Source organism: Salmonella sp. 32020114201800008SM, from assembly GCF_017572025.1.
In the GTDB taxonomy this organism is placed as follows: Bacteria; Pseudomonadota; Gammaproteobacteria; order Enterobacterales; family Enterobacteriaceae; genus Salmonella; species Salmonella enterica.
On record NZ_JAGEQM010000003.1, the window covers coordinates 115185 to 172855 of the forward strand.

At 51.5% G+C, this 57671-nt stretch carries 57 protein-coding genes, 1 tRNA gene and 2 pseudogenes (2 of these 60 cut by a window edge); 27 read left to right on the forward strand and 33 right to left on the reverse strand.

Features of this window, described 5'->3' with window-relative positions; genetic code table 11:
- Window positions 1–139, reverse strand: partial view of a LysR family transcriptional regulator gene (locus J4613_RS09865; protein ID WP_000597928.1) — the 5' end (the start) only. The gene continues 773 nt to the left of window position 1, outside the view; the window shows 139 of its 912 coding nt (coding positions 1–139); the start codon lies at window positions 137–139; its stop codon lies off the left edge, out of view.
- Between the two features lie 108 nt (window positions 140–247).
- Between J4613_RS09865 and J4613_RS09870 the strand changes: the two genes are divergently transcribed.
- The 3 genes from J4613_RS09870 (at window position 248) to J4613_RS09880 (ending at window position 2040) form a co-directional block, all read left to right on the forward strand.
- A complete protein-coding gene (locus J4613_RS09870; RefSeq protein WP_000809969.1) occupies window positions 248–1108 on the forward strand; it encodes a pirin family protein in 861 nt (286 codons plus the stop codon).
- Window positions 1109–1127: 19 nt separating this feature from the next.
- Window positions 1128–1805 carry a hydrolase gene (locus J4613_RS09875; protein ID WP_000097893.1) on the forward strand — a complete coding sequence of 226 codons (678 nt, stop codon included), beginning with the start codon at window positions 1128–1130 and terminating at the stop codon, window positions 1803–1805.
- A 147-nt stretch (window positions 1806–1952) separates the two neighbouring features.
- A tRNA-Ser gene (locus tag J4613_RS09880) sits at window positions 1953–2040 on the forward strand.
- Between the two features lie 188 nt (window positions 2041–2228).
- Here J4613_RS09880 and clpA read toward each other — a convergent pair.
- The 3 genes from clpA to J4613_RS22680 all read right to left on the reverse strand — a co-directional run bounded on the left by clpA (window position 2229) and on the right by J4613_RS22680 (window position 5029).
- Window positions 2229–4505: an ATP-dependent Clp protease ATP-binding subunit ClpA gene (gene clpA / locus J4613_RS09885; protein ID WP_000934064.1), complete on the reverse strand. Its 2277-nt coding sequence runs from the start codon at window positions 4503–4505 to the stop codon at window positions 2229–2231.
- A 30-nt stretch (window positions 4506–4535) separates the two neighbouring features.
- Window positions 4536–4856: an ATP-dependent Clp protease adapter ClpS gene (clpS, locus tag J4613_RS09890; RefSeq protein WP_000520789.1), complete on the reverse strand. Its 321-nt coding sequence runs from the start codon at window positions 4854–4856 to the stop codon at window positions 4536–4538.
- A gap of 95 nt (window positions 4857–4951) precedes the next feature.
- On the reverse strand, window positions 4952–5029 hold the full coding sequence (locus tag J4613_RS22680; protein ID WP_212742690.1) for a hypothetical protein: 78 nt from the start codon (window positions 5027–5029) through the stop codon (window positions 4952–4954).
- A gap of 150 nt (window positions 5030–5179) precedes the next feature.
- Between J4613_RS22680 and cspD the strand changes: the two genes are divergently transcribed.
- Window positions 5180–5401 (forward strand): cold shock-like protein CspD, encoded by a 222-nt coding sequence (cspD, locus tag J4613_RS09895; protein WP_000447499.1) that lies wholly within the window; start codon window positions 5180–5182, stop codon window positions 5399–5401.
- Window positions 5402–5530: 129 nt separating this feature from the next.
- Here the strand turns inward: cspD and macB are convergent, their stop codons facing one another.
- Complete coding sequence (macB, locus tag J4613_RS09900; protein WP_111742395.1) at window positions 5531–7477, reverse strand: macrolide ABC transporter ATP-binding protein/permease MacB; 1947 nt, start codon at window positions 7475–7477, stop codon at window positions 5531–5533.
- Window positions 7474–8592, reverse strand: a complete 1119-nt coding sequence (gene macA, locus J4613_RS09905) for a macrolide transporter subunit MacA (protein WP_023202044.1) — start codon at window positions 8590–8592, stop codon at window positions 7474–7476. The genes macB and macA overlap by 4 nt, the downstream gene beginning before the upstream one ends.
- Before the next feature lie 145 nt (window positions 8593–8737).
- Here macA and J4613_RS09910 point away from each other — a divergent pair, with 145 nt between their 5' ends.
- The gene (locus J4613_RS09910) at window positions 8738–9688 is read left to right on the forward strand and encodes a VirK/YbjX family protein (RefSeq protein WP_001537300.1); all 951 of its coding nucleotides are present in this window, start codon (window positions 8738–8740) and stop codon (window positions 9686–9688) included.
- On the opposite strand, the gene J4613_RS09915 is transcribed toward J4613_RS09910, so the two are convergent.
- The gene (locus J4613_RS09915) at window positions 9685–11343 is read right to left on the reverse strand and encodes an ATP-dependent endonuclease (protein ID WP_000599770.1); all 1659 of its coding nucleotides are present in this window, start codon (window positions 11341–11343) and stop codon (window positions 9685–9687) included. The genes J4613_RS09910 and J4613_RS09915 overlap by 4 nt on opposite strands.
- A 201-nt stretch (window positions 11344–11544) precedes the next feature.
- Between J4613_RS09915 and J4613_RS09920 the strand changes: the two genes are divergently transcribed.
- The 7 genes from J4613_RS09920 (at window position 11545) to J4613_RS09950 (ending at window position 20689) form a co-directional block, all read left to right on the forward strand.
- A complete protein-coding gene (locus J4613_RS09920) occupies window positions 11545–12444 on the forward strand; it encodes a lysine exporter LysO family protein (RefSeq protein WP_000491118.1) in 900 nt (299 codons plus the stop codon).
- Between the two features lie 143 nt (window positions 12445–12587).
- The gene (hcp, locus tag J4613_RS09925; protein ID WP_000458785.1) at window positions 12588–14240 is read left to right on the forward strand and encodes a hydroxylamine reductase; all 1653 of its coding nucleotides are present in this window, start codon (window positions 12588–12590) and stop codon (window positions 14238–14240) included.
- Between the two features lie 11 nt (window positions 14241–14251).
- A complete protein-coding gene (gene hcr, locus J4613_RS09930; RefSeq protein ID WP_001669316.1) occupies window positions 14252–15220 on the forward strand; it encodes an NADH oxidoreductase in 969 nt (322 codons plus the stop codon).
- A gap of 157 nt (window positions 15221–15377) precedes the next feature.
- The gene (gene poxB / locus J4613_RS09935) at window positions 15378–17096 is read left to right on the forward strand and encodes a ubiquinone-dependent pyruvate dehydrogenase (protein ID WP_000815309.1); all 1719 of its coding nucleotides are present in this window, start codon (window positions 15378–15380) and stop codon (window positions 17094–17096) included.
- A 38-nt stretch (window positions 17097–17134) separates the two neighbouring features.
- A complete protein-coding gene (ltaE, locus tag J4613_RS09940; RefSeq protein ID WP_052934560.1) occupies window positions 17135–18136 on the forward strand; it encodes a low-specificity L-threonine aldolase in 1002 nt (333 codons plus the stop codon).
- Window positions 18137–18146: 10 nt separating this feature from the next.
- Entirely contained in the window at window positions 18147–19580 is a 1434-nt protein-coding gene (locus J4613_RS09945) for an SDR family oxidoreductase (RefSeq protein ID WP_050068290.1), read from the forward strand.
- A 95-nt stretch (window positions 19581–19675) separates the two neighbouring features.
- Window positions 19676–20689: an NAD(P)-dependent oxidoreductase gene (locus tag J4613_RS09950; protein WP_000866905.1), complete on the forward strand. Its 1014-nt coding sequence runs from the start codon at window positions 19676–19678 to the stop codon at window positions 20687–20689.
- Here J4613_RS09950 and J4613_RS09955 read toward each other — a convergent pair.
- Both J4613_RS09955 and J4613_RS09960 read right to left on the reverse strand, forming a co-directional pair.
- Window positions 20686–21516, reverse strand: a complete 831-nt coding sequence (locus J4613_RS09955) for an N-acetylmuramoyl-L-alanine amidase (RefSeq protein ID WP_111742396.1) — start codon at window positions 21514–21516, stop codon at window positions 20686–20688. The genes J4613_RS09950 and J4613_RS09955 overlap by 4 nt on opposite strands.
- Window positions 21513–21836 carry a heavy metal-binding domain-containing protein gene (locus J4613_RS09960; protein ID WP_001160725.1) on the reverse strand — a complete coding sequence of 108 codons (324 nt, stop codon included), beginning with the start codon at window positions 21834–21836 and terminating at the stop codon, window positions 21513–21515. Before J4613_RS09960 ends, J4613_RS09955 begins: the two co-directional genes overlap by 4 nt.
- A gap of 127 nt (window positions 21837–21963) precedes the next feature.
- On the opposite strand from J4613_RS09960, the gene J4613_RS09965 reads away from it, so the two are divergent.
- From J4613_RS09965 to artJ, 6 genes are all read left to right on the forward strand, one after another.
- Window positions 21964–22479, forward strand: a complete 516-nt coding sequence (locus tag J4613_RS09965) for a lipoprotein (protein WP_001270724.1) — start codon at window positions 21964–21966, stop codon at window positions 22477–22479.
- 229 nt (window positions 22480–22708) lie between these two features.
- Window positions 22709–23437 (forward strand): arginine ABC transporter ATP-binding protein ArtP, encoded by a 729-nt coding sequence (gene artP / locus J4613_RS09970; RefSeq protein WP_000027186.1) that lies wholly within the window; start codon window positions 22709–22711, stop codon window positions 23435–23437.
- A 17-nt stretch (window positions 23438–23454) separates the two neighbouring features.
- Window positions 23455–24186, forward strand: coding sequence for an arginine ABC transporter substrate-binding protein ArtI (gene artI, locus J4613_RS09975; RefSeq protein ID WP_000756586.1), 732 nt, complete (start codon window positions 23455–23457; stop codon window positions 24184–24186).
- A gap of 6 nt (window positions 24187–24192) precedes the next feature.
- Window positions 24193–24909, forward strand: coding sequence for an arginine ABC transporter permease ArtQ (gene artQ, locus J4613_RS09980; protein WP_001001677.1), 717 nt, complete (start codon window positions 24193–24195; stop codon window positions 24907–24909).
- Window positions 24909–25577: an arginine ABC transporter permease ArtM gene (gene artM, locus J4613_RS09985; RefSeq protein WP_000895396.1), complete on the forward strand. Its 669-nt coding sequence runs from the start codon at window positions 24909–24911 to the stop codon at window positions 25575–25577. Before artQ ends, artM begins: the two co-directional genes overlap by 1 nt.
- Window positions 25578–25813: 236 nt before the next feature.
- Entirely contained in the window at window positions 25814–26545 is a 732-nt protein-coding gene (artJ, locus tag J4613_RS09990) for an arginine ABC transporter substrate-binding protein ArtJ (protein WP_000737538.1), read from the forward strand.
- Between the two features lie 219 nt (window positions 26546–26764).
- Here the strand turns inward: artJ and J4613_RS09995 are convergent, their stop codons facing one another.
- From J4613_RS09995 to J4613_RS10055, 13 genes are all read right to left on the reverse strand, one after another.
- A complete protein-coding gene (locus J4613_RS09995; protein WP_111742397.1) occupies window positions 26765–28252 on the reverse strand; it encodes a sulfatase in 1488 nt (495 codons plus the stop codon).
- A gap of 9 nt (window positions 28253–28261) precedes the next feature.
- Entirely contained in the window at window positions 28262–28582 is a 321-nt protein-coding gene (locus tag J4613_RS10000) for a PTS sugar transporter subunit IIB (RefSeq protein ID WP_000655399.1), read from the reverse strand.
- 29 nt (window positions 28583–28611) lie between these two features.
- The gene (locus J4613_RS10005; RefSeq protein WP_000399323.1) at window positions 28612–29955 is read right to left on the reverse strand and encodes a PTS sugar transporter subunit IIC; all 1344 of its coding nucleotides are present in this window, start codon (window positions 29953–29955) and stop codon (window positions 28612–28614) included.
- Window positions 29956–30249: 294 nt separating this feature from the next.
- Window positions 30250–31377 (reverse strand): 23S rRNA (uracil(747)-C(5))-methyltransferase RlmC, encoded by a 1128-nt coding sequence (rlmC, locus tag J4613_RS10010; protein WP_001149775.1) that lies wholly within the window; start codon window positions 31375–31377, stop codon window positions 30250–30252.
- A gap of 42 nt (window positions 31378–31419) precedes the next feature.
- A complete protein-coding gene (locus J4613_RS10015; RefSeq protein WP_000505788.1) occupies window positions 31420–31893 on the reverse strand; it encodes a YbjO family protein in 474 nt (157 codons plus the stop codon).
- Window positions 31894–31966: 73 nt separating this feature from the next.
- Window positions 31967–32812, reverse strand: coding sequence for a putrescine ABC transporter permease PotI (gene potI, locus J4613_RS10020; protein WP_001528847.1), 846 nt, complete (start codon window positions 32810–32812; stop codon window positions 31967–31969).
- The gene (potH, locus tag J4613_RS10025; protein WP_000105453.1) at window positions 32809–33762 is read right to left on the reverse strand and encodes a putrescine ABC transporter permease PotH; all 954 of its coding nucleotides are present in this window, start codon (window positions 33760–33762) and stop codon (window positions 32809–32811) included. Before potH ends, potI begins: the two co-directional genes overlap by 4 nt.
- A gap of 9 nt (window positions 33763–33771) precedes the next feature.
- Window positions 33772–34905 (reverse strand): putrescine ABC transporter ATP-binding subunit PotG, encoded by a 1134-nt coding sequence (potG, locus tag J4613_RS10030; protein ID WP_001000698.1) that lies wholly within the window; start codon window positions 34903–34905, stop codon window positions 33772–33774.
- A gap of 87 nt (window positions 34906–34992) precedes the next feature.
- A complete protein-coding gene (gene potF, locus J4613_RS10035; RefSeq protein WP_000125769.1) occupies window positions 34993–36105 on the reverse strand; it encodes a spermidine/putrescine ABC transporter substrate-binding protein PotF in 1113 nt (370 codons plus the stop codon).
- Window positions 36106–36453: 348 nt separating this feature from the next.
- The gene (locus J4613_RS10040) at window positions 36454–36930 is read right to left on the reverse strand and encodes a YbjN domain-containing protein (RefSeq protein ID WP_000624811.1); all 477 of its coding nucleotides are present in this window, start codon (window positions 36928–36930) and stop codon (window positions 36454–36456) included.
- Between the two features lie 96 nt (window positions 36931–37026).
- A complete protein-coding gene (gene rimK / locus J4613_RS10045) occupies window positions 37027–37929 on the reverse strand; it encodes a 30S ribosomal protein S6--L-glutamate ligase (protein WP_000684359.1) in 903 nt (300 codons plus the stop codon).
- A 57-nt stretch (window positions 37930–37986) separates the two neighbouring features.
- Window positions 37987–38709 (reverse strand): nitroreductase NfsA, encoded by a 723-nt coding sequence (gene nfsA / locus J4613_RS10050; RefSeq protein WP_023215088.1) that lies wholly within the window; start codon window positions 38707–38709, stop codon window positions 37987–37989.
- On the reverse strand, window positions 38693–38983 hold the full coding sequence (locus tag J4613_RS10055) for a YbjC family protein (RefSeq protein ID WP_001259137.1): 291 nt from the start codon (window positions 38981–38983) through the stop codon (window positions 38693–38695). Before J4613_RS10055 ends, nfsA begins: the two co-directional genes overlap by 17 nt.
- A 169-nt stretch (window positions 38984–39152) precedes the next feature.
- Between J4613_RS10055 and J4613_RS10060 the strand changes: the two genes are divergently transcribed.
- A complete protein-coding gene (locus J4613_RS10060) occupies window positions 39153–39416 on the forward strand; it encodes a GrxA family glutaredoxin (RefSeq protein ID WP_000495513.1) in 264 nt (87 codons plus the stop codon).
- Between the two features lie 31 nt (window positions 39417–39447).
- Here the strand turns inward: J4613_RS10060 and J4613_RS10065 are convergent, their stop codons facing one another.
- Window positions 39448–39825 carry an inner membrane protein YbjM gene (locus tag J4613_RS10065; RefSeq protein ID WP_000680850.1) on the reverse strand — a complete coding sequence of 126 codons (378 nt, stop codon included), beginning with the start codon at window positions 39823–39825 and terminating at the stop codon, window positions 39448–39450.
- 270 nt (window positions 39826–40095) lie between these two features.
- Between J4613_RS10065 and J4613_RS10070 the strand changes: the two genes are divergently transcribed.
- Window positions 40096–41781 (forward strand): aspartate:alanine antiporter, encoded by a 1686-nt coding sequence (locus J4613_RS10070; protein ID WP_001024853.1) that lies wholly within the window; start codon window positions 40096–40098, stop codon window positions 41779–41781.
- A 116-nt stretch (window positions 41782–41897) separates the two neighbouring features.
- Here J4613_RS10070 and J4613_RS10075 read toward each other — a convergent pair whose 3' ends face one another.
- A complete protein-coding gene (locus J4613_RS10075; RefSeq protein WP_000661873.1) occupies window positions 41898–42518 on the reverse strand; it encodes a TetR/AcrR family transcriptional regulator in 621 nt (206 codons plus the stop codon).
- Window positions 42519–42685: 167 nt separating this feature from the next.
- Between J4613_RS10075 and J4613_RS10080 the strand changes: the two genes are divergently transcribed.
- Window positions 42686–43897: an MFS transporter gene (locus tag J4613_RS10080; protein ID WP_000217418.1), complete on the forward strand. Its 1212-nt coding sequence runs from the start codon at window positions 42686–42688 to the stop codon at window positions 43895–43897.
- On the forward strand, window positions 43894–44709 hold the full coding sequence (locus J4613_RS10085; RefSeq protein ID WP_023210716.1) for a Cof-type HAD-IIB family hydrolase: 816 nt from the start codon (window positions 43894–43896) through the stop codon (window positions 44707–44709). The genes J4613_RS10080 and J4613_RS10085 overlap by 4 nt, the downstream gene beginning before the upstream one ends.
- Before the next feature lie 53 nt (window positions 44710–44762).
- Here J4613_RS10085 and J4613_RS10090 read toward each other — a convergent pair whose 3' ends face one another.
- On the reverse strand, window positions 44763–45995 hold the full coding sequence (locus J4613_RS10090; protein WP_001181284.1) for an MFS transporter: 1233 nt from the start codon (window positions 45993–45995) through the stop codon (window positions 44763–44765).
- Between the two features lie 312 nt (window positions 45996–46307).
- On the opposite strand from J4613_RS10090, the gene ybjG reads away from it, so the two are divergent.
- A complete protein-coding gene (gene ybjG / locus J4613_RS10095) occupies window positions 46308–46916 on the forward strand; it encodes an undecaprenyl-diphosphate phosphatase (protein WP_001520197.1) in 609 nt (202 codons plus the stop codon).
- 71 nt (window positions 46917–46987) lie between these two features.
- Window positions 46988–47746, forward strand: a complete 759-nt coding sequence (deoR, locus tag J4613_RS10100; RefSeq protein ID WP_000450106.1) for a DNA-binding transcriptional repressor DeoR — start codon at window positions 46988–46990, stop codon at window positions 47744–47746.
- Window positions 47747–47791: 45 nt separating this feature from the next.
- Here the strand turns inward: deoR and dacC are convergent, their stop codons facing one another.
- Window positions 47792–48994: a serine-type D-Ala-D-Ala carboxypeptidase gene (dacC, locus tag J4613_RS10105; RefSeq protein ID WP_000195712.1), complete on the reverse strand. Its 1203-nt coding sequence runs from the start codon at window positions 48992–48994 to the stop codon at window positions 47792–47794.
- Between the two features lie 243 nt (window positions 48995–49237).
- On the opposite strand from dacC, the gene J4613_RS10110 reads away from it, so the two are divergent.
- Window positions 49238–49864, forward strand: coding sequence for a glutathione S-transferase family protein (locus J4613_RS10110; RefSeq protein WP_023137802.1), 627 nt, complete (start codon window positions 49238–49240; stop codon window positions 49862–49864).
- Here J4613_RS10110 and J4613_RS22685 read toward each other — a convergent pair.
- A pseudogene (locus J4613_RS22685) lies at window positions 49861–50372 on the reverse strand (PQQ-dependent sugar dehydrogenase); the annotation flags it as partial. The gene J4613_RS10110 and the pseudogene J4613_RS22685 sit on opposite strands and share 4 nt — an antisense overlap.
- Window positions 50349–50552 (reverse strand): annotated as a pseudogene (locus J4613_RS22690) (IS1 family transposase); the annotation flags it as partial. The pseudogenes J4613_RS22690 and J4613_RS22685, both read right to left, overlap by 24 nt.
- 346 nt (window positions 50553–50898) lie before the next feature.
- Between J4613_RS22690 and J4613_RS10125 the strand changes: the two are divergent.
- Complete coding sequence (locus J4613_RS10125; protein ID WP_000287110.1) at window positions 50899–51324, forward strand: GntP family permease; 426 nt, start codon at window positions 50899–50901, stop codon at window positions 51322–51324.
- Between the two features lie 264 nt (window positions 51325–51588).
- Window positions 51589–52479, forward strand: a complete 891-nt coding sequence (locus tag J4613_RS10130; RefSeq protein ID WP_000545335.1) for a LysR family transcriptional regulator — start codon at window positions 51589–51591, stop codon at window positions 52477–52479.
- A 5-nt stretch (window positions 52480–52484) separates the two neighbouring features.
- Here J4613_RS10130 and J4613_RS10135 read toward each other — a convergent pair whose 3' ends face one another.
- The 5 genes from J4613_RS10135 to J4613_RS10155 all read right to left on the reverse strand — a co-directional run.
- On the reverse strand, window positions 52485–54170 hold the full coding sequence (locus tag J4613_RS10135) for an electron transfer flavoprotein-ubiquinone oxidoreductase (protein WP_001000303.1): 1686 nt from the start codon (window positions 54168–54170) through the stop codon (window positions 52485–52487).
- Between the two features lie 448 nt (window positions 54171–54618).
- Window positions 54619–55782: an acyl-CoA dehydrogenase family protein gene (locus J4613_RS10140; RefSeq protein WP_000835385.1), complete on the reverse strand. Its 1164-nt coding sequence runs from the start codon at window positions 55780–55782 to the stop codon at window positions 54619–54621.
- Window positions 55783–55845: 63 nt separating this feature from the next.
- On the reverse strand, window positions 55846–56043 hold the full coding sequence (locus J4613_RS10145) for a hypothetical protein (protein ID WP_001200424.1): 198 nt from the start codon (window positions 56041–56043) through the stop codon (window positions 55846–55848).
- A gap of 32 nt (window positions 56044–56075) precedes the next feature.
- Entirely contained in the window at window positions 56076–57023 is a 948-nt protein-coding gene (locus J4613_RS10150; protein WP_000157776.1) for an FAD-binding protein, read from the reverse strand.
- Between the two features lie 10 nt (window positions 57024–57033).
- On the reverse strand, window positions 57034–57671 hold the 3' portion of the coding sequence (locus J4613_RS10155) for an electron transfer flavoprotein subunit beta/FixA family protein (RefSeq protein WP_001521753.1). Its footprint extends 112 nt past the window's final position; 638 of the gene's 750 nt are visible here — the last part of the coding sequence; its start codon lies off the right edge, out of view — the gene reads right to left on this strand; the stop codon is at window positions 57034–57036.

The following is a 57671-nucleotide window of genomic DNA, read 5'->3' on the forward strand; positions in this document are numbered from 1 at the left end:
CCAGCCGTTCCTCCAGTTGCGCAATACGCCGGCTCAGTTTTGATTTTGGTTCATCAAGCGCACGCCCCGCCGCGGCAAACCCACCCTCTTCGACCACATGCACAAACCACGCAAAATCATTGAGATCCGTTTTTATCATTACATTGTCCTATTAATGGAACGGTATGAGCCATTTTAGCCACTACCGAAGCTTTTGTCATGAATATAAGCTTATTCACATCAAGACAACGCCACTGAGGAGAACACCATGAAACAGATTACAGGCGTCTATACCGCACCTCGCCCGCACTGGGTTGGCGATGGATTTCCGGTTCGTTCACTCTTTTCTTATCAGTCACATGCGCAGCAGTTGAGTCCATTCCTGCTGCTGGATTATGCCGGGCCACACACATTTACGCCGGGTAATGAAAAACGCGGCGTTGGAGAGCATCCACACCGCGGTTTCGAGACCGTGACGATTGTTTATAGTGGCGAAGTCGAGCATCGGGACTCTACCGGTCGCGGCGGCGTTATCGGCCCGGGCGACGTTCAGTGGATGACCGCAGGCGCAGGCATTTTGCATGAAGAGTTCCACTCCGACGCGTTTACCCGTCGGGGCGGCGAACTGGAAATGGTGCAGTTGTGGGTTAACCTTCCCATGAAGGACAAAATGACCACCCCGGGTTATCAAAGCATTACCCACGATGTTATCCCGACCGTTACGTTGCCGGATGACGCCGGAGTCGTGCGGGTCATCGCAGGGCGTTATGAAGAGACAAAAGGCCCGGCGCACACTTTCTCGCCGCTCAATGTCTGGGATATGCGCCTGCAACGCAATCGCCAGCTTACATTGGCACAGCCGGAAGGATGGAGCACCGCGCTGGTGGTACTGAAAGGCAATATCACGGTGAACGGCACGACGCCGGTCAACGAAGCGCAACTGGTGGTATTGAGCCAGCAAGGGAAAACACTGCACCTTGAGGCCAGCAGCGACGCCAGCGTATTGCTGTTATCAGGCGAGCCGCTGAATGAACCGATTGTGGGTTACGGCCCATTTGTTATGAACACGAAACAAGAGATCGCAGAAGCAGTCCGCGATTTCAACTCCGGCCGTTTTGGCCAAATCTGAAAACATGAAGGAGAACACGATGTCAAGTCCTGCTAATTTTAATGGTTTGCGCCCGGTAATTGATGTTAACGATTCCGTGATGCTTTTAATCGATCATCAAAGCGGTCTTTTCCAGACCGTAGGCGATATGCCAATGCCGGAATTACGCGCTCGCGCCGCGGCGTTGGCGAAGATGGCGACGTTAGCGAAAATGCCGGTCATTACCACGGCATCCGTACCGCAAGGTCCGAACGGCCCGCTGATCCCGGAGATCCACGCTAATGCGCCACATGCGCAGTACATTGCGCGCAAAGGTGAAATTAACGCCTGGGATAACGAAGATTTCGTTAAGGCGGTAAAAGCGACGGGTCGTAAGACGCTGATCATTGCCGGGACGATTACCAGCGTGTGTATGGCATTCCCGGCCATTAGCGCGGTAGCGGAAGGTTATAAGGTATTTGCCGTGATCGACGCATCCGGCACCTACAGTAAGATGGCGCAGGAAATCACTCTGGCGCGTATCGTACAGGCTGGCGTCGTACCGATGGATACTGCCGCAGTCGCCTCTGAGCTGCAAGGCACCTGGAACCGTGAAGACGCCGCCGCGTGGGCCGACGTTTATACTCAGGTATTCCCGGCCTATCAACTGCTGATCGAAAGCTACAGCAAAGCGCAGGATGTGGTGAAAAACAACGAAATGTTGGATTCACAGCGCTAATTTGCCTCCCCGCGCCAGTTTGGGCGGGGATTATGTCTATTGCATGAGCAAACGACAGTGAATATGTAAATTCTGCTTGACCGTTTTAGCGCAACTCCCTATAGTAGCGCCCCGTTGCCCCCAAGTGGTCAGGCAGCAATACAATATGGTGAGGTGTCCGAGTGGCTGAAGGAGCACGCCTGGAAAGTGTGTATACGGCAACGTATCGGGGGTTCGAATCCCCCCCTCACCGCCATATTCAAGAAAGAGCTCGTACGAAAGTACGGGCTTTTTTTTCACATATGACCCGTCGATTACCGGATGATGACGCAATTTACAAGCGCCTTGTCCGCCTACCGCGAGCACAACGCCATCAGGCTAACTATTAGCCGGCATAAAAAAACCGGGCGCTAAGGCCCGGTTTGTACGGCAGTGAAACGAAGATTAATGCGCGGCTTCCGGCTTGTGCTTTTGCGCACTCTGGAAGCCATACGTCAACGCATTTTTCTCTTTATCCAGCGCGACGGTAACCTGTCCGCCGTCAACCAGCGATCCAAACAGCAACTCATTGGCCAGCGGTTTTTTCAGGTTATCCTGAATCACACGTGCCATTGGTCGTGCGCCCATCGCCCGGTCATAGCCCTTTTCCGCCAGCCAGTCGCGCGCTTCCTGACTGACTTCCAGGGAGACGCCTTTCTGATCCAACTGAGCCTGCAACTCGACGATAAACTTATCGACAACCTGATGAATCACCTCGCCAGACAGATGATCGAACCAAATAATGTTGTCGAGACGGTTACGGAACTCCGGCGTAAACACTTTCTTGATCTCGCCCATCGCATCGGTACTGTTGTCCTGATGAATAAGACCAATAGATTTACGTTCGGTTTCTCGCACGCCGGCGTTGGTGGTCATCACCAGCACCACGTTGCGGAAATCCGCCTTACGGCCATTGTTATCGGTCAGCGTACCGTTATCCATCACCTGCAGCAGCAGGTTAAAGACATCCGGGTGCGCTTTTTCGATCTCATCCAGCAACAGCACCGCATGAGGATGCTTAATCACCGCATCCGTCAGCAGCCCGCCCTGGTCGAAACCGACGTATCCCGGAGGCGCGCCGATCAAACGGCTCACCGTATGGCGCTCCATATATTCGGACATATCGAAGCGCAACAGCTCAATACCCAGCGCTTTTGAAAGCTGTACCGTAACTTCAGTTTTCCCTACGCCAGTTGGCCCGGCGAACAAGAATGAGCCGACAGGTTTATGCTCATGGCCCAGACCCGCACGACTCATCTTAATAGCTTCGGTCAGCGCCTCAATCGCGTTATCCTGGCCGAAGACCAGCATTTTCAGACGATCGCCCAGGTTCTTCAGCGTATCGCGATCGCTCTGCGAGACGCTCTTTTCAGGAATTCGCGCAATTCGCGCCACTACGGACTCAATATCCGCCACGTTGACCGTTTTCTTACGTTTGCTCACCGGCATCAGACGCGCCCGAGCGCCCGCTTCGTCAATCACGTCAATGGCTTTATCCGGCAGATGGCGGTCATTGATATATTTTACCGCCAGCTCGACCGCCGCACGCACCGCTTTCGCGGTATAACGCACGTCGTGGTGCGCTTCGTACTTAGGTTTCAAGCCGTTGATAATTTGCACCGTCTCTTCCACCGAAGGCTCGGTAATATCAATTTTCTGGAAACGGCGTGCTAATGCACGGTCTTTCTCAAAAATATTGCTGAATTCCTGATAGGTCGTTGAGCCGATCACCCGGATCTTGCCGCTGGAAAGCAGCGGTTTAATCAGATTTGCCGCATCCACCTGTCCGCCCGACGCCGCGCCAGCGCCGATAATGGTATGGATTTCATCGATAAACAGGATGCTGTTGGTATCCTGCTCAAGCTGTTTCAGCAACGCCTTAAACCGTTTTTCAAAATCGCCACGGTATTTGGTGCCCGCCAGCAGCGAACCGATATCCAGAGAGTAAATGGTGCAATCGGCCATCACTTCCGGCACATCGCCCTGCACGATACGCCAGGCCAGCCCTTCGGCAATCGCCGTTTTGCCAACACCGGATTCCCCTACCAGCAACGGGTTATTTTTACGGCGACGACACAAGACCTGGATCGCGCGTTCCAGTTCTTTTTCACGACCAATCAGCGGATCGATGCCGCCCACGCGAGCAAGTTGGTTAAGATTCGTCGTGAAGTTTTCCATACGTTCCTCCCCGCCAGCTTGTTCGTCGCCAGTTGGCTGATTGCCGAGATCGGAAGATTGGCTCGGTTCGTCTTTTCGCGTCCCGTGAGAAATAAAGTTCACGATATCCAGACGGCTCACTTCATGCTTGCGCAGCAGATAAGCCGCCTGTGATTCCTGTTCGCTAAAGATAGCCACCAGCACATTCGCGCCAGTCACTTCACTACGCCCGGAAGACTGAACGTGGAAGACGGCACGTTGCAGGACACGCTGGAAACTTAACGTCGGCTGCGTATCACGTTCTTCTTCACTGGCAGGCAGTACGGGTGTGGTTTGTTCAATGAAGGCTTCGAGTTCCTGACGGAGCGCCACCAGATCCACGGAGCATGCTTCCAGCGCTTCGCGAGCCGATGGGTTGCTGAGCAGCGCCAGCAACAGATGCTCGACGGTCATAAACTCATGACGGTGCTCGCGCGCTCTGGCGAAAGCCATGTTTAAACTGAGTTCCAGTTCTTGATTGAGCATAGGCACCTCCCCCAATTTTTATACCTGCATTCAGGCTTTTTCCAGCGTACACAGCAACGGATGCTCGTTCTCCCTTGCATACTTGTTCACCATCGCCACTTTGGTTTCCGCCACCTCGGCGGTAAACACGCCGCAAATAGCTTTGCCTTGATAGTGAACTGCAAGCATCAATTGCGTTGCACGTTCTACATCATAAGAAAAGAATTTTTGTAACACGTCAATAACAAACTCCATCGGAGTGTAATCATCATTGACTAATATCACTTTATACATAGATGGCGGTTTTAGCGCGTCGCGCACGCTATCTTCCACCAACTGGTCAAAATCCAGCCAATCGTTCGTCTTACCCATTGTCAGTCGTCATTATCGGTTACGGTTGTCGGCAGGAAAATCTGCCGCTGACCAGAGTCTATGCACACAATCAATCTACCTCAATTGATAGATAACTAACATCTATCAGTACCATCCGCGACATCTGTCACATTCCCGGCAATAGCGTTAACTGCTTCAAATTTTTGATTCATTTTTACCCGATCCCCCCTGCCTGATGCTTGACGCCTCGCCTGATTTCTCTAAATTGTAATGTCGAGAGTTGGTGAGGTTTTGAACAGCCCCCACTCCGTCACCGGTTCATTCCATCTTACTTATATAAGATTTACGAAGGATGTCGAAGCATGGAAACGGGTACTGTAAAGTGGTTCAACAATGCCAAAGGGTTTGGTTTCATCTGCCCTGAAGGCGGCGGCGAGGATATTTTCGCCCATTATTCCACCATTCAAATGGATGGTTACAGAACGCTTAAAGCCGGACAGTCTGTCCGGTTTGATGTCCACCAGGGGCCAAAAGGCAATCACGCCAGCGTCATCGTGCCCATCGAAGCAGAGGCCGTTGCATAGCTCCTCTGTCTCATTGTGTACATCCAGGAGGCAAAATGCCAGCCCGATCGGCTGGCATTTTTATTTAACGCCAGTGCCTGATAGCGACACTGTTGCATCTTATCAGGCCGACAAATGACGTCAGCGAGATTACTCCCTTGCCAGCGCATCCACCGGGTCCAGTCGCGCCGCGTTTCTCGCCGGTAGCCAGCCAAACAGTATCCCGGTAAATGTCGAACATAAAAACGCGCTCGCCAGCGCAGTCAGTGAAAAACCGATCTCCCAGCCGGGCAGGAAAAGCTGTAGCATAAATGCGATGAACATCGACAAGCTAATCCCCAGCGCTCCACCAACCAGGCAAACCAGCACCGCTTCAATAAGAAACTGCTGTAGCACATCGCTGGCGCGCGCGCCTACCGCCATACGGATGCCGATTTCACGCGTTCGCTCGGTGACGGAAACCAGCATAATATTCATAACACCGATGCCGCCGACAACCAGCGAAATGACGGCCACCAGCGTCAGAAATAACTGAAGAGTATAGGTGGTTTTTTCAGCCGTTTTCAGGACGCTGTCCATATTCCAGGTGAAGAAGTCTTTTTTACCGTGGCGTAAGGTGAGCAGGCGGGTAAGCTGCTGTTCAGCCTGATCGCTATCAACGCCATCTTTCACACGAACGGTGATCGAGTTAAGCCATGACTGACCCATTATGCGATCTGACATCGTGCTATAGGGCAACCAAACTTGCAACAGATTGCTATTGCCGTACATGGACGGTTTCTCTTCCGCCACGCCAATAACAATAACCGGCATATTACCCGCCAGCACCACTTCCCCTACGACATTCGCTTTATTTGGAAATAGCTGGCGTCGCGTGTTGGCATCCAGCACCACCACCTGCGCGCGATCCTGTTGCTGTACAGCATTGAAGGTGTTCCCCTCCCTAAAGGACATGCCGTAAACGTTAAAATAATCGCCACTGACGCCATTAGCATTTACGGCAATATCAATATTGCCATAGCGAAGACGTAAGCTCTTTGAAACGCTGGGCGTCGCAGAGTTAACCCACGGCTGTTTCTGAATAGCGACCAGATCGTCATATTTCAGCGCCTGTCGATACTGCGGGTTGTCGTCGCCGAAATCTTTGCCTGGATGAATATCAATCGTATTAGTGCCCATAGCGCGGATATCCGCCAGTACCATCTGTTTTGCGGCGTCGCCGACCACCACAATCGACACCACCGACGCAATACCGATAATAATTCCCAGCATGGTCAGTAAAGTACGCATTTTGTTAGCGGCCATCGCTAACCACGCCATTGACAGCGCTTCGCGAAAGCTGCTGGCAAATTGCCGCCAGCCGGGAGCCGTATTAACTACGGCAGCGTCAACGCCCTGTTCGCGTTTCTTTTCCTGCGCGGGCGGATTATGGACAATCTTGCCATCGTGAATTTCAATAATCCGCTCCGCCTGGGCGGCAATCAGCGGATCGTGCGTCACAATGATCACCGTATGTCCGCGATCGCGCAGTTGGCGCAAAATCGCCATCACCTCTTCGCCGGAATGGCTATCCAGCGCGCCGGTCGGCTCATCCGCCAGAATCACCTGTCCGCCGTTCATCAGCGCGCGGGCAATACTGACACGCTGCTGCTGTCCGCCAGAAAGCTGTGAAGGCGGGTAATCGACGCGATCGCTTAATCCCAGCCGCAGAAGTAACTCTCTGGCGTGCGCCTGGCGTTTTTTGCGTTCAATGCCGGCGTAGACGGCGGGGATTTCAACATTTTGCGCTGCCGTTAAATGCGACAACAGATGGTAGCGCTGAAAGATAAAGCCAAAATGCTCACGCCGCAGCTGCGCCAGCGCGTCCGGGTCCAGCGTCGAGACGTCCCGCCCCGCCACCCGATAAGTGCCGCTGGTCGGTTTATCCAGGCACCCGAGGATATTCATCAGCGTTGATTTTCCAGAACCGGAAACGCCGACGATCGCCACCATCTCCCCGGCGTGGATTTGCAGGGAGATATCTTTCAACACCGCCATCTGCTCTTCTCCGGAGGGGTAGCTGCGACTCACATTGCGCAGTTCAAGCAATGCCGTCATGGCGTCGCTCCTGGCCTGCTCTCACCGATGATCACCTCATCGCCCGCTTCCAGACCTTTAACCACTTCCACGTCTGTATCGTTACGCTCGCCAATGACCACTTCGCGCTCACGTTTTTCGCCGTTACGCAACAGCGCCACTTTATAACGATTGCCGCCCACCGGTTCGCCAAGCGCGGCGAGAGGAATAATCAGTACATTTTTGACATCCATGAGTTGAATATAAACCTGTGCGGTCATATCAAGACGCAAGATTCTTTTGGGATTCGGCACTTCAAACCGGGCGTAATAAAAAATAGCGTCGTTGATCTTTTCCGGCGTCGGCAGAATATCTTTTAAAACGCCTTCATAGCGCGTTTGCGGATCGCCTGCAATGGTGAACCATGCTTTCTGCCCCGCCCGAAGATGGATCACGTCCGCTTCCGAGACCTGCGCTTTTACCAGCATGGTGCTCATATCCGCCAGCGTCAGAATATTGGGCGCCTGCTGAGCTGCAATCACCGTTTGTCCTTGCAGGGTAGTGATTTGCGTCACTTCCCCCGCCATGGGGGCGACAATACGGGTATATTCCAGGTTGGTTTTCGCGGTGTCCAACGAGGCCCGATTACGTTTGATCTGGGCATCTATGGTGCCAATACGCGCCTGTTTAACCGCCATCTCCGTCGCCGCGGTATCCAGATCCTGTTGCGATACCGCCTGAGTCTTAGCTAACTGCTGCTGGCGCGCCAGCGTAACCCGCGCCAGCTTTAACTCAGCGGCTGCCTGCTGACGCTCCGCGTTCAGCTCCATCAGGGTGGCCTCGACCTCTTTTATCTGGTTCTCCGCCTGATCTGGGTCAATCACGCCGAGTAGCTGATCTTTTTTAACGTTATCGCCAATGGAGACCAGCAGCGTTTTCAACTGGCCGCTCACCTGCGCGCCGACATCCACTTTACGCAACGCGTCCAGTTTTCCAGTCGCCAGTACACTCTGTTCAAGATCGCCTGGCCGCACGATTAATGTCTGATAAGTTGGCAGCGGCGCATTTAGCATTCGCCAGCCAGCCATCCCCCCCACTAAAAGAATTAAAATAATGACCAGATAACGCTTTTTAAATTTCTTTCCCTTAGCACGCATAGAAACCCTGACGGCAAAATTTTAACCAGAAAGTAAACCGTATCTAAACAAACCTGGCGCAATAAAGATAGCGCCGGCTGTATTGACGATTGGTTAATGTTTCCTGTGGTTCAATCTCGACAATCTTATGTCGCGGATTACGATCATGACACAGCTTACAGATAATACCTGGTACACTTCAGATTACATCTCTCCTTTACAATTATTTATTCGTCTGACGCGCGGGCAATTACAGCCAGGAAAATTCTGGCGTAAAGCCAGCTTTCGTCGCAAGTTTTTAATCCGCTCATTAGTCATGCCGCGTGCGACCAGCCAATTACTGACCAATCTCACCCAATGGCCGGAGTTAAATACGTTACTTGCTCGTCAGCCGCGTTTGCCTATTCGGCTACATCGTCCTTATATGGCTGTAAATATTAAACGCGATTTCGCCTTAGATGCGCTGTGTTTTCATTATCAACAGATGCGCCAACTTTTATCGCGGGAACAACAAGTTAGCTATTTAAGTCAGTATGGCCTGAATCTTGCTAAATTTGAAACTAAAACCGGCGAGTTGTTTCAACTTGATTTAGTCAGTCTGGTCTCACTGGATAAAGAAGGTGAAAGCACTATTGTTGTTCGCGACGCACAGTTACGTATTCTGGCAGAGATCACATTTACCCTGTGTCGCTTTAACCAACAACGCACACTATTTATCGGCGGATTACAGGGCGCGGCAAACGACGTCCCTCACGAAATTATCCAGCAGGCGACCAAAGCCTGCCATGGTCTTTTTCCCAAACGCATCGTGATGGAGGCTCTCTGTCAGTTTGCGCAAGTCTTTCAGGCAGAAAAGATTATAGCCGTGAGTAACGATGCGCACGTTTACCGTAGCTGGCGATACATGGATAAAAAGACGCAAATGCATGCCGACTATGACGCGTTTTGGGAATCGTTAGGCGGTGAAAGAATTAAAGGAAATTACTATGCGCTGCCGCTGGCGATCGCCCGAAAAAGCGAAGCGGAGATCGCCAGTAAAAAACGGGCCGAGTATCGCCGCCGCTATGCATTACTCGATAGCGTCGTCGAACAGGTTCCGGCCACATTCAAACGCTAATCCGCCCGGCCCCGCGCCAGCCAAACCACGCGCGAGAACATCTTTCTGAACAGCGGCGGCACGGCGTCAATTCCCCGCCGCCCGGCTTCCATCGCGACTTCAATCGCCAAATCCGGCTTTGACGAGCGGTGGATAGCTTTAGTGATAATTTTCCGGGTATTCATCGGCACATTAGGCGGAAGCTGCGCAACCCGGTGAAAAACATCGGCAAAGCCCTGACGATACATAAAATGTTCCATATCCAGCGCAGGCAGCGCCGTGAGATGTTCGCGTTCTTCTTCCCGATCGTTATTAAGCAGACTGCGGACCGTCGCGGCATATTTTTTCCCCGCTTCGTCGCCATCCACCAGGACATGCCACTCGATTCCCATACGGCGGGCGAACTTCACCAGCGGTTTCAGGCCGGACTGAGCAAACTCAATGACTTTAATGCCCTCCGCATCAAAATGATGTCCACACTGACGCGCCAGCTCATTAATAACCCAGGTTTCCGTCTCGCCTTCCACCAGTAGCCAGCAACGCGCAAACAGCGACGACGCGCGATTAAAGCGGATATGAAAGGCGATGCGCCGTCCATCTTCCGCGCTTAACCCGCCCGGGCCCAGACGCCAGGCGGCGACGCGGGAAGATTCGCGCACCAGCCGTACGACATGTTCCACCGGCGTTAGCGAAAGCAGTTCGCCTGAGTTGGTTGTCGCTATCCGCTGTAGCGGTAACAGATTGAGCAATTGCCAGGCGACTGAAAGCATAATGGGATGTAAACGGGTTTCCGGATCTTCCACCAGCAGTAATGGTCGCGCGTCTTTATGTAATCGCAGCGTCCCTTTCGCCTGTAACAGCGTGGAGAAAAGCCCCAGCAGGATCACTCGATGCGACCGGCTGCCCGGTTTGTCGATCATCCGATTAATAATATCCAGATAGCGCCAGCTACGCTGCTCATTTTGCGAACGTCGGCGCATGAGTCGGTGACGCGCCTGTCCTGCGCCCTGCTCTGAGAAATAGTGTTCAAGCAGTTGCACCATCGCGGACAGTCCCTGGCGAATCTGCCCGTCGGTTAAATTTTGCGGCCGGGTCGCCAGCTCACGCGCCAGAAAATCCAGCTGTCGGGCCGTGACTTCAACATCCGGCACATTGGGCACCGTACCGTTGCGAATACGTCGCATAAAGCGCGCATCGCGCAAACGTAGCACTGGCATCAGACGAACCAGGTGGCGCACCTGATCGTTAATATTTTCCACCGGCAATGGCTGCCCATCGCTATTGAGAAAACTGCGCAGCGTCATCACGCTGCCATCGGCGCCGCATTCGCCCTCTAGCCGATAAAAAATACGGTGAAAATCATCCTCGCAAGGCGACCAGCATGCTTCCAGCGCCCGATAACGACGTACCCGATGCCGCCCTGGCTGCGTTTCGCGAAAAGTCAGAATAATATGCAGGTGATGCTCGCGTCCTTTTATGTCGCCAGGCGGAAACCAGAAATCCTCACGGACAAAATGGTAGAGATCGAGTTCCGGCGACAATAACAGAGTCAGCGCATCCAGCAGGCTGGATTTGCCCCAGGCGTTTTCCCCAATCAGCACGTTGTTTTGCTCCAGCATCAACGATAGTCGGTTGATACCGCGAAATCCTACTATTTCAACGCGTTCGAGAATCATGCTTCCTCCAGAAAAACGTCATCACTCCATAAAATTCACCGCAGTATAACGGCAAATGCGTCCGCCAGGCGTGATATTCCCCCCCTTTGCCTGGGGCAAATGTCTGATAAATGTACGGCTGACGGTGTCGCTTTACTGATAGTCTGGAATTCGGTAGTGTCATGTACGCTATTCAAACAATAAAAAAGGGCCCGGCTGTTCATGTTTTCAGGACTTTTAATCATTCTGGTTCCACTGATTGTGGGCTATCTCATTCCACTGCGACATAAAGCCGCATTACAACTCATTAACCGGCTACTGAGCTGGATCGTGTATCTTATTCTCTTTTTTATGGGAATAAGCCTGGCGTTTTTGGATAACCTCGCCAGTAATCTGGTGGCGATTTTTCATTATTCCGCCGTCAGTATTACGATTATTTTATTGTGTAATATCGCCGCCTTATTGTGGCTGGAACGTATCCTCCCGTGGCGTCACCATCATCAGCAGGAAAAACTGCCTTCGCGTATTGCCATGGCGCTGGAGTCGCTGCAACTGTGCGGCGTAGTGGTATTGGGGTTTGTTATCGGCCTGAGCGGACTCTCTGTTTTACAGCACGCCACCGAAGCCAGTGAATATACGCTGATCTTTTTATTGTTCCTGGTGGGGATTCAGCTACGAAATAGCGGCATGACCTTAAAGCAAATTGTGCTTAACCGCCGGGGAATGATGGTCGCGGTCGTTGTCGTGGCAAGCTCATTACTGGGCGGCGTGATTAATGCGTTTATCCTGGACTTACCGCTAAAAACCGCCCTGGCGATGGCGTCAGGTTTCGGCTGGTACTCTCTTTCCGGTATTTTGCTGACGGAGTCGTTTGGACCGGTTATCGGCAGCGCGGCATTTTTTAACGATCTGGCCCGCGAGCTCTTAGCCATTATGCTTATTCCCGGTCTGGTTCGCCGCAGCCGTTCAACGGCGTTGGGCCTGTGCGGAGCGACTTCAATGGACTTTACGTTGCCGGTATTACAGCGCTCCGGCGGCGTAGAGATTGTTCCGGCGGCTATCGTACATGGCTTTATCCTCAGCCTGCTGGTCCCCCTCTTAATGGCGTTCTTCTCGGCCTGATACCTCTTTGGCGGTAGGCATCTGCCGCCAAAATTGCGCTAAATCAATCTCCTTGCACATTATGGCAGAAATCCCTTTTATCCCTTTGTTCACAGGCATAACCTTAAACATGTATATTAAATATAACTTTAAAAGGTGTGACCATGTTTTGTGTGCAATGTGAACAAACCATCCGTACACCAGCCGGAAACGGCTGCTCCTACGCGCAGGGAATGTGCGGTAAAACAGCTGAAACGTCCGATCTGCAGGATCTGCTGATTGCGGCTTTGCAAGGTTTGTCTGCCTGGGCGGTGAAGGCCCGTGAATATGGCATCATTAATCACGACGTTGATAACTTTGCGCCGCGCGCGTTTTTCTCCACGCTGACCAACGTTAACTTCGACTCTCCGCGTATCGTCGGCTACGCCCGTGAAGCGATTGCCTTGCGTGAAGCGTTGAAAGCGCAGTGCCTGAGCGTGGATGCTAATGCGCATTGCGACAATCCGATGGCCGATCTGCAACTGGTCAGCGACGATCTGGGCGAACTGCAACGTCAGGCGGCGGAATTTACCCCGAATAAAGACAAAGCCGCCATTGGCGAGAACATCCTCGGCCTGCGTCTGCTGTGCCTGTACGGTCTGAAAGGCGCGGCGGCGTATATGGAACACGCGCACGTTCTCGGTCAATACGACAACGACATTTACGCGCAGTACCACAAAATCATGGCCTGGCTGGGCACCTGGCCTGCTGACATGAACGCGCTGCTGGAGTGCGCAATGGAAATCGGCCAGATGAACTTCAAAGTGATGAGCATTCTGGACGCCGGTGAAACCACCAAATACGGTCACCCAACGCCGACTCAGGTCAACGTCAAAGCGACTGAAGGCAAGTGCATTCTGATCTCCGGTCACGATCTGAAAGATCTCTACAACCTGCTGGAACAGACCGAAGGCACCGGCGTTAACGTCTATACTCACGGTGAAATGCTGCCCGCACATGGCTATCCGGAACTGCGTAAATTCAAGCATCTGGTCGGTAACTACGGCAGCGGCTGGCAGAATCAGCAGGTCGAATTCGCCCGCTTCCCTGGCCCAATCGTGATGACCTCTAACTGCATTATCGACCCGACCGTGGGCAGCTATGACGACCGTATCTGGACCCGTAGCATCGTCGGCTGGCCGGGCGTTAGCCATCTTGAAGGCGATGACTTCGGGCCGGTCATTGCCCAGGCGCAGCAAATGGCGGGCTTCCCGTATAGCGAAATTCCGCATCTCATCACCGTCGGTTTTGGCCGTCAGACCCTGCTCGGCGCTGCCGATACGCTCATCGATCTGGTCAGTCGTGAAAAACTGCGCCACATCTTCCTGGTCGGCGGCTGTGACGGCGCGCGCGGCGAGCGTAACTACTTTACCGATTTCGCCACCAGCGTGCCGGATGACTGCCTGATCCTGACTCTGGCGTGCGGTAAATACCGTTTCAACAAACTGGAGTTCGGCGACATCGAAGGGCTGCCGCGTCTGGTCGATGCCGGTCAGTGTAATGATGCTTACTCCGCGATTATCCTGGCGGTGACGCTGGCGGAAAAACTGGGCTGCGGCGTCAACGATCTGCCGCTGTCGCTGGTGCTCTCCTGGTTTGAGCAGAAAGCGATCGTGATTCTGCTGACGCTGCTGTCATTAGGCGTGAAAAATATTGTCACCGGGCCGACCGCACCAGGCTTCTTCACGCCGGATTTGCTGGCTATCCTCAACGAGAAGTTCGGTCTGCGCTCCGTGACCACTGTTGAAGAAGACATGAAGCAATTGCTGAGCGCGTAAGGAGGTCAATGATGACGATGCCAACCTCACAGTGTCCCTGGCGAATGCAGGTGCATCACATCCGTCAGGAGACGCCGGATGTATGGACAATTGCGCTATTATGCCATGACTACTACCCTTACCGCGCCGGGCAGTATGCGCTGGTGAGCGTGCGCAATTCAGCGGAAACGCTGCGCGCCTACACCCTTTCGTCTACGCCGGGCGTCAGTGAATATATTACGCTGACCGTTCGTCGGATTGACGATGGCACGGGTTCGCAGTGGTTGACCCATGACATCAAGCGCGGCGATTACATCTGGCTGTCTGATGCAATGGGCGATTTTACCTGTGACGATAAAACAGAAGATAAGTTTCTGCTGCTCGCCGCCGGTTGTGGCGTAACGCCAATCATGTCGATGCGTCGCTGGCTGGCGAAATACCGCCCGCAGGCCGACGTGCAGGTCATCTTTAACGTCCGTTCGCCGGATGATGTGATTTTTGCCGACGAGTGGCGACAGTATCCGGTCACGCTAGTGGCGGAAAATCATGCCACGGAAGGTTTTATCGCGGGCCGTCTGACCACGGAATTGTTACAGAGCGTACCGGATTTGGCATCGCGCACCGTGATGACCTGCGGCCCGGCGCCCTATATGGATTTCGTCGAACAGGGAGTGAAAGCGCTTGGCGTAACGCGCTTCTTTAAAGAGAAGTTCTTCACGCCGGTGGCGGAAACGGCAACCAGCGGCCTGAAATTCACCAAGCTACAGCCAGCGCAGGAATTTTATGCCCCGATCGGTACGACGCTGTTGGAGGCGCTGGAGAGTAATAAAGTACCGGTTGCCGCTGCCTGTCGGGCAGGTGTTTGCGGCTGCTGTAAAACCAAAGTCGTTTCCGGCGACTATACGGTGAGTAGCACCATGACGCTGAGCGAGGCGGAGATTGCCGAAGGTTACGTACTGGCCTGCTCCTGCCATCCGCAGGGCGATCTTGTTCTCGCATAATCGGTAAACGTTCCATCATAGGCCCGGTAAGCGTCAGCGCTACCGGGCGATTTGCCGCTCGCTTCATCCTTTCGCCCCTCTCTTCGCCAAAGAAAAACGTCATCGTCATCTTCAACTAAACTTGTAACCGTTATCACATTTAAGGAGATGGAGAACCATGAAACAAACCGTTGCCGCTTTTATCGCCAAAACGCTGGAACAGGCTGGCGTAAAACAAATCTGGGGCGTCACTGGCGACTCCCTGAACGGCCTGAGCGATAGTCTTAATCGTATGGGAACCATTGAATGGATGCCAACCCGTCACGAAGAGGTCGCCGCTTTCGCCGCCGGCGCACAAGCGCAGCTTACCGGCGAGCTGGCAGTGTGCGCCGGTTCATGTGGACCGGGCAACCTGCACCTGATCAATGGCCTGTTTGATTGCCACCGTAACCACGTCCCTGTTCTGGCGATCGCCGCCCATATTCCGTCCAGTGAAATCGGCAGCGGTTATTTCCAAGAGACCCACCCGCAGGAGTTGTTCCGTGAATGCAGCCACTATTGCGAGTTGGTTTCCAGCCCGGAGCAGATCCCGCAGGTACTCGCCATCGCCATGCGCAAAGCGGTGCTAAACCGCGGCGTCTCCGTGGTCGTACTTCCGGGTGACGTGGCGCTGAAACCTGCGCCTGAAAACGCCGTCACTCATTGGTACCATGCCCCGCACCCCGTCGTCACGCCGGCGGAGGAAGAGCTGAAAAAACTGGCGCAACTGCTGCGCTACTCCAGCAATATCGCATTGATGTGCGGTAGCGGCTGCGCGGGCGCGCATGAGGAGTTGGTCGCGTTGGCGGCAAAACTAAAAGCGCCAATCGTTCATGCCCTGCGCGGCAAAGAGCACGTTGAGTACGATAACCCTTATGATGTGGGAATGACCGGCCTGATTGGCTTTTCTTCTGGCTTCCACACCATGATGAACGCCGATACGCTGATCTTGCTCGGCACCCAGTTCCCCTACCGCGCCTTTTATCCGAGCGATGCCAAAATCATTCAGATTGACATCAACCCGGGCAGTATTGGCGCGCACAGCAAAGTCGACATGGCGCTGGTGGGCGATATTAAAGCCACGCTTCGCGCCCTGCTGCCGCTGGTGGAAGAAAAAAGCAATCGTAAATTCCTCGATAAAGCTCTGGAGCACTATCGGGACGCCCGTAAAGGGCTTGATGACTTAGCCAAACTCAGCGATAAAGCCATCCATCCACAATATCTGGCGCAACAAATTAGCCATTTCGCCGCTGACGACGCTATTTTTACCTGCGATGTCGGCACGCCGACCGTCTGGGCGGCCCGCTATCTAAAAATGAACGGCAAGCGCCGCCTGCTGGGCTCGTTTAACCACGGGTCAATGGCCAACGCCATGCCACAGGCGCTCGGCGCTCAGGCCACCGCGCCGGGTCGGCAGGTTATCGCAATGTGCGGTGATGGCGGCTTCAGTATGCTGATGGGCGATTTTCTCTCGGTGGTACAGATGAAGCTGCCGATAAAAATCGTCGTCTTTAATAACAGCGTGCTGGGCTTTGTGGCGATGGAAATGAAAGCCGGCGGCTACCTTACCGACGGTACCGAACTGCACGACACCAATTTCGCGCGTATCGCCGAAGCCTGCGGCATTACCGGTATTCGCGTGGAAAAAGCCGCAGACGTGGACGGAGCGCTACAGCGCGCGTTTTCCATTGACGGCCCGGTACTGGTTGACGTGGTCGTGGCAAAAGAAGAGCTGGCGATCCCGCCGCAGATCAAACTGGAACAAGCGAAAGGCTTTAGCCTGTACATGCTGCGCGCCATTATTAGCGGCCGCGGCGATGAAGTGATCGAACTGGCGAAAACGAACTGGCTAAGGTAAAACAGTGCACATCACCTTTTAAAATCCAGGGATGTGCCATGATTGATTTACGCAGTGATACCGTTACCCGACCGAGCCGTGCCATGCTCGAGGCGATGATGACCGCTCCGGTCGGGGACGACGTATACAGCGATGACCCTACCGTTAACGCCCTTCAGCGCTACGCCGCCGACCTTTCCGGTAAAGAAGCGGCGCTTTTTTTACCCACCGGCACCCAGGCCAATCTGGTCGCGCTGCTTAGCCATTGTGAACGCGGCGAAGAGTATATCGTTGGTCAGGGCGCGCATAATTATCTCTATGAAGCTGGCGGCGCGGCGGTGCTCGGCAGCATTCAGCCGCAGCCCATCGACGCCGCCGCGGACGGTACGCTGCCGCTGGAGAACGTGGCGGCGAAGATTAAAGCGGATGACATCCACTTCGCGCGCACGCGCTTGCTCAGTCTGGAAAATACGCATAACGGGAAAGTGCTGCCGCGCGCGTATCTGAAAGACGCCTGGACATTTACCCGCGAACGTGGACTGGCGCTGCACGTTGACGGCGCCCGAATTTTTAACGCGGTGGTTGCCTACGGCTGTGAGTTAAAAGAGATTACGCAGTATTGCGACTCTTTTACCATCTGCCTGTCAAAAGGTCTCGGAACGCCGGTCGGTTCACTGCTGGTCGGCAACCGCGATTACATTAAATGCGCGACGCGCTGGCGTAAAATGGTCGGCGGCGGAATGCGTCAGGCCGGGATTCTGGCAGCGGCCGGACTGTATGCGCTGAAGCATAACGTGGCGCGTCTGCAAGAGGATCATGATAACGCCGCCTGGCTGGCGCAGCAGCTTCGGGAAGCGGGCGCGGAGGTCATGCGCCACGAAACGAATATGCTGTTTGTTCGCGTTGGCGAAGCACAGGCCGCCGCGCTTGGCGACTATTTGCGGGAACGGAATATCCTGATTAACGCCGCGCCGATTGTGCGTCTGGTGACGCATCTGGATGTCTCTCGCGAACAGCTTACCGACGTCGTCGCCCACTGGCGCGCCTTTTTAGCCCGCTAAGGAGAGCAACGTGGCGCAACGCATTCTGGTTCTCGGCGCCAGCGGCTATATCGGCCAGCACCTGGTCTTTGCGCTAAGTCAGCAAGGGCATCAGGTGCGGGCGGCGGCGCGGCGCGTGGAACGTCTGGAAAAACAGCGCCTCGCCAACGTCAGTTGTCATAAGGTCGATCTGCACTGGCCGGAAAATTTACCCGCGCTGCTTCGCGACATTGATACCGTTTACTATCTGGTACACGGCATGGGCGAAGGCGGCGATTTTATCGCCCATGAGCGTCAGGCGGCGCTCAACGTGCGCGACGCGCTGCGCCAGATGCCGGTTAAACAACTTATTTTCCTCAGTTCATTGCAGGCGCCGACGCATGAGCAATCCGATCACCTGCGCGCCCGCCAGCTTACGGCTGACACGCTGCGCGACGCAGGCGTGCCGGTGACGGAATTACGCGCCGGGATCATCGTCGGCGCAGGCTCCGCCGCCTTCGAAGTCATGCGTGACATGGTTTACAACCTGCCAATACTCACGCCGCCGCGCTGGGTGCGTTCGCGCACCACGCCCATCGCTCTGGAAAATTTACTCTACTACCTGGTCGGCTTACTGGATCACCCTGCGCACGAGCATCGTATTCTGGAAGCCGCCGGGCCGCAGGTATTAAGCTATCAGCAACAGTTTGAACGTTTTATGGCCGTCAGCGGTAAACGGCGTCCGCTGATCCCGGTGCCTTTTCCGACCCGCTGGATTTCGGTCTGGTTTTTAAACGTCATTACCTCCGTGCCGCCAACTACCGCAAAAGCGTTAATCCAGGGATTAAGGCACGATTTGCTGGCCGATGACGCCGCGTTAAAAAAGTTGATCCCCCAAACGCTTATCACCTTTGATGACGCCGTTCGCCGCACGCTGAAAGAAGAAGAAAAACTGGTGAACTCCAGCGACTGGGGCTACGACGCGCTGGCCTTCGCCCGCTGGCGTCCCGAATACGGCTATTTTCCAAAGCAGGCGGGCTTTACCGCGCAGACCCCGGCCAGCCTATCGGCGCTATGGCAGGTCGTAAATCGGCTGGGTGGCAAAGAGGGCTATTTTTTCGGCAATATTTTGTGGCAGACGCGCGCCGCGATGGACCGTCTGGTGGGGCATAAACTGGCGAAAGGCCGCCCGTCGCATACCTTGCTCAAGCCTGGCGATACGGTAGATAGCTGGAAAGTGATCATTGTCGAACCAGAAAAACAGCTCACGCTCTTGTTTGGCATGAAAGCGCCGGGCCTGGGGCGGCTTAGCTTCACGCTGCACGATAAAGGCCGCTACCGCGAAATTGACGTGCGCGCCTGGTGGCATCCACACGGAATGCCGGGCCTGATTTACTGGCTACTGATGATCCCGGCGCACCTGTTTATTTTCCGGGGAATGGCAAGGCGTATTGCCCGACTTGCAGAACAAATCACAGAAAAATGAGAAAAAGTTGCTGTATTCTTTCGCGTTTCCCATTGCATACCGACGTAATTCACGGAAGAATGCGCACGACGGTTTATTAAACACAGTGGATTGATATGAAGGTACTGGTTACCGGCGCCACCAGCGGCTTAGGTCGAAACGCGGTTGAATTTTTGCGCAATAAAGGCATCAGCGTCAGAGCGACGGGTCGCAATGAAGCGATGGGCAAGCTGCTTGAAAAAATGGGCGCGGAATTCGTCCATGCGGATTTAACCGAACTGGTCTCCTCGCAGGCTAAAGTGATGCTCGCCGGGATCGACACGTTGTGGCACTGCTCCAGCTTTACCTCGCCCTGGGGAACCCAACAAGCTTTCGATCTGGCGAATGTTCGCGCCACCCGCCGCCTGGGAGAATGGGCGGTCGCCTGGGGCGTGCGCAATTTTATTCATATCTCCTCTCCCTCACTCTATTTTGATTACCACCATCACCGTGATATCAAAGAGGATTTCCGTCCGCATCGGTTTGCCAATGAGTTCGCCCGCAGTAAAGCCGCCGGCGAAGAGGTGATTAATCTGCTGGCGCAGGCCAATCCGCAAACACGTTTTACGGTGTTGCGTCCGCAAAGCCTGTTTGGCCCGCACGATAAAGTATTTATCCCACGTCTGGCACATATGATGCACCATTACGGTAGCGTCTTATTACCGCACGGGGGCAGCGCGCTGGTCGATATGACCTACTATGAAAATGCGATCCACGCCATGTGGCTGGCCAGCCAGCCGGGCTGCGATCATCTGCCTTCTGGCCGCGCTTATAACATCACTAACGGCGAAAACCGTACCTTACGCAGCATCGTACAAAAGTTAATTGATGAATTGACTATCGATTGCCGCATTCGCTCTGTGCCTTACCCGATGCTGGATATGATCGCCCGCAGTATGGAGCGCTTCGGCAAAAAATCCGCCAAAGAGCCCCCGCTAACGCATTACGGCGTGTCAAAACTGAATTTTGATTTTACGCTCGATACGACTCGCGCGCAGGAAGAGCTGGGCTACCAGCCCATCATCACGCTGGACGAAGGCATTGAGCGCACCGCCGCCTGGCTGCGCGATCACGGAAATTTACCGCGTTAATCCTGGCCGTACTTCTCCAGTAATGCTTCGGCAATCGCCTGCGTTTCGGCATCTGCGATACCGTTCCATTGCGCCGGACGGAAGTGCATCTGGAACGCCATAATCACCCGCTGCTGCTCGCGCGCCGTCATATCGGCTTTGACTTCATAGCCATAGCGCGAGAGTAACGCAAGCACCGTTGCGGTATCGACTGGCGTATACGGCGCGCGTCCAGCCAGATAAAACGCCACACGCTGGGCGTCAGGCCAGGCGCCAATCCCCTGCGCCGCCAGCTCGCGCCACGGGAAGCGCGGGCCGGGATCGTCTTTACGCTGCGGCGCGATATCCGCATGGGCCACCACATTCTGCGGTTTGATGTCATAGCGCGCGATAATATCCTTCGCTAACGGAATCAATGCCTGAATTTGCGCGGATTCAAACGGCGCGAAAGATTTCACCCCGCCGGACATTCGCCAACCGCGATTTTCCAGCTCAATGCCAATAGACGTATCATTGAGACGCGTGGCGCCTCGCCAGAAACTGACGCCCGCATGCCAGGCCTGATCCTGTTCCGGCACCAGTTGCCAGATGCGCGGTTTACCGCCATATAATGGCGGGGTTGCGGGAATCAGGTAATGCGAACTGACGTTGCGACCCGTTAACGTCGCCAGCGAAACGTCAAAGTTTTCCGCCGTATAGTGAATCACCAGGACTTTAATGCGCGGATAGGCCGCCAGCGCCCGATGTCGGGTATCAAGCTGATATCCCTCTTTATCGATAATTCCTTTTTCGCTCGCGCAGCCTGTTAACAGCAACGCGAGACCCACCAGCCACAGTAGCGCTCTCATCGGCGCGTTTTCACCGCCGTTCCGCTGACGCTGACCATCAGCATACTGCCATCCTTACCGACAGTTTCGTAATCAATATCGATGCCTACCACCGCATCGGCGCCCAACGCTTTAGCCTGCTCGCCAAGTTCCTGAAAAGCGATTTCACGCGCTTTACGCAGCTCTTTCTCATACGCGCCGGAACGTCCGCCGACGATATCCCGAATGCCGGCGAAAAAATCGCGGAAAATATTGGCGCCTAAAATGGCTTCGCCCGTCACCACACCGCAATACTCCACGATGCTTTGTCCTTCCAGCGTTGGGGTTGTTGAAAACTGCATAGTGAATCTCCCGGGTTAGCTAAGCACACGATCTCAAACGCATTATCAAGCTGATACGCTATCATTGAAAGGATATAATTGATTATCGTAGATCGGTTTTTGCTCGATCGCCTATAAGGAAATCATCATGCGCTATTCTAAACTCTCTTTGCTCATCCCGTGCGCGCTTCTGCTTAGCGCCTGTACGACCGTCACTCCCGCCTACAAAGATAATGGCCCGCGTATCGGCGCGTGTGTGGAAGGCGGCCCGGACAGCGTGGCTCAACAATTTTACGACTACCGTATTCAACACCACAGCAATGATATCGCCGCGCTTCGCCCCTACTTGAGTGATAACCTGGCGAAATTGTTGACCGACGCCAGCCGCGATACGGAGCACCGCCAGTTGATGAGCGGCGATCTGTTCTCCAGCCGCGCTACGCTGCCGGATAGCGCCAACGTCGCCAGCGCATCAACCATTCCGAACCGAGATGCGCGCAACATTCCTCTGCGGGTAGCGTTAAAACAGGGCGATCAAAGCTGGCAGGATGAAGTGCTTATGATTCACGAAGGCTCATGCTGGGTGATTGACGACGTTCGCTATCTGGGCGGAGATGTCCATGCCCCTGCCGGTACGCTGCGCCAGTCGATAGAAAACCGTTAACAGACAGTATTCCCCCGCTTTTGCACCCATAACCCCGTAAATTGTCTGGCATTCTGCACGGGATGCCGACAATTCTTCTTACCTACTATTCCTCCTGCTATTTTGTGCTATGTTTAGGGAAGAATGTGGGATATATTTAACTTTTAACGCATAAATATTGCATAACTATTCTGCGAAAGGTACTATCTGCGGCTTCAATAGCTATCAGACTGCCTGTATACGAGTGTCAATGAGTATTCAATTAAACGGCATTAATTGCTTTTACGGCGCGCATCAGGCGCTGTTCGATATCACGCTGGATTGCCCCGAAGGCGAAACGCTGGTGTTGCTTGGCCCAAGCGGGGCGGGTAAAAGTTCGCTGCTGCGTGTACTCAATCTGCTTGAGATGCCGCGCTCCGGCACTCTGACTATCGCCGGGAACCATTTTGACTTTACGAAAACGCCGTCCGATAAGGCGATTCGTGAGCTACGTCAAAATGTCGGAATGGTCTTTCAGCAATATAATCTTTGGCCGCATCTCACCGTTGTGCAGAATCTGATTGAAGCGCCCTGCCGCGTACTGGGTCTGACAAAAGATCAGGCGCTGGCGCGTGCAGAAAAGCTGCTGGAGCGTTTACGTCTGAAGCCCTATAGCGATCGCTATCCGTTGCACCTTTCCGGCGGTCAGCAGCAGCGCGTCGCGATTGCCCGCGCGCTGATGATGGAGCCGCAGGTGCTGCTGTTTGATGAACCGACCGCCGCGCTGGACCCGGAAATTACCGCTCAAATCGTCAGTATTATTCATGAGCTGGCGGAAACGAACATTACTCAGGTGATCGTTACGCATGAAGTCGAAGTGGCGCGTAAGACCGCCAGTCGTGTGATTTATATGGAAAATGGTCACATCGTCGAGCACGGTGATGCGGGTTGCTTTGCCCACCCTCAGACCGAAGCGTTCAAAAACTATCTCTCTCACTAAGATTCGGGACAATGACAATGAAAAAAGTTCTGATTGCCGCGCTAATTGCAGGCTTTAGCCTTTCCGCTACAGCAGCCCAGACCATTCGTTTTGCGACCGAAGCGTCCTATCCGCCGTTCGAATCGATGGATGCTAATAACAAGATTGTCGGCTTTGACGTCGACCTGGCCAACGCGCTATGTAAAGAGATCGACGCCTCCTGTACCTTTACCAATCAGGCGTTCGACAGCCTGATCCCCAGCCTGAAATTCCGCCGCTTCGACGCTGTAATGGCGGGAATGGATATCACGCCGGAACGTGAAAAGCAGGTGCTGTTTACCACGCCATATTACGACAACTCCGCGCTGTTCGTGGGTCAGCAGGGCAAATACACCAGCGTTGATCAACTGAAAGGCAAGAAAGTCGGCGTGCAGAACGGTACGACGCACCAGAAATTCATCATGGATAAGCATCCGGAAATCACCACCGTACCGTATGACAGCTATCAGAACGCGAAGCTGGATCTACAAAATGGCCGTATCGACGCTGTTTTCGGCGACACGGCGGTCGTGACCGAATGGCTGAAAGCCAATCCTAAGCTGGCGCCGGTCGGCGATAAAGTCACCGATAAAGATTATTTCGGCACAGGCCTGGGTATCGCGGTACGTCAGGGCAACACCGAGCTGCAGCAGAAATTCAATACTGCGCTGGAAAAAGTGAAGAAAGATGGGACTTACGAGACCATCTATAACAAATGGTTCCAGAAGTAATCTTTGATGAACGAATTTTTTCCTTTAGCAAGCGCCGCCGGGATGACCGTCGGCCTTGCCGTCTGCGCGCTGATCATTGGCCTCGCGTTAGCCATGTTCTTTGCCGTCTGGGAGTCCGTAAAATGGCGCCCGATTGCCTGGATAGGCTCCGCGCTGGTCACTATTTTGCGCGGCCTGCCGGAAATTCTGGTGGTGCTGTTTATCTATTTCGGCTCCTCGCAACTCCTGCTTACGCTGTCTGACGGGTTTACCCTCCATCTCGGCTTTACGCAGATCCCGGTGCAAATGGAGATTGAGAACTTTGACGTCAGTCCGTTCCTGTGCGGCGTGATTGCGTTGTCCCTGCTGTATGCGGCCTATGCGTCGCAGACGCTACGCGGCGCGCTGAAAGCCGTTCCGTCTGGTCAGTGGGAGTCGGGTCAGGCACTGGGATTATCAAAGACGGCGATTTTTTTCCGTCTGGTGATGCCGCAGATGTGGCGTCACGCTCTGCCAGGGCTGGGTAATCAGTGGCTGGTGTTGCTAAAAGATACGGCTCTGGTCAGCCTTATCAGCGTTAACGATCTGATGTTGCAGACCAAAAGTATTGCCACACGCACCCAGGAACCGTTTAACTGGTACATTATTGCGGCGGCTATTTACCTGGTCATTACGCTGATCAGTCAGTACATTCTCAAACGCATAGACCTGCGCGCGACACGTTTTGAGCGGAGGCCGGACTAATGCTTGAGTATTTACCTGAACTGCTAAAAGGGCTACACACCAGCCTGACGCTGACCGTGGCTTCTATTGCCGTCGCTTTGGTGCTGGCGTTAGTTTTTACCATCATCCTGACGCTAAAAACGCCGTTCGTGGTGTGGCTGGTGCGCGGCTATATCACGTTGTTTACCGGTACGCCGTTGTTGGTGCAAATTTTCCTGATCTACTACGGACCCGGTCAATTCCCGACACTGCAAGAGTATCCGCTACTCTGGCATCTACTGTCTGAACCGTGGCTGTGCGCACTGATCGCGTTGTCGCTAAACAGCGCCGCTTATACCACGCAGCTATTTTATGGCGCGATTCGCGCGATTCCGGAAGGTCAGTGGCAGTCCTGCGGCGCGCTGGGGATGAGTAAGAAAGATACGCTGGCGATTTTGTTGCCCTATGCGTTTAAACGCGCCCTCTCCTCCTATTCTAATGAGGTGGTACTGGTCTTCAAAAGTACCTCGCTGGCCTATACCATCACCTTGATGGAAGTCATGGGGTACAGTCAGTTGCTCTATGGTCGTACCTACGATGTGGTGGTATTTGGCGCGGCAGGCGTAATTTACCTGGTCGTCAACGGTCTATTGACGCTGATGATGCGTTTGATTGAGCGTAAAGCTCTGGCGTTTGAGCGGCGCAATTAACCAGGCAGGATAAGGCATTCTCGCCGCCGTTCGACAATGGTCAGATGGCGCTGCGCTTATCAAGCCTACGATGCATAATTTTGAATAAATCTGACGGACAAGTGGTTAACCTGTCCGTCTTTTTTTACCCACCTTAAAATATTTAATCATTTTTATTGCATACAAATTCAATTGATGGCATTGTAAATCTATGCCGCAGACACGGCGCATAATCATAAGATTACGGGAGTGACATCATGAAAAAGTTAGTTCTGGCTGCATTACTCGCCTCTTTCGCCACTGGCAGCATCGCCGCTGAAAAAATCAATTTCGGGGTTTCCGCCACCTATCCCCCGTTTGAATCCCTGGATGCGAGTAATAAAATTGTGGGCTTCGATATCGATCTGGCAACCGCATTATGCAAGCAAATGCAGGCAGAATGTACTTTTACCAATCATGCTTTCGATAGTCTTATCCCGGCGCTGAAATTCAGAAAATATGATGCCGTCATTTCCGGAATGGACATTACCCCGGAGCGCAGTAAGCAGGTCGCCTTTAGCAATCCCTATTATGCGAACTCCGCGCTGGTGATTGCCAAAAAAGACACCTATAAAACCTTTACCGATCTAAAAGGTAAGCGTATCGGTATGGAAAATGGCACCACGCATCAAAAATATCTCCAGGATAAACATCCGGAGGTCAAAACCGTGGCCTACGACAGCTACCAGAATGCGATTATCGACCTGAAAAATGGCCGTATTGACGGCGTCTTTGGCGATACCGCAGTGGTCAATGAGTGGCTGAAAACGAATCCGCAACTGGGTCCGGCAACAGAGAAAGTGACCGATCCGCAATACTTCGGTACCGGACTTGGCATCGCGGTGCGCCCGGACAATAAGGCGTTGCTGGAAAAACTGAATAATGCGCTGGCCGCCATTAAAGCGGACGGCACTTATCAGAAAATTAGCGATCAGTGGTTCCCGCAGTAAGACGTATGTGATTAGCCCACCGTGTTGCGAAATGGCAGTATAAATACCTTATTCAGCCCACGGGCCGCCATCAGGGAACTATCCTGGCCTGATAAGCGCAGCGCCATTGAGCATTCTACAGTTTGTCATCAGTCTCAAACGCCTGCATCAACAGGCGATTCGGACTAATACTTACCGGGTGACGCTAACGCGCACCCGGCTTACAACATTATTACGTTTTTAGACAACATCCAGACCCAGACGGCGATACTGCTCCGCCGGAGCGTCATTTTCTTTCATCAAACGGATAAGTAAGTTAATCATCCTTGCTTCGATGGCCTCATCATGAAGGGGATGTTGCTGCTGCGGATCGTCTCTGAGATCAAACAAGAGATGACCAAAGCTATTAACACCTTTATATTTTTCCCTGGCCGGAATACGTAATACCTGAAGCCCTTTAGTAAAGTTAAACGGAGGTGCCAGAGATAATTTTCCCAGTTCATCCACGTCATAACGCGCATTCATCTTGATCGGCATTAACGTGTAGTTCGCAATGTCATGCTCACGCCCCGGCTGCGCGGCCCGCATATAAACATAGCGTCCGTCGGTAACATTAACATGTCCGCTAAACACGCCAAACAGCGCGCCTTCCCTGACGGGTTCATCACTGGCAATGACTTTCGCCAGCGGTTGGCCCTGCATATCTGCGGGAATAGGTTGCTGAAAATAATCCAGTAGCGTTGGCGCCCAGTCAATCATCTGCACCAGCGACTGCCGTCGCGCTCCGCATACCGCGCTGCGCGGATCCCAGATAAACAGCGGGTTATTCGCCACCTCGTTATAATAGGGCATTTGATTTTTAGCCCACCAACCGTGCTCCCCCAGCAAGAAGCCGTGATCGGTACCGACAATCAGCATCGTATCGCGCCAGAGATCGTGTTCATCCATCAGATCAAGGATACGTCCCAGATTGCGGTCGCACATGGAAACCAGGGCCCGATAACGACAGCGAATATGCGCTATCGCCTCCTCACTTTCACTGACTTTGCCGCGCGGCCAGTCATAATGCGGGCCTTGCCACTCATCGTCATAGAGCGATAAATATTCCTCGGTGGTATAAAACGGCTCATGCGGATCGAACGTCTCAACCTGCAATAACCAGTTATCTTCGGCATGATTTTTATGGATAAAATCGCACCCGGCGGCAAAAACTTTCGTCTGGGGAAAATCGGCTTCCTGCTGGATGTATTCGCGGTTCGCCCAGTCATGACGCCATAGCCCGGAAACGCCGCCTCCGGTTTGTTTTTGTGGAACGCGCAGTACTTCCGGAATGGGCGGCTCGCCAACACTTGCCTTCCAGTGATCGCCCTCCTGACCGCGTACTACGTCCCAGGAGCTATAGCGGTTATGGTAGTTACCGCCGCCGTCTTCCCAGTAATGCAGATGATCGCTGATAAGATGGGTGTAGATCCCCGCTTTTTTCAATAATTCCGGCATGGAATCATCAAAGGGTTCCAGCGGCCCCCACTCACGATGCAGAAAGTTGTAGCGCCCGGTGTGCAGTTCCCGACGGGCTGGCATACAGGGCATACTGCCGACATAACTATTGTCAAAGGTGGCGGCATGTGCCGCCAGGCGTTGAAAGTTAGGCGCTTTCGTTAGCAAATCACCATAGGGCGGCAAATAGTTTTTATTCAGACTGTCAAACAGCAGAATAATCGCTTTCATGACTCACCCTCATTTGTTGAGCAGGTGCGGAAAATTTTTCTCTACCACATCGTAAATCTGTTTACCTATTGATTCGCCATCCATGATATTTTCAATGGGAATGAGATATTGTCCGTGTTTAGGATCGAGGCTAACAACATCAAGCAATTTTTTCGAAATCGCATAAATATCTGCCCAGTCGGTAAATCCACCGACCTCTCCCGCTGCCGTATGCTCCATATCAAAAGAGAAGTCATATTTTGCTAACGCTTTTTTAACAACAGTCTGTAACATTACGCTACTGCCTACACCATAACCGCATACGAATAAAATATTTACAGAATCTTTCATAATAAAATCCTTTATATAAACCGAATCAATTAAATGGAATAAGGACCAAGATGGAACGTTGAAGCAATAAATTTCAGTAATTCACAAATTGCAGGCCACAGAGTCGCCCAGTCAAATATTCCCGTCCAGCCCACACCTTCTTTTGCCAGCCCGGTTAAAGGAATGGCCCATACCGTACCGAAAGTCTGAATAATCCCTAACAGGAAAGTACAAATAATAACGGAACGATATCCCCCCATTCGGTTGGCTAATACGCCGATGGGACCGCCGGAAAAGAAGAGCGGAACAAAACCAGGCAGTACCATAATAGGGCTATGGATGAGCAGCAGAATGCCCATGGAAAAAATCGTGCCGAAGGTACAAAAGACGAATCCCAGCGTGGCCGCGTTAGGCGAAAAAGGTAATAAAGCAGCAACATCCACAGCCGGTATGGCGTTAGGAATAAAGCGATCCTGCCATCCTTTAAACGAACCGTTAATTTCACCAACCATCATCCGCACGCCCTGCAGCAAGATGACCATATACATAGAGAATTGCAGGCCCAGATTGATGATATAGATATACCAGGGTTTGCCTTTCGCCATTAACTGTACGTTATCGATCCCTGTCGCCAATAGAAAACCGCCAACGAAGAGCGTCATCACAATGGCGATTGCCGTCACGTTGTGGTTAAAAATGGCTAACCAACCGGGAAGTTTCAGGTTTTCGGCGTCATGCTTTTCCGGATCGCCGAATTTATGCGCGAATTTCGAGAAAAACCACAGTCCCAGCATCTGGTTATGCGCAATGGTAAAACCGGCGTTATTGGTCACTTTGGCGATGGGTTTAACAATAAGCGTAGTTGAAAACGCCCAAAAGACCCCGGTCAATACCCCGGCAATTACAATGGATTGTACCCAACCGAACCCCAGCCAGAAGACGATTAACCACAGTACTGCCTGTGAATGAGAGACCCCGGTATTACCGGTAAGAAATATACCTTTTGCGCCGGTATAACGGCCAAATAAAACTAATAACAGGTTAGTAAAAAACGCCAGTACAAAAACGTATCCTACATAGCCGAAATTATCGCCCAGCGCTATTTGCGTCGCGGCTTTCATGGCGTATGAATCCATTAAGTATCCATGCACGCCATAAGCCTTGCTGACTGCCTCTGCAACCGGTTTAAAAGTGGCTGAAAATTGAAAGCCGCCAAATAACACCATCATCAAACCGACCATCGCGCTGATCATACCGGTGATAATTTTTATAGGCGTCTTTTTATCCAGCGCATAGCCAACACCGACTAATATCCCAATTAATATTGCCGGTTCAGTTAAAAACGTTTGAATAACATCTATAAATTTGGCAAACATCGTCTGAACGCCCTCCATAAGCGTGCCTATTCGTTGTCATGATTGACCCCTTTACTGACGTTACGTATTGCTTCGCTGATGCTATTGAAAGTTACCCGATAAACCACCTTGTCTAATTTTGCCTTACACGCACTGTAATAATCAAAATTAGTCATTAAAAGATTTAAAGTGATTATTTGTGATTTGATTTGCAAAAATAGGGTAATATATAACCATGATCGATCGGAGTTTTTTATCGATCGATCATGGTTATTATTATTTATGGATAATTAGATAGTTAATATAGATATTTGGTATGTCTGGCTTTTGGCGCTACAGCCTGCGCAGTAACGCTAAAACCTCATAATGCGCGGTATGCGGGAACATATCGAAAAGCTGAACACGTTGAATACGGTAGTTCGGCAGATGACGAATATCCTGCGCCATCGTCTGCGCGTTACAGCTTGAATAAATGATAAAACGCGGCGCCATTTGTGCAAGGTAATCGCACAACGGCTTGCCAATGCCGCGGCGGGGAGGATTCACCAATACCAGGTCGGGCGTTTCGCCTTGTGCGGTGGCGAATTGGGTGGAATCCAGCGCCTGGAAATGAAGGCGGGTCAATCCCAGCTCGGCAGCGGATTGCTTCGCGCAGGCAATCGCCTCCGGCGCGATCTCAATACCGGTTAATTGCATCTGCGGCGTCGCGCAGTGCAGGCCGAATCCGCCCACTCCGCAAAAAAGATCCCACATATGGCGTACCGGCAGTTGTCCTACCCAATCGCGCGCCGTTGCATATAATCGGCTGGCGACCGTAGGGTTGGTCTGAAAGAAACTTTGCGGGCGAATCCACAGCGGCACATCGTTAAAACGTTCCGCCAGCGCCTGCTGATCCGTCAGGTAGATTTCCGTCTCCCCTTCCATAATCGCCATATGTACCGGCTGGATATTTGCGGTGATCACTCTGAGCTGCGGCAGTTGCGCGCGCAGCCACGGTAACGCCGCGCGCAGTTGCGTAAGTTTGGTTTCTGAACGCAACACGAAGCGTAGCATCATACCGCCATCGAACTGGCTTTCCGTCAGCAACAGGTATTTCAGTTCGCCGCGTTTTCGCGCCACGTTATAAGGCGTGAGTCCGGCACGGGCAATAAAAGGTTTTAGCGCGCTGAATACGGGGGCAAAGGAGGCGGGATACAGCGGGCAGCCGCAAAGATCGACCGGCGTACCGTCGCGATGCAGCATCCCGAAGAGCGGTTTTTCTACACTACCGCTCACGACCATTTTCGCTTTGTTGCGGAAATGCTGTTCCGGGCCGCCAATCGGCGCGCACCACTGTTCAACAGGCAGCCCGGCGAGCAAACGATGTAAATCGGCTGTTTTTGCGGAAAGTTGTTCGTTAACCGACTGCGTAATCCATTGACAGGAACGGCAGCGACCCGCGTCATAGAGTGCGCACTGCATACCAAAAAACCTTCATATTATCCGGGGCGACGATTATACACATTATTGCAGCCGGAAGAACCGACGGCTGGGAGCGGGAATAAACAGCAGAAACAGAATTAAAAGATCGGGGAGTTTTTGCATGACCAGGGAATGCAGGATATCACGCTTCGATTCTCCCGCGATGCTAAACAACTCCGGATATCCGTAGCCTAACGACGCCGCCCACAGATATCCGCTCACAATAATTTGTGTCGCCAGGTACACCCAGCGCGCCCAGCTACGGCCTTTCACCAGCGAAAACGCACAATAAATTTCAACAAAGACCAGCACTAAGCTGGCCAGAAAGACCAGGGTTAAGCTCCACGTCTGCACGCTGCGATGAATAAACTCGCCCATCCCGCGTATGCCGAGGGTATTCATAATCATCAGCACATCGAGACCGCGAATCAAAATAATCGCCATAGCCGCAACCTGCACCAGCGTAGGCACATTTAAACGGGCATGTGATGAGGTTGATTGCTTTATAAATCCCAATGAATGTCTTCCCTGAAAATGATGCCGCGACCCGCGCGGCAACGCATTGCCATAGTGGAAGATTTTAGTGGCTTCAGCCGCGTCTTGCACGCTGGATATCGCGAATCCGCTGTTTTTCCGCTCGCGCCATCAGGTACCAGGCAATAAATCCGACGATTCCTACCACGCCGAGGATTAACGTCGCCAGCGCGTTGATTTCCGGGTTCACGCCCATGCGCACGCTGGAGAAAACCAGCATCGGTAGCGTGGTGGCGCCGGGACCGGAAACGAAGCTGGCAATCACCAGATCGTCAAGGGAAAGCGTAAAGGCCAACAGCCAGCCCGAGATCACCGCTGGCATGATCATCGGTAACGTAATGACGAAAAAGACCTTCAACGGCGCCGCGCCAAGATCCATCGCCGCCTCTTCAATCGAACGATCCAGTTCGCGTAATCGCGAAGCGATCACCACTGCCACATAGGCGGTACAGAAAGTGACGTGCGCCAACCAGATGGTCAGCATCCCGCGATCGGAGGGCCAGCCGATAGCATGACCGAGCGCGACAAACAGCAGCAGCAGCGACAGCCCGGTAATCACATCCGGCATCACCAGCGGCGCGGTGATCATAAACGCAAAGCCGTTTGCGCCGCGAAATCGTCCAAATCGCACCATCACCACCGCGGCGATAGTACCGAGCACCACCGCCATCGTCGCCGCGCAGGCGGCAATTGTCAGGCTTAGTCCCACTGCGCTCATCATGGCGGTATCCCGAAAGAGCTCGCCATACCAACGCGTCGACCATCCCGCCCACACCGTCACCAGCTTCGAACTGTTAAACGAGTAAATCACCAACATTAACATCGGCGCATAGAGAAAAGTAAACCCCAGCACCAGAATCAGAATGCGCCAGGGCGAGCGAGCGACCGGTAAGTTATTCATCCATGCTCCCCCACACTTTTTTGCTGATGTTTATGGAACCACATGATCGGTACTATCAGCAGCAGCAACATAATAATGGCGACCGCAGAAGCAACCGGCCAGTCGCGGTTATTGAAAAACTCCTGCCACAGGACGCGACCAATCATGATACTGTCCGGCCCGCCAAGCAGTTCCGGGATCACAAACTCGCCCACCGCCGGGATAAAAACCAGCATCGAGCCGGCGATGATTCCGCCTTTGGTGAGCGGGACAATGATGCTAAAAAATGTTTTCAGCGGTCGGGCGCCGAGATCCAGCGACGCTTCCACCAGCGAATAATCAATACGCGTTAATGCGGTATAAATGGGCAGAACCATAAACGGCAGATACGCATAAACAATGCCGATATAGACGGCCAGGTTAGTGTGCAGGATCGTCAGCGGCTGATCGATAACCCCTAGCCACAGCAACACATTGTTCAGCACACCGTTGTTTTTCAAAATGCCCATCCAGGCATAGACGCGTATTAAAAAAGACGTCCACGAGGGCAGGATCACCAACAGCAGCAGGATATTGCGCGTGGAGGGCTTGCTGTGCGCCACCGCCCACGCCAGCGGGTAGCCCAGCAGCAGGCAGCAGATTGTGGAAATACCGGCAATTTGTAACGATTGCAGATAGGCTTCGAAATAAAGCGGATCGTCGGTCAGTTGCAAAAAATTACCGAGATTGAGCGTAATCGACAACTGACCGTCAGCCCATTCCAGCAGATCGGTATACGGCGGGATCGCCCGCGCCATTTCCGCCAGGCTTATCTTAAAGACGATAAGAAACGGCAATAAAAACAGCAGAATGAGCCAGATATAAGGCAAAGCAATAACCAGCTTACGCCCATGTTTCATTTGCATTCGCGCCAACCATAGCGCCGCGCCGCCAGGTTTACTGATGCGTGCCGGAGGTTCAAGTGTGCTCATGTTTCCCCCTTATACCGTCAGGACCACGCAGCTATCCGCTTCCCAGCACAAACGCACTTCATCGCCCCAGGTCGGTAACCCTTTCCGGTAACGGTGCGCATTCTGCAGTTGAGCGCTGATCATCTGCCCGCTTTTTAGCCGCACATGATAAATAGACAGATCGCCGAGATACGCAATATGCGCCACTTCGCCGACGGCGAAATTATAGCCATCGGCAGGCGGCGACTCACACAGCATGATTTTTTCCGGACGTAGCGCCACATATACCGGCACATTATCAACGACAGAGGCATCTGCATCGACTTTTAACGGATGAACCAAACCGGGCGCGTCAATGACCAGACCGTCCTCCTCACGCGCTTTCAGTAAGCCCTCAAAAACATTTACCGACCCGATAAATTCGGCGCTGTAGCGGGTCGTCGGATGCTCGTAAATCTCCTCCGGTTCGCCAATTTGCACAAATTTTCCACGGTTCATGATGGCAATGCGCCCCGCCATCGTCATGGCTTCTTCCTGATCGTGCGTCACCATGACGCAGGTCACGCCGACGCGCTCAAGGATATCCACCACTTCCAGCTGCATCCGGTCGCGTAATTTTTTATCCAGCGCGCCCATCGGTTCATCCAACAAGAGCAGCTTAGGACGTTTCGCCAGGCTGCGCGCCAGGGCCACGCGCTGACGCTGACCGCCGGAAAGCTGATGCGGCTTACGTTTCGCAAACTCCTGCATGTGCACCAGACCCAGCATCTCATTGACGCGGCTGGTAATCTCCGCCTTCGGCAGTTTGTCCTGCTTCAGACCAAAAGCGATGTTCTGCTCTACCGTCATATGCGGAAACAACGCATAGGACTGAAACATCATATTAATCGGACGCTGATACGGCGGAACATGCGCCAGATCGACGCCGTCGAGCATAATTTGCCCGCTGCTCGGCGGTTCAAAACCTGCCAGCATCCGTAGCAGAGTCGATTTTCCACAACCTGACGCGCCCAGCAGGGCAAAAATCTCGCCTTTATAGATAGTCAGACTGACATCATCGACAGCATGTTGCCCGTCGAATGACTTCGTCAGGTTGCGAATTTCCAGAAGCGGCGTCAGCGCTTTACGGGTTTTCACCTGCGGGCGGTGGGGGACATCATTCACAAGGCGCTCTCCGGCATAACACAATCAAACGATACAAACGGTGGAATGCCCGATAGCGCACGCTTATCAGGCCATACCGTTAATAAATTACTTACCGCTTTTCACCTTCGTCCATGCGCGGGTGCGGACGCGATCAATCTTCGGCTCCTGCACTTTCAGGGTAAACAACTTGGCCCGCACATCCGCCGGCGGATAAATTCCCGGGTTATCGCGCACCTGCTGGCTGACCAGCGCCGTCGCCTCTTTATTCGCATTGGCGTAGAAAACGTGATCGGAAATATGGGCAATCACATCAGGGCGCAGCAGATAATTAAGGAACTGGTAGGCCTCGTCTTTATTTTTGGCGTCAGCCGGCATGGCAAACACATCAAAAAACGCCATTGCCCCCTCTTTGGGGATCGAGAAAGAGATATTGACGCCATTTTTCGCCTCTTTCGCTCGGTTAGCGGCCTGCCAGACATCGCCCGCCCAGCCGATGGCCACACAGGTATCGCCATTAGCCAGATCGTTAATGTATTGCGAGGAGTGGAAATAGCGAATGTTTGGCCGTAGCTTCAACAACAGATCGGTTGCCGGGCCGGTGTAGTCATCCGCTTTGCTGCTATTCGGATCTTTACCCAGATAGTTCAGCACAGTGGCAAAAATTTCTTCAGGCGCATCAAGGAAAGAGACGCCGCAGCTTTTTAGCTTCTCCAGATTTTCCGGCTTGAGGACTAAATCCCAGCTATTCACTGGCGCATCATCCCCCAGCACCGCTTTCACTTTATCAACGTTATAGCCAATGCCCGTCGTGGCCCACATATAGGGCATGGCGTATTTGTTGTCAGGATCGTGCTTCGCTACCAGTTTCAGCAGTTCAGGATCGAGGTTTTTCCAGCCGGGAAGTTTGCTTTTATCCAGCGGCTGAAAAACGCCCGCGGTGAGCTGGCGCTCAAGAAAACTGGCCGATGGCACCACCAGATCGAACCCGGTGCTGCCTGCCATTAACTTGCCTTCCAGCACTTCGTTAGAGTCAAAGACATCATAGATAACGTTAATCCCGGTCTCTTTTTCAAAGTTCGCCACCGTGTCCGGCGCGATATAATCTGACCAGTTATAAATGTGCAGCGTTTTTTGTTCGGCAGCGAGCGTGCCGACAGAGACGACCATCAGAGCACCCGCAACCAGACCCGATAGCCATTTTTTCTTTAAGGCGGTCATCATCGCTTTCCTTCTGAAATCCGTTAACAAATGAACCCATTAGGCGTGGTTTAAAACATGCCTGAAATGTGCATACCTTTTCATTTGATACAAATGAAGAAGAGAGGTCGCCCTCCCTGCCATCAAGCTCGCTATAGAAGCTTCGCAAGAATAACTTTAGCTAAGGTTTGAGGCTATAGCCCAGATTAAAAAACGCCTTTTATCAATTTTTTATGCAGGTTTTGTCTATGTGATAAAGCGAAATGGTCAGAAAGGAGGTGAATAATTCTTTAAATAAAGGTTAACAGCAGCATAAAAAAACGTAAACAGCAGCCGCGCTGGCAGCGACTGCCTGATTATCGGGAGGGATCAGTGAAGAAAATGGTCAACCACGCTGGTTTTTTGCGCGTCTTCTTCCGCGTTAAACAGAAGCTGATGCGCCCCGGCCTCAAGGATCACCATAGAAATCTGCTCTTCACTTTGGCGAACAAACCATTCGAACTGTTCGTAGGTGACGCCTTGCATAACGGATAAAGACTGGCACACAACCAGTTTTGGCAGATTATCATCCTGCATATCGAGAAAGGCTTTTACCGTCAACGAACTGGCGTTGATAGCAGAGAGATCGGCCGCCAGCGGCAGCAACGCGGAAGGCCTGACCTCCGCCATCGCGGAAAAAAGAATGGTGTTGTCCACCAAATCGATTTTAGCATCGTAGACGCCGTCAAAATTCTGCATATGCGGCAAATGCAGCGCCTGGCAGGTATCACATTCGAAGAAATTCATGCCCAGGTCGTCGAGCCATTGACGCAACGTATCCAGAGTGGGAACGACCAGTGATATCATAATAATGTGCTACCTCTTGCGATGACGATGAAAAAATTACCGGCACAGCTTACGCAAAAAGCGTGCTTCGTACTACGGCGGAATCCACGATTGCGATTAGCCGCCGATTTTAAGGCAAAATTCAGGTGTAGCGTGACGTTCTATCCACTGAATCATTCGCCCCGCGATATCTACGCCCGTAGTCTTTTCGATACCTTCCAGTCCCGGCGAGGCATTCACCTCCATCACCAGCGGCCCGCGCGCGGCGCGTAAAATATCGACACCCGCCACATCCAGCCCCAGCGTCTGTGCGGCTTTGATGGCGATATCCCGTTCACGGGGCGTGATCGCCGCGATGCTGGCCACCCCGCCACGATGAAGATTGGAGCGAAAATCACCGGCTTTCGCGCACCGCTCAATCGCCGCCACAACCTCATTGCCGACGACCAGACAACGAATATCGCATCCTTTAGCTTCGGCAATGTATTCCTGAACCAGGATATGGGCATTGAGCCCCCGAAACGCATCAATAACGCTTTCAGCAGCCTGACGCGTCTCCGCCAATACCACGCCGATCCCTTGCGTGCCTTCTACCAGCTTCACGACCAGCGGCGCCCCGCCAACCATCTTAATAAGATCGCTGGTATCATCCGGCGAATGGGCGATCCCGGTAATGGGAAGATCGATCCCCTGGCGCGCCAGAAGTTGTAGCGATCGCAGCTTATCGCGCGCGCGGGTAATAGCGACGGATTCATTCAGCGGATAGCTACCCAGTAGCTCAAACTGACGTAGCGCAGCGGTACCATAAAAGGTAATGGCCGAACCAATACGGGGAATAACGGCGTCAAAATGGGGCAGACGACGCCCCTTGTAATGGATCGACGACGCAGCCGGATTAATATTCATATAGCAGGAAAGAGGATCGAGTATCTCGACCAGATGGCCGCGCCGCATCGCCGCTTCGCGCAGACGTTTGCAAGAATAGAGCGTTCCATCCCTGGACAATATGGCAATTTTCACCCTGCACCTCGCTGAAAACCCTGAAAAGCCCGCGTATCATACACTGGCCCGCAGGTTTTAGCGCGTCGCCCAGCCCTGTTTATGCAAATATTCAAGGATAAATGGGCGATTTTCTTTAATCAGGGTGCGACGGATATGATCGCTCCAGGTATCGCGTCGCGTATTACTGCCGCGGGTCAGATAATACTCAGCCAACTGCTCGTCATAGCGCGCCAGCAGCTTTTCATCAAGCGGTTGATACTGGTTCTCATGAACCACAAGCTCGGCAGGCAGGCGCGGTTTCAGATCCGGATTATCCGCAGGCCATCCCAAACACAGGCCAAAGAGCGGCAATACATGCTTCGGCAATTTTAATAGTTCGGTAACAGACTCAATATTGTTACGGATGCCGCCGATATACACGCCGCCTAATCCCAGTGATTCCGCCGCCGTCAGCGCATTTTGCCCCATCATCGCCGTATCGACGACACCGAGCAGCAGTTGTTCGGCAAGCCCCAACTGCGCGTCAGGACAGATCTGCAAATGACGATTAAAATCGGCGCAAAATACCCAGAACTCAGCGGCCTGCGCCACATGCTTTTGCCCGCCCGTCAGGGGCACTAACGCCTCGCGCAGCGCCCTATCGGTAATACGGATAATAGAGCTGCACTGTAAAAAACTGGAACTGGACGTGCTGCGCGCGGCGGCAATAATGGCCTCTCGCTGCGCGTCAGCCACGGGTTCATCGGTGAAATGGCGAATAGAACGATGGCCACAAAGAAGTTCAATGGTCGGACTCATTATGCTTTTCTCTATCTGAACGGGAAGAAATGTCGGGTGGACGTTTCATCAACTGCGGCGCCAGTAACTGCGCAATACGCCACATCATCGCCACCGCGGCGGGGAGGATCAACACGACGCCCAGGAAAACCATCAACACGCCAGCCAGCGGCGTATTGAACGGCGCGGGCAGCGTAAGGTAATGATTAAGCGATAGCAGAGCAAGCGCCAGCAAAATCATACCGAGGTATTCCAGTATCAGTACGCTTTTGGGTAACACGCCAATCGTGCGCATATCAAGCCTCCCGGTTAACTGACGCACAGTGTAGAACGTTCTGGTCCGGCGTGCTTAACAGATATAGCCCTGGGTTATCAAAGGAACAGGCGTAACCTGCTTTTCATCTGCCGTAAATCGCGGCATGATAACACCTGTTCGCCGTCTGGCTTTATGTTCGAGGAGAGATATGTTTACTGTTATTTTTGGCCGTCCAGGGTGCCCTTATTGCGTGCGTGCAAAAGAGTTGGCGGAAAAACTGAGCAAAGAACGCGACGATTTCAACTACCGCTATATTGATATCCATGCTGAAGGCATTACTAAAGCGGATTTGGAAAAAACCGTAGGTAAACCTGTAGAAACCGTACCGCAGATTTTTGTCGATCAAAAACATATCGGCGGCTGTACGGATTTTGAAGCATGGGCAAAAGAAAATCTGAATCTTTTCGCCTGATTGCTCTGGCAACGCCCTCTGACGGAGGGCGCTATCGGCGTTTTTTTCGCCGGTGGCTAAACAGGCTGCTAATAAACAAATAACAGAGCGCGCCTAACGCACACCAGAATACGGCGCTAAATAACCACGCGAGTTCTTGCCAAAACGATCGGGTAGGCATAAATACCACGCGCATTAACACCAGGCAAAACGGCGCCGCCAGCATCGCCCCGATAAGCGGTCGGATCACCTCGCGTCGGTGAGAACAAAAACTGGCCACCGCACCAGGCAACGTAAAAAATAACAGTCCAATCTCAGGATGCCCTGCCGCGCGAAAAGCGCCTTGTACATGCATAGTTAATGAAAGACACACCACAATAAAGAGTACAAAGCAGCAGACAACGCTTGCCCACCCGTGTTTATGTTTCAATCGTTCCTCCTGACACTCTCTATCGAACACGCTTTCCGCCGTGAGGCATCCAGTCAGATAAAGTCATGTGGCATTCCATGCCAAAAACACACCTGCACGATTCTTATAGCCGTTAGTACGCAATAAGATTAAACTAGCAGGATATATTGTTGTGTTGTTTTTATTTGGATGCTGTATGCAATACGATTGCACCCTTAATTCATGATAAAAACAGTAGCGTAAATTACCATTTCTTTCAACAGCTTACTCGTAAACAAGAAGTTAGTCTCCGTGAATATAAACGTCGCAGATTTGTTAAATGGGAATTACATCCTGTTATTATTTGTGGTCCTGGCTCTTGGCCTGTGTCTTGGCAAGTTACGTCTGGGTTCAGTCCAACTTGGTAATTCCATTGGCGTTTTAGTGGTCTCTCTATTATTAGGGCAGCAACACTTTAGTATTAACACCGACGCGCTAAATCTGGGATTTATGCTGTTTATTTTTTGTGTCGGCGTCGAGGCTGGCCCCAACTTTTTTTCGATTTTTTTTCGCGACGGTAAAAATTATCTGATGCTTGCCCTGGTCATGGTCGGTAGCGCTCTGCTAATCGCCTTAGGCCTTGGTAAGCTATTCGGCTGGGATATCGGCCTGACGGCCGGTATGCTGGCCGGCTCAATGACATCCACGCCCGTGCTGGTTGGCGCAGGCGATACCCTGCGACATTCCGGCATCGCCAGCACCCAACTCTCCTCCGCTCTTGATAATCTGAGCCTGGGTTATGCCCTGACCTATCTGATTGGGTTGGTCAGTCTGATCGTGGGCGCGCGTTACTTGCCTAAACTACAGCATCAGGATTTGCAAACCAGCGCCCAGCAAATTGCTCGCGAGCGCGGTCTGGATACCGATGCTAATCGCAAGGTTTATTTGCCGGTTATCCGCGCCTATCGGGTTGGCCCGGAACTGGTGGCCTGGACTGACGGTAAAAACCTGCGCGAGCTGGGTATTTACCGCCAGACAGGCTGCTATATCGAACGTATTCGCCGTAACGGTATTCTGGCGAACCCGGATGGCGATGCGGTGCTGCAAATGGGCGATGAGATTGCGCTGGTCGGCTATCCGGACGCGCACGCCAGGCTCGATCCCAGCTTCCGTAATGGTAAGGAAGTGTTTGATCGCGATCTGCTTGATATGCGCATCGTGACGGAAGAAATTGTGGTGAAAAACCACAATGCGGTCGGTCGCCGCCTCGCTCAGCTCAAGCTGACCGATCATGGCTGCTTCCTTAACCGCGTCATCCGCAGCCAAATCGAAATGCCTATCGACGATAACGTCGTGCTGAATAAAGGCGACGTGTTACAGGTGAGCGGCGACGCCAGACGCGTAAAAACCATCGCCGATCGCATTGGTTTTATTTCGATTCATAGTCAGGTGACGGACCTGCTTGCCTTCTGCGCTTTTTTTATCATCGGGTTAATGATCGGGATGATTACCTTCCAGTTCAGCAATTTTAGTTTCGGTATCGGCAACGCGGCCGGATTGCTGTTCGCCGGGATCATGCTCGGTTTCCTGCGCGCTAACCATCCTACCTTTGGTTATATTCCGCAGGGCGCGCTTAATATGGTGAAAGAATTCGGCTTGATGGTGTTTATGGCAGGCGTTGGTTTAAGCGCCGGCAGCGGTATCAGCAACGGTCTGGGCGCGGTCGGCGGACAAATGCTGATCGCCGGGCTTGTCGTCAGCCTGGTACCGGTGGTGATCTGCTTCTTGTTTGGCGCTTATGTGCTGCGCATGAACCGGGCGCTGCTGTTCGGTGCCATGATGGGCGCGCGTACCTGCGCCCCGGCGATGGAAATCATTAGCGATACGGCGCGCAGTAATATTCCAGCGCTGGGTTATGCGGGGACTTACGCCATCGCCAACGTTCTGCTCACGCTGGCGGGGACACTTATTGTCATCATCTGGCCGGGGTTAGGATAAAACTGAAGTTTGCCTTTAAGTGAAAAAATTTTGCCAATAGGTCGAACTTTTCGTTAAAGCATCAGTCATACCTATTGCCACTGCTTTTCTTTGATGTCCCCATTTTGTGGAGCCCATCAACCCCGCCATTTCGGTTCAAGGTTGGTGGGTTTTTTGTTGCCTGACGCAGAGTGACACGACATTGACTCTCCGGCGATTCGCTTTACCATCTGTAAAATCGCTTCACGCGCCAGCGGCGTTCGATCCGTTACAAAATGCAGCGTCATCCCCTCGATAAACGCATCCAGCGCGCGGGCGGTCTGCGCGTCAAACCACTGCGCCAGCGTATTCTGGCTACGCTGCATCCAGTTTTGCATGACTATTTTTAACGCTGGCTTATCGCTGGCATAGGCATATAACTGATACATTAACGCCATATTATCCGGCGTCGTAACCTGCGAGCCGTAAATCATTTCCGTTATCGCCTGGCACGCCCCCTCCGCATCCGTCACCTGCGCAAAAAAGTCCTGGTATTGACGCGACATGTTCTCGGTGAAAAGTGTAAAAGCTTCACTCAATAACGCATCCATACCGGCAAAATAGTAGGTCATCGAGCCAAGCGGCACCTGAGCGATAGCGGCGATTTTCCGGTGCGTCACGGCATGAACGCCATAGGTCTTTACCGCTTCCAGTGTGGCCTGAATTATTTTTTCCCGTCGCTTAGGATCATTGGCGCGTCTTACGGCATTTTCTTTCATGATGAGTTCCACATCTCATTCAGGATGCAGGCGATAGTAGCCTGCCGCTTACGCTGAAAAAACAGACAGCAAAAACTGTCTGCACAACGAAGTATGACGACGATATGTACAAATGTACACAAGCTTGCTAATGTTTACCTCTCGCTTCTATTTTCTGGCCTGACGCTATGACCGTCCTCTCCTCACGTAACGCCTTAAAACGCCGTACCTGGGCGCTGTTTATGTTCTTCTTTTTACCCGGACTGCTGATGGCCTCCTGGGCAACCCGAACGCCTGCTATTCGGGATATTCTTTCCGTCTCTACCGCGGAAATGGGGGCGGTCTTATTCGGGCTTTCTATCGGTTCAATGAGCGGTATTCTTTGTTCCGCCTGGCTGGTGAAACGATTTGGCACCCGGAAGGTTATTCGCACGACGATGACCTGCGCAGTAGGCGGGATGGTTATTCTTAGCGTCGCGCTGTGGTGCGCCTCGCCGCTGATTTTTGCCCTTGGATTAGCCGTTTTCGGCGCCAGTTTTGGCGCCGCCGAAGTGGCGATTAATGTCGAAGGCGCGGCGGTCGAACGCGAGCTGAATAAAACCGTTCTGCCGATGATGCATGGTTTTTACAGTTTCGGCACGCTGGCGGGCGCTGGTGTCGGCATGGCGTTAACCGCATTAAGCGTCCCGGCTAACATCCATATCATCCTCGCGGCTGCCGTGGCGATCGCGCCCATTTTCATCGCCATTCGGGCGATCCCTGACGGTACGGGTAAAAACGCATCGGAAGATGCTCACCTTCAGGAAAAAGGATTACCTTTTTATCGGGACATCCAGCTTTTGCTTATTGGCGTGGTGGTGCTGGCAATGGCATTCGCCGAAGGATCTGCGAATGACTGGCTACCGCTACTGATGGTAGACGGACACGGTTTTAGCCCAACCTCCGGCTCTCTGATCTACGCCGGTTTCACGCTTGGTATGACCGTTGGCCGCTTTACCGGCGGCTGGTTTATTGACCGCTATAGCCGGGTGACGGTTGTTCGCGCCAGCGCGTTGATGGGAGCGTTGGGCATTGGCCTGATTATTTTTGTCGATAGCGACTGGGTTGCCGGCGTCTCGGTCATTCTTTGGGGCTTGGGCGCTTCGCTCGGCTTCCCGCTGACCATTTCCGCCGCCAGCGATACCGGTCCCGACGCGCCGACGCGTGTGAGCGTTGTCGCCACGACCGGCTATCTGGCGTTTTTGGTCGGGCCGCCGCTGTTGGGCTATCTGGGAGAGCACTATGGATTACGCAGCGCCATGATGGTTGTGCTGGCGCTGGTTATTCTGGCGGCGCTGGTGGCGAAGGCCGTCGCCAAACCTGTATCGACTCCGCAACCGGTGATGGAGCATAACGCATGAGTATTAAATTAATCGCCGTCGACATGGACGGCACGTTTCTGAGCGATCAAAAAACCTATAACCGTGACCGGTTTATGGCGCAGTACCAACAAATGAAGCGGCAAGGCATTCGCTTTGTCGTGGCCAGCGGCAACCAGTATTACCAGTTAATCTCGTTCTTTCCGGAAATTGCGCACGAAATCGCTTTTGTCGCGGAAAACGGCGGCTGGGTGGTCAGCGAAGGCGAGGATATTTTTAACGGCGAGCTGACAAAAGCCGACTTCCAGGCGGTTGTCGAACACCTGCTCACACGCGCCGATGTGGAGATCATCGCCTGTGGAAAAAACAGCGCCTACACGCTGAAACGCTACGACGATGCGTTAAAAGCCGTTGCGGCAATGTATTATCATCGTCTGGAGTTTGTGGATAATTTTAATGATATCAACGATATCTTTTTCAAATTCGGCCTTAATATTACCGATGATCGGATACCGGAAGTACAGGCGGCACTGCACGACGCTATTGGCGATATCATGGTCCCCGTTCATACCGGCTATGGCAGTATTGATTTAATAATTCCCGGCGTGCATAAAGCCAACGGCCTGCGTCTGTTACAGCAGCGCTGGGGCATTCATGATAGTGAAGTGGTGGTATTCGGCGACGGCGGCAACGATATTGAGATGCTGCGTCAGGCCGGGTTTAGTTTTGCCATGTCGCACGCCAGCGAAGCGGTCGCGGCGGCGGCGAAATACCGCGCCGGATCGAACAATCAGGAAGGCGTGCTGGATATCATCGACAGCGTATTAAACAACGAGCCGCCGTTCAACGTCTAGCGGATGCCTCTCTACGCCTGATAACAGAAAGCTTATCAGGCGTAGCCGCTCTCTCAGACTGTTTGCAAATTCCCCGTCCGCTTATCTTTTAAGAAGACCAGCATCAGCAGTAGCCAAAGAATACCGTTTGCCAGATTAAACAGGCTAAATAGCCCATTGCCGCCACTTAACCAGGCGTGTTTACTGACTTCAATGCCAACGGTAAAAATCAGCATTTGTAGCATTCCCATCGCCGCCGAGACCGTTCCTTTACTCATATCGCTGGAAAAGAGCGTCAGACGCACCAGTCCGGCATTCGCCAGCCCAATGCCAAAAGCGTATACGCTTAATCCCGCCGTCATCCATAAATAAGCATGGGATGAAACCACCGTCGCCGCCGCGGCGATGATCAGCCCCGCGACGATAGGCCAGCCGCCCATCACGATCAGCGAGCGAACCGTACGTCGGGAGGTTAAACGCGCCAACACCAGATTACCGGCAATGAGCGCGCCAAAAACGGGCACCTGCAGCAGACCATATTCATAGCTGCTGAGCTGTTCGCCGCTAATGATGATAATCGGCGACTGCGCAATCCAGGCCAACAACGGCAGGCTGACAAATCCCAGCGCTAACGCCCCTGCGACAAACCGCCGGTTTTTTATCACCAGCCGATAATCCCGGCCCAGCGCCTTAAATGACAGCGTTTCGCCCCGCCGCGTGGCGGTCTCCGGCATTGCACGCTGTAGTCCGAAAAAGGCGATAGCGGCCAGTGCGGCAAATAAAATGAACATCCCCTCCCACGGCAGAACATGCACCCATGCCGCCCCAACCAGTGGTCCCAGTAGCGGCGCGATTAACGCCACGTTCGCCATCAGCGCGGTAATTTTTATACATACCGCTTCCTCAAAGGATTCCTGAATCGCGGCATACCCTACAGCGCCGATAAAACACAGGCTAATCCCTTGCAAAAAACGCAGGAAGGTAAATTGTTCGATGTTTTTCGCCAGTAACGTCGCCAGGCAGGTGACAATAAACCACACGACGCCCGCCAGCATCACGGGACGACGGCCAATCCGGTCAGACAACGGGCCAAGCAGCCACTGTAAGAACATACCGCCCGCCAGATAAGCGGTCATGGACGTCGGAACCCAGTCCAGGCCCGCCTGATACTGCTCAACCACCGCCAGCATACCCGGCTGGATCATGTCGTTGCCAATATAAGTAGAAAACTCGTACAGCACCAGACAGAGAGGAAAAAGCAGCGCCTGACGTCCCAGCCTGCCGCCTGATTGTAAACGATTCTGCATACCATCTCTTCGCCAATAAAAACCGCGCAGAGTGTAATGAAAGTCGGGGAACTGAGATAGCGAATTATGAGGCTGCAAGGGAAATAGCGCACATTTTTACAGAAAGCCGCTTAGCGCTTGCGTACTTTAAGGTTAATTTAAGTTTGCGCCGTTATCATCAACGTTATTTTATGCCATTGTCTTAAATCTCTTCATGTTGCCGCCAAATAAGACAATACTGCTTTTCCTCCCTGTTACGCTGCATTTATGCTCAGTTTGCACGGGGATGAGCTGGCTATCCCTTTTGATTTCATTGCTCCGAGCCTGGATGTTATGCTGGAAAACCTTAACAACTCGCTGTTTTATTTTATTAACGCCACGCCTGATTCCGCGCAGTGGATAATTTCGCTCGCTATCTTTATCGCCAAAGATGTCATCAACATCGTCCCGCTCTTAGCCGTTGTACTCTGGCTGTGGGGACCCCGCGATCGGGTCTGCGCCCAGCGCCAGCTGATCGTTAAAATCGGCATCGCGCTGATTATCAGTCTGGCGGTCTCCTGGACAATGGGACACCTTTTCCCGCACGACCGTCCGTTTGTCGATCATATCGGCTATAACTTCCTGCATCATGCCGCCGATGACTCGTTCCCCAGCGATCACGGTACGGTGATTTTTACCTTTGCGCTGGCGTTTTTGTTCTGGCACCGCCTCTGGTCAGGCATCGTGATGATGGCGATAGCCATGACCATCGCCTGGTCGCGCGTCTATCTCGGCGTACACTGGCCGTTAGATATGATTGGCGCGCTGCTGGTAGCGATGCTTGGCTGCCTGAGCGCACAGCTGATCTGGCAATGGTACGGCGCGCCGCTCTACCAGGCGCTGCAACGTTGTTACCGTTTCTGTTTCGCATTGCCCATTCGAAAAGGCTGGGTACGTGACTAACCAGCGAAAAAAAGAGTAATATTAAGCGCTCTGTATGGTGCGGAGCGCTTATTTAACTCTCCAGGGGAACTATGGAAACGCGACGCGACGAGCGTATTGGTCAATTGCTGCAGGCCTTAAAACGCAGCGATAAACTTCATCTAAAAGAAGCCGCGACCCTGTTGGGCGTCTCTGAAATGACCATTCGTCGCGACCTGAACCATAAAAGCGCGCCTGTCGTGTTGCTGGGCGGCTATATCGTACTGGAGCCCCGCAGCGCCAGTCATTATCTGTTAAGCGATCAAAAATCTCGTCTGGTGGAAGAAAAACGCCGAGCCGCTCAGTTGGCTGCGGGCCTGGTACAAGCGCATCAGACGGTATTTATTGACTGCGGCACCACCACGCCGTGGATCATTGAAGCCATTGATAATGACCTTCCCTTTACGGCGGTGTGCTATTCACTTAATACCTTTCTGGCGCTGCAGGACAAACCCCATTGCCGCGCTATCCTCAGCGGCGGGGAGTTTCACGCCAGCAACGCCATTTTCAAACCGCTTGATTTCCATGAAACGTTAAACAATATTTGTCCGGATATCGCGTTTTATTCCGCCGCCGGCGTTCATACCAGTAAAGGCGCTACCTGCTTTAATCTGGAAGAGCTGCCGGTAAAACATTGGGCCATGACAATGGCACAGAGCCATGTACTGGTGGTGGATCACAGTAAATTCGGCAAGGTACGTCCGGCGCGGATGGGGGAATTATCACGCTTTGATACGATTATCAGCGACCGCCGTCCCGATGAGGCCTTTGTGGCCTACGCTAAAGCGCAACAAATTACTCTGATGTATTAACCGCAGGTTTGCCGGATGCGACGCGCACCCGGCAACGGAGTTATTTTACGAGAACCAACTGCCAAACCACTGATGGAGTTTCATCAGCACAAAATCCCACATCCGGCTGAAAAATCCCCCCTCCTCGACGTTTTCCATCACCATTAACGGGCGTTGCTCAATGGATTTTCCGTTAAGCTGGAAATCGATGGTGCCGACAACCTGCCCTTTCTTCAACGGCGCCGTGAGCTGTGGTTCGTTCAACGTAAAGCTGGCCTTCAGGTTTTTAAGCTGCCCACGCGGAATCGTCACAGACCCCGCATCGCCCGCCCCCAAATTGACCTCACGCTTATCGCCAAACCAGACCCGCTGCGTCACGAATGTCGCGTCAGGTTTAATCGGCGTGACCGTTTCAAAGAAGCGGAAACCCCAGGTCAGCAGTTTTTCTGACTCATTAAAACGAATACGGTCCGTTTTCGCCCCCAGCACGACAGAGATCAGGCGCATATCGCCCTGAGTGGCGGAGGCGACAAGGTTATACCCAGCGCCAGCCGTTGTCCCCGTTTTCATGCCGTCGACATGCAGATTGGTACTCCACAACAGGCGGTTGCGGTTTGGCTGACGAATATTATTAAAAGTAAATTCTTTCTCTTTATGAATGGCGTATTCGTCAGGCACATCGTGAATCAGGGCCTTGCCGAGCAGCGCCATATCGCGAGCGGTACTGAACTGCCCTGGCGCATCAAGACCGTGTACCGTCTGGAAGGTTGTATTGGTTAACCCCAGTCGTTTCGCATAGGCGTTCATCAGGCCGATAAAGGACTCCTGGCTTCCGGCGACGTAGTCGGCAAGCGCGATACAGGCATCATTACCTGACTGAATGATGATGCCTTTATTAAGATCCGCAACCGACACCTGATCGCCTGGCTTCAGAAACATCACCGACGACCCACGTAGCGCCGGGTTCCCCGTCGCCCAGGCATCTTTGCCCACCGTTACCATATCGGTCAGCTTGATTTTCCCTGCCTTCAGCGCCTGGCCCACCACGTAGCTGGTCATAATTTTTGTCAAACTGGCAGGGTCGAGTTTCTCATCGGCGTTGCCTTCCGCCAGTACTTTACCGCTGGCGTAATCCATTAAGATCCAGGCTCGCGCATCAACGCCCGGCGGCGCGATCGTTTGTTCCTCTGCCTTTACAGGCGAAGCGAAAAGGAATAAGAGAACCGAACCTGCCGCGAGGCTACGAAGGGAAGAAGCGTATTGCGTCATAGTACCACCCGAGTATCCATTCCAAAAACACACGTCACACCACCGTGTAAGAAGTGCGGTGAGTAATAACGCACTCACGACGTTAAAGAAACCGTAACTTGGTAAAGTTTTTAAAGTTTATGCAATAACATCCCGTTACGCTTCCTTCATAACGATTTTTTTACAGACCATTGTGTAAATGTTAGGTTTATCTCACGGTAGGCCGATTACTGTCATCATCCTGATAAAACGGAAGGGGTTAATATGATTACGCTGTGGGGCCGGAACAACTCAACTAATGTTAAAAAAGTGTTGTGGACGCTTGAAGAGCTGGAACTGCCATACGATCAAATTCTGGCAGGCGGAAAATTCGGCGTTAACCAGGATGCCGACTATCTGGCGATGAATCCTAATGGGCTGGTGCCGCTGCTTAAAGATGATGAAACCGACCTGTTATTGTGGGAATCCAATGCCATTGTCCGCTATCTGGCGGCGCAATACGGCCAGAACCGGATATGGGTTGATAATCCGGCGCGGCGTGCGGAGGGCGAAAAATGGATGGACTGGGCGAATCAAACGTTAAGCCCGGCGCACCGTGTGATCCTGATGGGACTGGTCAGAACCCCGCCGGAAAAACGCGACCAGGCGGCAATTGAAGCCGGTATCGAAAAGTGTGATAGCCTGTTTGCGCTTCTTGATGACGCTCTGGCCCACCAGCCGTGGTTCTCAGGGGATAACTTTGGCACCGGCGATATCGCTATTGCGCCTTTCGTCTATAACCTGCTGAACGTGGGTCTGAAATGGACGCCGCGCCCGAATCTGGAGCGCTGGTATCAGCAGCTTACCGAGCGCCCAGCTTTTCGCAAAGTGGTGATGATCCCAGTCACCTAACGCGTAGCCGCGGCCTCAAGTGAAGGACTTACCTTGAGTAACTGCCCGTCGGACTCATCGGTTAACACATATAAGTAGCCGTCAGGTCCGACACGCACATCGTAGATACGTTGCTTTCTGTCACTAAAAATACAGTCTTCTTCCGTCACCGTATTGCCATTGACGCGCATCACAATAACCTCTTTATCTTTTAGCGCGCCGATAAACAGTTTATGCCGTCACGGCACAAAAACGTCGCTGATATAAAGGCCATCCCGCTAATTGCCGGAGAATCCTTCCAGTAGTAAACCGACTGCTCCGTTCCTTCGACAATTTCACCTTTGGTTTCCGGCACTTTCAGACCACTATAGTTGACGCCCCATGTGGCCAGCGGCCAGCCATAATTTTTGCCTTTTTTCGGTATGTTAATTTCATCGCCACCGCGCAGACCGTGTTCATGCAGCCATAGCGCGCCGCTCCAGGGATTGACTGCCAGTCCCTGCGGATTACGAATACCGGCATTGTACATGGCAAGATCAACAACCTGCTCTTTCATGCCGGGCTGACAGGCGCGGTATTCATAGTCGACCTGAAAGCTGCGGCAACATGCCTGACAGCGGTAATGCTGGTGCCCTGCACTCCCCGGACCATACTTTTTAACGGATGCCGTTTGCGCGCAAAACGGGCATTTCACATCGACTTTAGCCATCATAAATCCTGCGATAAAAGTCGGTATTCGAAACGATAATCACCGATTGAATACATGATCGTTTTCTGGGGATTTCACTGCATGTCATGATGGTTTACTCCTGCGATGAATAAGAGAACGGCGTTTAACCGTAAAATCAACATGCAGCGGGTCGAGAATAAAGATTATTAACGGAGTGATACCGACTTGAATCCGCCAAGTACTTTTTAGAGTATGTTCCATTCTTCGCGCCGGAATCCCTGAGTAATAGCCTGTCTGATCTAAAATGGAGATCAGAAAAATATGACACAAGCTGTTGCATAACATGGATAAAATGGGTAGTCATGCAAGCGAGATAAGACAATGAATGTATTCATTACTGATGCTGGTCGCTTATCGTGGTTACAGTGTGATCCTTTTTGCTCCGCTGGTAGCACTTGGCGCAGTTCTGTTCACCCGTCCAGTGACGGTCGCCCCGGTTTTCAGTGATATATTTATGGATAAGTTGATCGGTTTTGTAAAACTTTATTTTCCTGTCTTTCTGCTGGGTGCAGTATTTGGCAAGCTGATTGAATTTGCTGGTTTTTACTACTCAATTGTCAGTGCTGTGACCTGTATGGTGGGCCAGAACAAAGCCATGCCGATGATTATTCTTGTATGCGCTTTATTGACCTATGGAGGCGTATCATTGTTTGTGGTGGCGTTTGCCAATCTGTTCTTTACTTGGCTGATTCCACATATTTACGGTGATCAGTTTATGATAAATCTGCCGGGGCTGAAAAAACCGCTGTAAACGGGTTAACCTGATGACCACGGGGAGCAGGTATTAGCATCTACGTTACAACGGTTCCGACAATATGTCTGACCTGACCCCCTGTCAGCGGTCACCAGCGTCCTACCAGATCCGCCCCGGATCATGGTAGGGCGGTGACACCGTCAGCCTACATTTTGTAGTTATCTCGACGTGACAGGAATTCGGATAGGCCGAAATACTCAGTCTGACTGAGTCTATAAAAAAGCAGCACACTGTATTATACGTTAATTATGAGCCACAACGATGCACTTTGATATAAAAGATTTAAAATTATTCCTTGCTATCAGTGAAGAAGGGAGCTTAACACGTGGAGCGGAAAAAACTTACATGTCTGCCGCATCTGGTAGCGTGCGTATACGTAATCTTGAACAGAGTATCAATCTGAGATTGCTGTATCGTAGTAGCAAGGGGATAACGTTATCCTCTGCTGGTGAAACATTTAAACACCACGCCAGCCTTATTGTGAATCAGATGGAAATGTTACGTAGCGATATGCAGGAGCATGTTAAAGGCATCAAAGGACATGTCAGAATATTTTCCAGTATAACTGCTATTGCAGAGTATCTCCCCCCATTGTTGAGCCATTTCCTTACACTATATAACGATGTGAATATTGATCTCAGGGAGTATCCAAGTCCGGAAATTGTACGTTCTGTTATTGAGGGGAAAACTGATCTCGGAATTGTTGCTGGTAATATTACAACAGATAATCTTGAAATACTGCCGTTCCGTACTGATAGGCTAGTGCTTATCACCGCGACAGACCATCCCTTTGCTGACAGAAAAAGCGTGACCTTTCATGAATTAATTCAATATGAACAAATCAGCCTGCCTGAAGGGACAGGAATGTTTGAATTTATCCGAAAAAAGGCAGAACTAGTACCATCTAAACTGAAAATTAGAATACAGGTCGGCAACTTTGAAACATTTTGCCGTATGGTTGAAGCAAAAGTGGGCATTGGTATAATGCCTCACTCTGCTGCATCCCGTTTGCGTCAGTTGCATGAATTTTCGATTATTGATCTTGATGAATTTTGGTCATTAAGAAAATTACAAATCTGCGCCAGAAGCTTTGACAAATTACCCGGTTTCACACAAAAACTGGTTACTATGCTCACAGCTCAGACTGAGTGATAGCGTTACATCCCTGTATAATTTGGTCCGTTGCCACCTTCAGGCGTAGTCCAGGTTATATTTTGTTTAGGATCTTTAATGTCACAAACTTTACAGTGAATACAGTTCTGTGAATTTATTTGCAGACGCATGTTTTGTGTTTCACTATCCTGTAAAAATTCATATACTCCGGCAGGGCAATATCGTTCTTCGGGGCCACCATAAATATCCAGATTAATGGATATAGGGATATTCTGATCACTGATTTTCAAATGTACTGGCTGGTCGTCATCATGCCAGGTGTTACTGAGATAGACGGATGACAAAATATCAAACGTCAGTTTACCGTCAGGTTTGTCGTACAGTTTTTTCTGGCTTTTGTTGGCCGGTTGCAGAGTGATATTGTCCGGTCGGTTATTTTTTACACGCCAGGGGATTTTTTTTATACCCATTCGGGGAAGCAGCCAATGCTCAATGCCAGTCATGATAAAACCTATCACACGCCCTTTTTTAAACCAGGGTTTGAAATTACTACCATTTTCCAGTTCCTGCCAAAGCCAGCTCTGTCGCAGTAATGTTTGATATTCTGTCAGTATGTCGTTTTTCCTGTTGTCCAGCAAAGCATTAAATATAGCGTCAGCCGCTATCATGCCACTTTTGATAGCTGTATGGATGCCCTTGATTCTACTTGCATTGAGCGTACCGGCATTACAACCAATCAGCAGACCACCAGGTAAACAGGGATCAGGCATAGACGCAATCCCGCCGTTATTGATTGCTCTTGCGCCATAACCAATACGCTTACCCCGGTCAATGTATTTGCGTATAGAAGGGTGTGTTTTCAGGCGCTGCATTTCCTGAAAAGGGCTTAACCAGGGATTTGAATAATCAAGTCCCACAACCAAACCTAGTGCAATTTTATTATCATTAAGATGATAGAGAAACCCACCCCCGAACGACTCTTTATCCAGAGGCCAACCTGTGGTGTGAATTACAAGCCCCGGATGGGACTGGTCTGATGGAACCTCCCACAACTCTTTTATGCCTATGCTAAAACTCTGGGGTGCTTTGCCTGTATCAAGATGAAATTTTTTGATCAGTTCTTTAGCCAGACTACCGCGGGCCCCTTCGGCAAAAATTGTATATTTTGCCAGAATTTCTATTCCACTCAGGAACCCCTCTTTCTTGCTGCCATCCCGATGACGTCCCATATCACCAGTTACTACACCGATAATGTTAGTATCCTGATCATACAGTATCTCAGTTGCCGAAAAGCCTGCATAAATATCCACACCTGACGTTTCTGCCTGACCGGCGAGCCATTTAATGAGATTACCGAGGCTTACGATAAAGTTTCCATGGTTGCGAAAATTATCAGGAATCAATGCATCCGGCAAATTAATACATTTTTCATTCGTCAGTAACAGTAATTTATCCTGAGTAACAGGCTGTTTAATGGGTGCGCCTCTTTCCTGCCAATCAGGAATTAGTTCATTCAGCGCTCGGGGATCCATGACTGCCCCACTGAGAATATGAGAACCAGGCTCAGCTCCTTTATCAAGGACGATAATGGACAGTTCTTTTCCTGCGTCATTTGCCTGTAATTTAAGTTTAAGAGCTGCAGATAATCCGGCGGGTCCTGCTCCCACAATAAGAACATCACATTCTATTGTCTCACGTGATTGCTGGGTATTAGAAAGTGTATCGTTCATTATTAACTCCTTAATTTTTCAGCACCGTAGGAACAGCTATATTATGTAAATAAAATTGCATTCATATTGTAACCAATGAAATAAATATCATAGTGATAAAACAGATGAAATGGTATAGGAATGTTCAACCTTAGAAAAAGGTGCCTATAAGACTATATAGCCAGTTATCAACTATTAAAAAAATGTCGGTGATGATGAAGCATTCCATAACATTTATATTTAGCTTTCTCCCTCAGATGAAAAAGAATATACACAAATCATTTTTAAGCCGTTCATCATAATTGCAGGAAAAGTCCCTGTTTTCTTGGCATTCTATTATAGTTACCCGCGAGAAATAATCAGCCAACTGTCGGGTACAGAAGGGAGTGGCAATGACATGTTCAATCGAGACTATAATGACTCCGGACAGAGGTAACTGTTTCATAATATTTTTCCAATTGATTTGACATCAGAATGAACGTGGCATCTCCAGCACATGCTCAGCGATATAGCTCAGGATCAGGTTGGTAGATATAGGAGCAACCTGATATAAACGTGTTTCTCTAAACTTTCGTTCGATATCATACTCACAGGCAAAACCATATCCACCATGAAATTGCAGGCAGGCATTGGCTGCTTCCCAGCTGGCTTTCGCAGCAAGGTATTTCGCCATATTAGCCTGTGCTCCACAATCAAGATGCTGATCAAAAAGCTCGCACGCTTTAAAACGCATCAGATTAGCCGCTTCCACTGCAATAAATGCTTCTGCAATAGGAAACTGCACCCCCTGGTTCTGACCAATGGGACGACCAAAAACCTCACGCTCGCAGGTATAGCGGGTAACACGATCCATAAACCAATATCCATCGCCTATACATTCTGCCGCAATCAAGGTACGCTCTGCATTTAAACCATCAAGTATGTAATGAAAACCCATACCCTCTTCACCAATAAGATTTTCTTCGGGAATTTCCAGGTTGTCAAAAAAGAGCTCGTTGGTTTCATGATTGACCATATTGGGAATAGGTCGTACTGTCATTCCATTTTTCATAGCTTCTTTAATATCAACCATGAAAATAGACATCCCTTCGGATTTACGTTTTACATTTGCAAGCGGAGTAGTTCGAACCAGAAGAATCATCCAGTCTGAATGTTGAACACGTGAAATCCAGACTTTTTGTCCGTTTATCACATACCGGTCTTCTCTTTTTATAGCTGTAGTTTTAATTCTGGTGGTATCTGTACCTGCTGTGGGTTCTGTGACGCCCATCGACTGCAGGCGCCATTCACCAGTAGCTATCCGTGGCAGCCAGAATTCTTTCTGTTTATCGGATCCATGACGTAACAACGTATTCATGTTATACATCTGACCATGGCAGGCTCCAGAGTTTCCACCCGATCTATTGATCTCTTCCATGATAATAGATGCTTCAGTTAAACCAAGCCCTGACCCTCCAAATTCCTCCGGGATGAGCGCAGCCAGCCAACCAGCTTTGGTTAGTTTATTAACAAACTCTTCAGGATAGGCTTTTGCTTCATCTATCTTACGGTGATATTTATCATCAAATTCACTACATAATGAACGAACCGCATCACGAATATCCTGATATTTATCCTTTTCAATACTTTTCATAATTTTTTCCTCAATAAACCAGCGCCAACAGGGGGTAGAAAATGACCTTTTATCGGATGACCATCAGCAGATAGATCTGACTGGCGGTCGACAGGAAGAAAATAGAGCCAGTGCCATAATTCTGGCAGAACGCCCCCCCTCTTTAAAGATTTTGATGTCTTTATCCAGAGTGGCGGCCAGCAGCTTAGCGGGACCGGGGTTAAGATAATCGGTGTTGCGCAGAATGCCAGGCTGCCAAATTTGAATATCAGTATATTGCATAAAAGTTACCTTTAAGGAGGAAAAAATATGATTTATAATTTATCGATAAGTTCAGGTACAGCTTTGAAAATATCAGCTACCAAACCATAATCCGCAATAGAAAAGATAGGAGCGTCAGGATCCTTATTAATAGCGACAATGACGCCTGACTCTTTCATCCCGGCAAGATGTTGTATGGCGCCAGAAATTCCCAGAGCAATATAAAGTTGAGGCGCAACGATTTTTCCGGTCTGGCCAATCTGATAATCATTTGGTGCATAACCAGCATCTACAGCAGCCCGGCTTGCCCCCACGGCAGCGCCTAATTTATCTGCCAGGTTATCAACAAGTTCTTTGAATGCCTGTGCACTTCCTACTCCTCGTCCACCTGATACTACAACTCTGGCGGATTGTAAGTCTGGACGGTTACTTTTATTAACATGTTGGCTAATAAATTTTACCTGATCTGAACCAAGAACAACCTCTGTAAATTCAATGGGGGCTTTTCCCTCATCTTCCGCAACCGCAGCCGCAAATGAGGTAGGACGAACAGTTATCACTTTATATTCATCATCACTGTGTACTGTGGCAATAGCGTTACCCGCATAGATTGGACGTTCAAAGGTATGTTGATCAATGACACGCGTAATATCACTAATCTGAGATACATCAAGTTTTGCTGCTAAGCGTGGCGCACAGTTTTTTCCAAAAGAGCTTGCAGGAAAAAGAATGGACTGATAATGATTTTTCCCACTATTCAAAAAATAGCTGATCTGTTTTTCCACATTCTCTGCCAGAAGGTGTTCGAATAGTGGGCTGTCAGCAACAAATACAGTGGATATCCCCTGAATATGACTGGCTTTAACTGCAATACTTTCTATACCATATCCTAACATAAGTATATCTATATCACTATTAATGGCTTTTGCCGCAGTGATAGTACTGAGTGTTGAAGGTAAAAGAGTATTGCCGTTATGTTCAGCAATAACTAAAGAAGCCATATTTTCCTCCTTAAATTACTTTTTCTTCGTTTTTTAATTTATCTAGCAGCGTGTTAATATCTGGAACGATTATGCCTGCTTTCCTTCTTGCTGGCTCATCAACTTTAATAATAGTCAATCTGGATGACGGGTTAATACCAAGTGAATCGAAATCTATCTCCTTAACAGGTTTCTTTTTGGCTTTAATAACATTCGGCAAGCTGATATTCCTCGGTGTATTCAGACGTAGATCTGTAGTGAGTACTGCAGGCAGGGATAAATTTAACGTTTCTAATCCTCCATCAACCTCACGAACAGCAGTTAATGAATTATCAGAAATAGTAATTTCACTAACATTAGTGGCTTGGGGAAGATCGAGTAATGCTGCCAGCATTTGGCCTACCTGATTACAATCATCGTCAATAGCTTGCTTGCCTAATAATATAATATCGGGTTTTTCATTCCGGGTAATAGCGGTGATAGTTTTGGCCACAATTAGTGGTGTAAGAGAGTTTTTCGTTAATATGTGTATTGCCCTGTCTGCCCCTGCTGCCAGTGCTGTACGCAATACATCCCCTACACCTGTGTTTCCTATAGACACTACAACAACCTCACTGATTAATCCCCGTTCTTTTAAACGTACTGCTTCTTCAACTGCAATTTCATCAA

Bases quoted from the DNA above. Each gene is read 5' to 3' on its own strand.
- artI (WP_000756586.1), top strand. From the start codon at position 23,455: ATGAAAAAAGTTCTGATTGCCGCGCTAATTGCAGGCTTTAGCCTTTCC.
- J4613_RS09910 (WP_001537300.1), top strand. From the start codon at position 8,738: ATGACACAGCTTACAGATAATACCTGGTACACTTCAGATTACATCTCT.
- nfsA (WP_023215088.1), bottom strand. From the start codon at position 38,709: ATGAGTCCGACCATTGAACTTCTTTGTGGCCATCGTTCTATTCGCCAT.
- artM (WP_000895396.1), top strand. From the start codon at position 24,909: ATGCTTGAGTATTTACCTGAACTGCTAAAAGGGCTACACACCAGCCTG.
- J4613_RS10135 (WP_001000303.1), bottom strand. From the start codon at position 54,170: ATGAACGATACACTTTCTAATACCCAGCAATCACGTGAGACAATAGAA.
- ybjG (WP_001520197.1), top strand. From the start codon at position 46,308: ATGCTGGAAAACCTTAACAACTCGCTGTTTTATTTTATTAACGCCACG.
- J4613_RS09920 (WP_000491118.1), top strand. From the start codon at position 11,545: ATGTTTTCAGGACTTTTAATCATTCTGGTTCCACTGATTGTGGGCTAT.
- J4613_RS10005 (WP_000399323.1), bottom strand. From the start codon at position 29,955: ATGGAGGGCGTTCAGACGATGTTTGCCAAATTTATAGATGTTATTCAA.
- ltaE (WP_052934560.1), top strand. From the start codon at position 17,135: ATGATTGATTTACGCAGTGATACCGTTACCCGACCGAGCCGTGCCATG.
- J4613_RS10110 (WP_023137802.1), top strand. From the start codon at position 49,238: ATGATTACGCTGTGGGGCCGGAACAACTCAACTAATGTTAAAAAAGTG.
- potF (WP_000125769.1), bottom strand. From the start codon at position 36,105: ATGACCGCCTTAAAGAAAAAATGGCTATCGGGTCTGGTTGCGGGTGCT.
- hcr (WP_001669316.1), top strand. From the start codon at position 14,252: ATGACGATGCCAACCTCACAGTGTCCCTGGCGAATGCAGGTGCATCAC.
- poxB (WP_000815309.1), top strand. From the start codon at position 15,378: ATGAAACAAACCGTTGCCGCTTTTATCGCCAAAACGCTGGAACAGGCT.
- artQ (WP_001001677.1), top strand. From the start codon at position 24,193: ATGAACGAATTTTTTCCTTTAGCAAGCGCCGCCGGGATGACCGTCGGC.
- J4613_RS09965 (WP_001270724.1), top strand. From the start codon at position 21,964: ATGCGCTATTCTAAACTCTCTTTGCTCATCCCGTGCGCGCTTCTGCTT.
- J4613_RS09875 (WP_000097893.1), top strand. From the start codon at position 1,128: ATGTCAAGTCCTGCTAATTTTAATGGTTTGCGCCCGGTAATTGATGTT.
- clpS (WP_000520789.1), bottom strand. From the start codon at position 4,856: ATGGGTAAGACGAACGATTGGCTGGATTTTGACCAGTTGGTGGAAGAT.
- J4613_RS10080 (WP_000217418.1), top strand. From the start codon at position 42,686: ATGACCGTCCTCTCCTCACGTAACGCCTTAAAACGCCGTACCTGGGCG.
- cspD (WP_000447499.1), top strand. From the start codon at position 5,180: ATGGAAACGGGTACTGTAAAGTGGTTCAACAATGCCAAAGGGTTTGGT.
- J4613_RS10150 (WP_000157776.1), bottom strand. From the start codon at position 57,023: ATGGCTTCTTTAGTTATTGCTGAACATAACGGCAATACTCTTTTACCT.
- J4613_RS09995 (WP_111742397.1), bottom strand. From the start codon at position 28,252: ATGAAAGCGATTATTCTGCTGTTTGACAGTCTGAATAAAAACTATTTG.
- J4613_RS10040 (WP_000624811.1), bottom strand. From the start codon at position 36,930: ATGATATCACTGGTCGTTCCCACTCTGGATACGTTGCGTCAATGGCTC.
- J4613_RS22680 (WP_212742690.1), bottom strand. From the start codon at position 5,029: ATGAATCAAAAATTTGAAGCAGTTAACGCTATTGCCGGGAATGTGACA.
- J4613_RS10075 (WP_000661873.1), bottom strand. From the start codon at position 42,518: ATGAAAGAAAATGCCGTAAGACGCGCCAATGATCCTAAGCGACGGGAA.
- macA (WP_023202044.1), bottom strand. From the start codon at position 8,592: ATGCGTGCTAAGGGAAAGAAATTTAAAAAGCGTTATCTGGTCATTATT.
- J4613_RS09915 (WP_000599770.1), bottom strand. From the start codon at position 11,343: ATGATTCTCGAACGCGTTGAAATAGTAGGATTTCGCGGTATCAACCGA.
- potH (WP_000105453.1), bottom strand. From the start codon at position 33,762: ATGAGCACACTTGAACCTCCGGCACGCATCAGTAAACCTGGCGGCGCG.
- J4613_RS09950 (WP_000866905.1), top strand. From the start codon at position 19,676: ATGAAGGTACTGGTTACCGGCGCCACCAGCGGCTTAGGTCGAAACGCG.
- J4613_RS10145 (WP_001200424.1), bottom strand. From the start codon at position 56,043: ATGCAATATACTGATATTCAAATTTGGCAGCCTGGCATTCTGCGCAAC.
- J4613_RS10130 (WP_000545335.1), top strand. From the start codon at position 51,589: ATGCACTTTGATATAAAAGATTTAAAATTATTCCTTGCTATCAGTGAA.
- J4613_RS10125 (WP_000287110.1), top strand. From the start codon at position 50,899: ATGTATTCATTACTGATGCTGGTCGCTTATCGTGGTTACAGTGTGATC.
- deoR (WP_000450106.1), top strand. From the start codon at position 46,988: ATGGAAACGCGACGCGACGAGCGTATTGGTCAATTGCTGCAGGCCTTA.
- J4613_RS10000 (WP_000655399.1), bottom strand. From the start codon at position 28,582: ATGAAAGATTCTGTAAATATTTTATTCGTATGCGGTTATGGTGTAGGC.
- J4613_RS09960 (WP_001160725.1), bottom strand. From the start codon at position 21,836: ATGCAGTTTTCAACAACCCCAACGCTGGAAGGACAAAGCATCGTGGAG.
- hcp (WP_000458785.1), top strand. From the start codon at position 12,588: ATGTTTTGTGTGCAATGTGAACAAACCATCCGTACACCAGCCGGAAAC.
- potI (WP_001528847.1), bottom strand. From the start codon at position 32,812: ATGAATAACTTACCGGTCGCTCGCTCGCCCTGGCGCATTCTGATTCTG.
- J4613_RS09870 (WP_000809969.1), top strand. From the start codon at position 248: ATGAAACAGATTACAGGCGTCTATACCGCACCTCGCCCGCACTGGGTT.
- dacC (WP_000195712.1), bottom strand. From the start codon at position 48,994: ATGACGCAATACGCTTCTTCCCTTCGTAGCCTCGCGGCAGGTTCGGTT.
- rlmC (WP_001149775.1), bottom strand. From the start codon at position 31,377: ATGCAGTGCGCACTCTATGACGCGGGTCGCTGCCGTTCCTGTCAATGG.
- macB (WP_111742395.1), bottom strand. From the start codon at position 7,477: ATGACGGCATTGCTTGAACTGCGCAATGTGAGTCGCAGCTACCCCTCC.
- artJ (WP_000737538.1), top strand. From the start codon at position 25,814: ATGAAAAAGTTAGTTCTGGCTGCATTACTCGCCTCTTTCGCCACTGGC.
- J4613_RS10055 (WP_001259137.1), bottom strand. From the start codon at position 38,983: ATGCGCACGATTGGCGTGTTACCCAAAAGCGTACTGATACTGGAATAC.
- J4613_RS10140 (WP_000835385.1), bottom strand. From the start codon at position 55,782: ATGAAAAGTATTGAAAAGGATAAATATCAGGATATTCGTGATGCGGTT.
- J4613_RS10085 (WP_023210716.1), top strand. From the start codon at position 43,894: ATGAGTATTAAATTAATCGCCGTCGACATGGACGGCACGTTTCTGAGC.
- J4613_RS09955 (WP_111742396.1), bottom strand. From the start codon at position 21,516: ATGAGAGCGCTACTGTGGCTGGTGGGTCTCGCGTTGCTGTTAACAGGC.
- J4613_RS10090 (WP_001181284.1), bottom strand. From the start codon at position 45,995: ATGCAGAATCGTTTACAATCAGGCGGCAGGCTGGGACGTCAGGCGCTG.
- artP (WP_000027186.1), top strand. From the start codon at position 22,709: ATGAGTATTCAATTAAACGGCATTAATTGCTTTTACGGCGCGCATCAG.
- clpA (WP_000934064.1), bottom strand. From the start codon at position 4,505: ATGCTCAATCAAGAACTGGAACTCAGTTTAAACATGGCTTTCGCCAGA.
- J4613_RS10060 (WP_000495513.1), top strand. From the start codon at position 39,153: ATGTTTACTGTTATTTTTGGCCGTCCAGGGTGCCCTTATTGCGTGCGT.